At 65.3% G+C, this 57,239-nt stretch carries 52 protein-coding genes, 4 tRNA genes and 2 pseudogenes (1 of these 58 running past the window's edge); 18 read left to right on the forward strand and 40 right to left on the reverse strand.

The window, feature by feature from the left end; translation table 11 throughout:
* Window positions 1-12: 12 nt before the first annotated feature.
* Window positions 13-663 (reverse strand): pyridoxal 5'-phosphate synthase glutaminase subunit PdxT, encoded by a 651-nt coding sequence (gene pdxT / locus ACLMAJ_RS27490; protein ID WP_412016744.1) that lies wholly within the window; start codon window positions 661-663, stop codon window positions 13-15.
* Between the two features lie 127 nt (window positions 664-790).
* Window positions 791-1,612: an acyl-CoA thioesterase gene (locus ACLMAJ_RS27495; RefSeq protein ID WP_412016745.1), complete on the reverse strand. Its 822-nt coding sequence runs from the start codon at window positions 1,610-1,612 to the stop codon at window positions 791-793.
* A 104-nt stretch (window positions 1,613-1,716) separates the two neighbouring features.
* Between ACLMAJ_RS27495 and ACLMAJ_RS27500 the strand changes: the two genes are divergently transcribed.
* Entirely contained in the window at window positions 1,717-2,337 is a 621-nt protein-coding gene (locus tag ACLMAJ_RS27500) for a nucleoside/nucleotide kinase family protein (protein ID WP_412016746.1), read from the forward strand.
* A 49-nt stretch (window positions 2,338-2,386) separates the two neighbouring features.
* On the opposite strand, the gene ACLMAJ_RS27505 is transcribed toward ACLMAJ_RS27500, so the two are convergent.
* From ACLMAJ_RS27505 to ACLMAJ_RS27580, 16 genes are all read right to left on the reverse strand, one after another.
* Complete coding sequence (locus ACLMAJ_RS27505) at window positions 2,387-3,121, reverse strand: SDR family oxidoreductase (protein WP_412016747.1); 735 nt, start codon at window positions 3,119-3,121, stop codon at window positions 2,387-2,389.
* A 136-nt stretch (window positions 3,122-3,257) separates the two neighbouring features.
* Window positions 3,258-3,710 carry a WKL family lipoprotein gene (locus tag ACLMAJ_RS27510; RefSeq protein ID WP_412016748.1) on the reverse strand — a complete coding sequence of 151 codons (453 nt, stop codon included), beginning with the start codon at window positions 3,708-3,710 and terminating at the stop codon, window positions 3,258-3,260.
* Between the two features lie 190 nt (window positions 3,711-3,900).
* Window positions 3,901-4,791 carry a LysR family transcriptional regulator gene (locus ACLMAJ_RS27515; RefSeq protein WP_412016749.1) on the reverse strand — a complete coding sequence of 297 codons (891 nt, stop codon included), beginning with the start codon at window positions 4,789-4,791 and terminating at the stop codon, window positions 3,901-3,903.
* A gap of 121 nt (window positions 4,792-4,912) precedes the next feature.
* Window positions 4,913-5,815, reverse strand: coding sequence for a pyridoxal 5'-phosphate synthase lyase subunit PdxS (pdxS, locus tag ACLMAJ_RS27520; protein ID WP_412016750.1), 903 nt, complete (start codon window positions 5,813-5,815; stop codon window positions 4,913-4,915).
* A gap of 530 nt (window positions 5,816-6,345) precedes the next feature.
* Window positions 6,346-7,389 carry an NUDIX hydrolase gene (locus tag ACLMAJ_RS27525; protein ID WP_412016889.1) on the reverse strand — a complete coding sequence of 348 codons (1,044 nt, stop codon included), beginning with the start codon at window positions 7,387-7,389 and terminating at the stop codon, window positions 6,346-6,348.
* Window positions 7,389-8,513: a glycosyltransferase family 4 protein gene (locus ACLMAJ_RS27530; protein WP_412016751.1), complete on the reverse strand. Its 1,125-nt coding sequence runs from the start codon at window positions 8,511-8,513 to the stop codon at window positions 7,389-7,391. The genes ACLMAJ_RS27525 and ACLMAJ_RS27530 overlap by 1 nt, the downstream gene beginning before the upstream one ends.
* Window positions 8,510-9,457: a phosphatidylinositol mannoside acyltransferase gene (locus ACLMAJ_RS27535; RefSeq protein ID WP_412016752.1), complete on the reverse strand. Its 948-nt coding sequence runs from the start codon at window positions 9,455-9,457 to the stop codon at window positions 8,510-8,512. The genes ACLMAJ_RS27530 and ACLMAJ_RS27535 overlap by 4 nt, the downstream gene beginning before the upstream one ends.
* A gap of 61 nt (window positions 9,458-9,518) precedes the next feature.
* On the reverse strand, window positions 9,519-10,190 hold the full coding sequence (gene pgsA / locus ACLMAJ_RS27540; RefSeq protein ID WP_412016753.1) for a phosphatidylinositol phosphate synthase: 672 nt from the start codon (window positions 10,188-10,190) through the stop codon (window positions 9,519-9,521).
* Window positions 10,191-10,787: an ATP adenylyltransferase gene (locus ACLMAJ_RS27545; RefSeq protein WP_412016754.1), complete on the reverse strand. Its 597-nt coding sequence runs from the start codon at window positions 10,785-10,787 to the stop codon at window positions 10,191-10,193.
* 76 nt (window positions 10,788-10,863) lie between these two features.
* Window positions 10,864-12,924: a threonine--tRNA ligase gene (thrS, locus tag ACLMAJ_RS27550; RefSeq protein ID WP_412016755.1), complete on the reverse strand. Its 2,061-nt coding sequence runs from the start codon at window positions 12,922-12,924 to the stop codon at window positions 10,864-10,866.
* Window positions 12,925-13,052: 128 nt separating this feature from the next.
* A complete protein-coding gene (locus ACLMAJ_RS27555) occupies window positions 13,053-13,670 on the reverse strand; it encodes a (2Fe-2S)-binding protein (protein WP_412016756.1) in 618 nt (205 codons plus the stop codon).
* Window positions 13,664-14,095, reverse strand: coding sequence for a TIGR02611 family protein (locus tag ACLMAJ_RS27560; RefSeq protein ID WP_412016757.1), 432 nt, complete (start codon window positions 14,093-14,095; stop codon window positions 13,664-13,666). Before ACLMAJ_RS27560 ends, ACLMAJ_RS27555 begins: the two co-directional genes overlap by 7 nt.
* Window positions 14,096-14,192: 97 nt before the next feature.
* Window positions 14,193-16,436 (reverse strand): SulP family inorganic anion transporter, encoded by a 2,244-nt coding sequence (locus ACLMAJ_RS27565; RefSeq protein ID WP_412016758.1) that lies wholly within the window; start codon window positions 16,434-16,436, stop codon window positions 14,193-14,195.
* A 243-nt stretch (window positions 16,437-16,679) separates the two neighbouring features.
* Window positions 16,680-18,911, reverse strand: coding sequence for a SulP family inorganic anion transporter (locus ACLMAJ_RS27570; RefSeq protein ID WP_412016759.1), 2,232 nt, complete (start codon window positions 18,909-18,911; stop codon window positions 16,680-16,682).
* A gap of 354 nt (window positions 18,912-19,265) precedes the next feature.
* On the reverse strand, window positions 19,266-20,492 hold the full coding sequence (locus ACLMAJ_RS27575; RefSeq protein WP_412016760.1) for an MFS transporter: 1,227 nt from the start codon (window positions 20,490-20,492) through the stop codon (window positions 19,266-19,268).
* Window positions 20,476-21,402, reverse strand: a complete 927-nt coding sequence (locus tag ACLMAJ_RS27580) for an EamA family transporter (RefSeq protein WP_412016761.1) — start codon at window positions 21,400-21,402, stop codon at window positions 20,476-20,478. Before ACLMAJ_RS27580 ends, ACLMAJ_RS27575 begins: the two co-directional genes overlap by 17 nt.
* A gap of 77 nt (window positions 21,403-21,479) precedes the next feature.
* On the opposite strand from ACLMAJ_RS27580, the gene ACLMAJ_RS27585 reads away from it, so the two are divergent.
* Window positions 21,480-21,986 (forward strand): MarR family winged helix-turn-helix transcriptional regulator, encoded by a 507-nt coding sequence (locus ACLMAJ_RS27585; RefSeq protein WP_412016762.1) that lies wholly within the window; start codon window positions 21,480-21,482, stop codon window positions 21,984-21,986.
* Between the two features lie 71 nt (window positions 21,987-22,057).
* On the opposite strand, the gene ACLMAJ_RS27590 is transcribed toward ACLMAJ_RS27585, so the two are convergent.
* From ACLMAJ_RS27590 to ACLMAJ_RS27620, 7 genes are all read right to left on the reverse strand, one after another.
* Window positions 22,058-22,690, reverse strand: coding sequence for a glyoxalase (locus ACLMAJ_RS27590; protein ID WP_412016763.1), 633 nt, complete (start codon window positions 22,688-22,690; stop codon window positions 22,058-22,060).
* A gap of 95 nt (window positions 22,691-22,785) precedes the next feature.
* A complete protein-coding gene (locus tag ACLMAJ_RS27595; RefSeq protein WP_412016764.1) occupies window positions 22,786-24,405 on the reverse strand; it encodes an FAD-dependent monooxygenase in 1,620 nt (539 codons plus the stop codon).
* Complete coding sequence (locus ACLMAJ_RS27600; RefSeq protein ID WP_412016765.1) at window positions 24,402-25,763, reverse strand: serine hydrolase domain-containing protein; 1,362 nt, start codon at window positions 25,761-25,763, stop codon at window positions 24,402-24,404. The genes ACLMAJ_RS27595 and ACLMAJ_RS27600 overlap by 4 nt, the downstream gene beginning before the upstream one ends.
* Before the next feature lie 16 nt (window positions 25,764-25,779).
* Complete coding sequence (locus ACLMAJ_RS27605) at window positions 25,780-26,061, reverse strand: thiocyanate hydrolase (RefSeq protein ID WP_412016890.1); 282 nt, start codon at window positions 26,059-26,061, stop codon at window positions 25,780-25,782.
* Between the two features lie 104 nt (window positions 26,062-26,165).
* Entirely contained in the window at window positions 26,166-26,867 is a 702-nt protein-coding gene (scnC, locus tag ACLMAJ_RS27610) for a thiocyanate hydrolase subunit gamma (RefSeq protein ID WP_412016766.1), read from the reverse strand.
* A 53-nt stretch (window positions 26,868-26,920) separates the two neighbouring features.
* Window positions 26,921-27,760, reverse strand: coding sequence for an SH3-like domain-containing protein (locus ACLMAJ_RS27615; protein WP_412016767.1), 840 nt, complete (start codon window positions 27,758-27,760; stop codon window positions 26,921-26,923).
* Window positions 27,761-28,023: 263 nt separating this feature from the next.
* Window positions 28,024-29,361: an aspartate aminotransferase family protein gene (locus tag ACLMAJ_RS27620; protein ID WP_412016768.1), complete on the reverse strand. Its 1,338-nt coding sequence runs from the start codon at window positions 29,359-29,361 to the stop codon at window positions 28,024-28,026.
* Between the two features lie 86 nt (window positions 29,362-29,447).
* On the opposite strand from ACLMAJ_RS27620, the gene ACLMAJ_RS27625 reads away from it, so the two are divergent.
* From ACLMAJ_RS27625 to ACLMAJ_RS27640, 4 genes are all read left to right on the forward strand, one after another.
* A complete protein-coding gene (locus ACLMAJ_RS27625) occupies window positions 29,448-30,362 on the forward strand; it encodes a LysR family transcriptional regulator (RefSeq protein ID WP_412016769.1) in 915 nt (304 codons plus the stop codon).
* Window positions 30,363-30,519: 157 nt separating this feature from the next.
* Window positions 30,520-31,656 carry a polyprenyl synthetase family protein gene (locus ACLMAJ_RS27630; RefSeq protein ID WP_412016770.1) on the forward strand — a complete coding sequence of 379 codons (1,137 nt, stop codon included), beginning with the start codon at window positions 30,520-30,522 and terminating at the stop codon, window positions 31,654-31,656.
* Window positions 31,657-31,668: 12 nt separating this feature from the next.
* Window positions 31,669-32,310 carry a biliverdin-producing heme oxygenase gene (locus tag ACLMAJ_RS27635; protein ID WP_412016771.1) on the forward strand — a complete coding sequence of 214 codons (642 nt, stop codon included), beginning with the start codon at window positions 31,669-31,671 and terminating at the stop codon, window positions 32,308-32,310.
* A gap of 207 nt (window positions 32,311-32,517) precedes the next feature.
* Window positions 32,518-33,393 (forward strand): geranyl diphosphate 2-C-methyltransferase, encoded by an 876-nt coding sequence (locus tag ACLMAJ_RS27640; RefSeq protein WP_412016772.1) that lies wholly within the window; start codon window positions 32,518-32,520, stop codon window positions 33,391-33,393.
* 43 nt (window positions 33,394-33,436) lie between these two features.
* Here ACLMAJ_RS27640 and ACLMAJ_RS27645 read toward each other — a convergent pair whose 3' ends face one another.
* From ACLMAJ_RS27645 to ACLMAJ_RS27680, 8 genes are all read right to left on the reverse strand, one after another.
* Complete coding sequence (locus ACLMAJ_RS27645) at window positions 33,437-34,630, reverse strand: TetR/AcrR family transcriptional regulator (protein ID WP_412016773.1); 1,194 nt, start codon at window positions 34,628-34,630, stop codon at window positions 33,437-33,439.
* A 107-nt stretch (window positions 34,631-34,737) separates the two neighbouring features.
* Window positions 34,738-35,568 (reverse strand): SDR family NAD(P)-dependent oxidoreductase, encoded by an 831-nt coding sequence (locus tag ACLMAJ_RS27650; RefSeq protein ID WP_412016774.1) that lies wholly within the window; start codon window positions 35,566-35,568, stop codon window positions 34,738-34,740.
* A gap of 13 nt (window positions 35,569-35,581) precedes the next feature.
* Window positions 35,582-35,998: a MaoC family dehydratase gene (locus tag ACLMAJ_RS27655; protein ID WP_412016775.1), complete on the reverse strand. Its 417-nt coding sequence runs from the start codon at window positions 35,996-35,998 to the stop codon at window positions 35,582-35,584.
* Window positions 35,995-36,453 carry a MaoC family dehydratase N-terminal domain-containing protein gene (locus tag ACLMAJ_RS27660; protein WP_412016776.1) on the reverse strand — a complete coding sequence of 153 codons (459 nt, stop codon included), beginning with the start codon at window positions 36,451-36,453 and terminating at the stop codon, window positions 35,995-35,997. The genes ACLMAJ_RS27655 and ACLMAJ_RS27660 overlap by 4 nt, the downstream gene beginning before the upstream one ends.
* 4 nt (window positions 36,454-36,457) lie before the next feature.
* Entirely contained in the window at window positions 36,458-37,645 is a 1,188-nt protein-coding gene (locus ACLMAJ_RS27665) for a lipid-transfer protein (RefSeq protein ID WP_412016777.1), read from the reverse strand.
* 228 nt (window positions 37,646-37,873) lie between these two features.
* Window positions 37,874-39,646, reverse strand: a complete 1,773-nt coding sequence (locus ACLMAJ_RS27670; protein ID WP_412016891.1) for an MOSC domain-containing protein — start codon at window positions 39,644-39,646, stop codon at window positions 37,874-37,876.
* 145 nt (window positions 39,647-39,791) lie between these two features.
* On the reverse strand, window positions 39,792-40,658 hold the full coding sequence (locus tag ACLMAJ_RS27675; protein WP_412016778.1) for an alpha/beta fold hydrolase: 867 nt from the start codon (window positions 40,656-40,658) through the stop codon (window positions 39,792-39,794).
* A gap of 240 nt (window positions 40,659-40,898) precedes the next feature.
* Complete coding sequence (locus ACLMAJ_RS27680; RefSeq protein WP_412016779.1) at window positions 40,899-42,383, reverse strand: FAD-binding oxidoreductase; 1,485 nt, start codon at window positions 42,381-42,383, stop codon at window positions 40,899-40,901.
* Window positions 42,384-42,630: 247 nt separating this feature from the next.
* Here ACLMAJ_RS27680 and ACLMAJ_RS27685 point away from each other — a divergent pair, with 247 nt between their 5' ends.
* From ACLMAJ_RS27685 to ACLMAJ_RS27695, 3 genes and pseudogenes are all read left to right on the forward strand, one after another.
* Window positions 42,631-43,305, forward strand: coding sequence for an alpha/beta fold hydrolase (locus ACLMAJ_RS27685; RefSeq protein ID WP_412016780.1), 675 nt, complete (start codon window positions 42,631-42,633; stop codon window positions 43,303-43,305).
* A 158-nt stretch (window positions 43,306-43,463) separates the two neighbouring features.
* Window positions 43,464-43,517 (forward strand): annotated as a pseudogene (locus ACLMAJ_RS27690) (hypothetical protein); the annotation flags it as partial.
* Between the two features lie 299 nt (window positions 43,518-43,816).
* Window positions 43,817-44,155: a hypothetical protein gene (locus ACLMAJ_RS27695; protein ID WP_412016781.1), complete on the forward strand. Its 339-nt coding sequence runs from the start codon at window positions 43,817-43,819 to the stop codon at window positions 44,153-44,155.
* Between the two features lie 243 nt (window positions 44,156-44,398).
* Here ACLMAJ_RS27695 and ACLMAJ_RS27700 read toward each other — a convergent pair whose 3' ends face one another.
* The 4 genes from ACLMAJ_RS27700 to ACLMAJ_RS27715 all read right to left on the reverse strand — a co-directional run bounded on the left by ACLMAJ_RS27700 (window position 44,399) and on the right by ACLMAJ_RS27715 (window position 48,351).
* A complete protein-coding gene (locus ACLMAJ_RS27700; protein ID WP_412016782.1) occupies window positions 44,399-45,283 on the reverse strand; it encodes a hypothetical protein in 885 nt (294 codons plus the stop codon).
* A gap of 445 nt (window positions 45,284-45,728) precedes the next feature.
* Window positions 45,729-46,085: a hypothetical protein gene (locus tag ACLMAJ_RS27705; RefSeq protein WP_412016783.1), complete on the reverse strand. Its 357-nt coding sequence runs from the start codon at window positions 46,083-46,085 to the stop codon at window positions 45,729-45,731.
* A gap of 1,866 nt (window positions 46,086-47,951) precedes the next feature.
* The gene (locus ACLMAJ_RS27710; protein WP_412016784.1) at window positions 47,952-48,218 is read right to left on the reverse strand and encodes a hypothetical protein; all 267 of its coding nucleotides are present in this window, start codon (window positions 48,216-48,218) and stop codon (window positions 47,952-47,954) included.
* A gap of 58 nt (window positions 48,219-48,276) precedes the next feature.
* A tRNA-Val gene (locus ACLMAJ_RS27715) sits at window positions 48,277-48,351 on the reverse strand.
* Between the two features lie 421 nt (window positions 48,352-48,772).
* Between ACLMAJ_RS27715 and ACLMAJ_RS27720 the strand changes: the two genes are divergently transcribed.
* From ACLMAJ_RS27720 to ACLMAJ_RS27730, 3 genes are all read left to right on the forward strand, one after another.
* A tRNA-Gly gene (locus tag ACLMAJ_RS27720) sits at window positions 48,773-48,844 on the forward strand.
* 49 nt (window positions 48,845-48,893) lie between these two features.
* Window positions 48,894-48,964 (forward strand) — tRNA-Cys (locus ACLMAJ_RS27725).
* 1 nt (window position 48,965) lies between these two features.
* A tRNA-Val gene (locus ACLMAJ_RS27730) sits at window positions 48,966-49,040 on the forward strand.
* Window positions 49,041-49,256: 216 nt separating this feature from the next.
* Here ACLMAJ_RS27730 and ACLMAJ_RS27735 read toward each other — a convergent pair.
* Complete coding sequence (locus tag ACLMAJ_RS27735; protein ID WP_412016785.1) at window positions 49,257-49,883, reverse strand: HD domain-containing protein; 627 nt, start codon at window positions 49,881-49,883, stop codon at window positions 49,257-49,259.
* 176 nt (window positions 49,884-50,059) lie between these two features.
* Between ACLMAJ_RS27735 and ACLMAJ_RS27740 the strand changes: the two genes are divergently transcribed.
* The 3 genes and pseudogenes from ACLMAJ_RS27740 to ACLMAJ_RS27750 all read left to right on the forward strand — a co-directional run bounded on the left by ACLMAJ_RS27740 (window position 50,060) and on the right by ACLMAJ_RS27750 (window position 52,115).
* Window positions 50,060-51,049, forward strand: coding sequence for an NADP-dependent oxidoreductase (locus ACLMAJ_RS27740; RefSeq protein WP_412016786.1), 990 nt, complete (start codon window positions 50,060-50,062; stop codon window positions 51,047-51,049).
* A pseudogene (locus ACLMAJ_RS27745) lies at window positions 51,037-51,208 on the forward strand (IS481 family transposase); the annotation flags it as partial. The gene ACLMAJ_RS27740 and the pseudogene ACLMAJ_RS27745, both read left to right, overlap by 13 nt.
* A 454-nt stretch (window positions 51,209-51,662) precedes the next feature.
* Window positions 51,663-52,115: a winged helix-turn-helix transcriptional regulator gene (locus tag ACLMAJ_RS27750; RefSeq protein ID WP_412016787.1), complete on the forward strand. Its 453-nt coding sequence runs from the start codon at window positions 51,663-51,665 to the stop codon at window positions 52,113-52,115.
* 29 nt (window positions 52,116-52,144) lie between these two features.
* On the opposite strand, the gene ACLMAJ_RS27755 is transcribed toward ACLMAJ_RS27750, so the two are convergent.
* Window positions 52,145-53,062: a TIGR03564 family F420-dependent LLM class oxidoreductase gene (locus tag ACLMAJ_RS27755; protein WP_412016788.1), complete on the reverse strand. Its 918-nt coding sequence runs from the start codon at window positions 53,060-53,062 to the stop codon at window positions 52,145-52,147.
* A 358-nt stretch (window positions 53,063-53,420) separates the two neighbouring features.
* Between ACLMAJ_RS27755 and ACLMAJ_RS27760 the strand changes: the two genes are divergently transcribed.
* On the forward strand, window positions 53,421-54,629 hold the full coding sequence (locus ACLMAJ_RS27760; protein ID WP_412016892.1) for a sigma factor-like helix-turn-helix DNA-binding protein: 1,209 nt from the start codon (window positions 53,421-53,423) through the stop codon (window positions 54,627-54,629).
* Window positions 54,630-54,654: 25 nt separating this feature from the next.
* Here ACLMAJ_RS27760 and ACLMAJ_RS27765 read toward each other — a convergent pair whose 3' ends face one another.
* Window positions 54,655-55,635 (reverse strand): hypothetical protein, encoded by a 981-nt coding sequence (locus ACLMAJ_RS27765; RefSeq protein ID WP_412016789.1) that lies wholly within the window; start codon window positions 55,633-55,635, stop codon window positions 54,655-54,657.
* Between the two features lie 536 nt (window positions 55,636-56,171).
* Here ACLMAJ_RS27765 and ACLMAJ_RS27770 point away from each other — a divergent pair.
* Both ACLMAJ_RS27770 and ACLMAJ_RS27775 read left to right on the forward strand, forming a co-directional pair.
* Window positions 56,172-56,660, forward strand: coding sequence for a hypothetical protein (locus ACLMAJ_RS27770; RefSeq protein WP_412016790.1), 489 nt, complete (start codon window positions 56,172-56,174; stop codon window positions 56,658-56,660).
* A 131-nt stretch (window positions 56,661-56,791) separates the two neighbouring features.
* Window positions 56,792-57,239, forward strand: partial view of a hypothetical protein gene (locus ACLMAJ_RS27775; protein WP_412016791.1) — the start only. 719 nt of this gene lie beyond the right edge of the window; only the first 448 of its 1,167 coding nucleotides appear in the window; the start codon lies at window positions 56,792-56,794; its stop codon lies off the right edge, out of view.

Consider the following 57,239-nt stretch of genomic DNA (forward strand, 5'->3'; position numbering starts at 1 on the left):
GCGCTTACTCCGCTACGCGGCGCGAACCAGATCCACGAACATCCGGTGCACCCGCAGGTCGCCGGTCACCTCGGGATGGAAGGACGTCGCGAGCACGTTCCCTTGCCGGACCGCGACGATGCGGCCCGCGAACGGGCCGCTGGGCACCGTGGCAAGGACCTGTACGTCGTCGCCCGCTCGCTCCACCCAAGGCGCCCTGATGAAGACCGCGCGAATCGCGCCGTCGTCGAGGCCGGCGAAGTCCAGATCGGTCTCGAACGAATCGACCTGACGTCCGAACGCGTTGCGGCGCACCGTCATATCGATACCGGACAGATGTTGAGCGTCGGGGCGGGTGTCGAGCACCTCGGAGGCGAGCAGGATCATCCCGGCGCAGGAACCGAAGGCGGGCATGCCGGCACGCAGCCGAGCGCGCAGCGGTTCCAACAGCTCGAACACCTCGAGCAGCTTGCTGATGGCTGTCGATTCGCCGCCGGGAATCACCAGCGCATCTATCGAGGCGAGCTCGGATGCGCGGCGCACCAGCACCGGCTGCGCACCACACGAGGTGAGCGCCGCGACGTGTTCGCGCACGTCACCCTGCAATGCCAGCACGCCGATGGTTGGCCGCGAAGAAGCCTGTTGCGCTTCCGTAGCGGGCGCGGCGACAGAGGATGCGTTCACGCCGCAAAGCTTACGAGCCGACGAGATGTGGCCCTGCTCACGGTGACCGTCGATGTTTCGTCAAGGCCGCGTCGACCGGCGCGCAACCGGCGACAGTCGCAGAGTGATTGCCGGGTAGCCGCGCGGCTCAGTGCGCGCGCAGAGTACGGATCAACCCTTCCTGGACGACAGCGGCGACCATTTGCCCCTCACGGTTGAAGATCTTGCCGCCGGTCAGCGCGCGACCGAAACCCGCCGAGGGCGAGGACTGGTCGTAGAGCAGCCAGTCGTCGGCGCGGAAAGGGCGCAGGAACCACATGGCGTGGTCGAGCGACGCGTTCTGGGTCTCTTCGTCGGGGTGGGTGACCTTGGAGGAGCCGAGCAGCGTCATGTCGCTCATATAGGCGAGTGTGCAGACGTGGAACAACGGGTCGTCGGGCAGCGGATGCCGGTAGCGGAACCACACCTGCTGCTGGGAGACCATGCCGTCGCGCGGTGCCACACTGTCCTGCGGCACCGTCCGGATATCCCAGTGCTCCCACTCCCGCATCGCCCACAGTCGCTCCGGGCTCATGGTGATGCTCGCGTCGGGCAGGTCGTCGGGCGCGTGCACGGCAGGCATCTTGTCCTGATGTTCCGGGCCCTCGTCGCCGGTGTGGAACGACGCCGACATAGTGAATATCGCGGCACCGTCCTGAACGCCGGTCACCCGGCGAGTACAGAAGGACCGGCCGTCGCGGATCCGCTCGACCAGGTACACCGTCGGCTGGTCGGGATTGCCCGGCCGCAGAAAATACCCGTGCAGCGAATGCACCTGATACCGCGCCTCCACCGTGCGTACCGCCGACACCAACGCTTGGCCGGCAACCTGTCCGCCGAACGTGCGCGGAAGCTGGGTCTTCGTGGAAGCACCACGAAAGATGTCCCGCTCGAGCCGCTCGATTTCCAGCGCCTCTTCGATTGTCGCCATGAGCTGACATTATCCCGCCGCCGCCCACAGCTCCCGCTCGGCCGGTCGCCTTCCATCCGGCGGGCGGCCACGCCGACCCGCTCCGGGTTTGCTGTGATTGGCGGGTGCCACAGTTCGCAGCGATCACCCGAGACGGCCTCATCGAGCTGATGACCCACCGCATCCTCGAACTGCCGGGCCGCCTGGTGATCGCGATCGATGGAGCCGACGCCGCGGCACCGACCCCTCTCGCGACCGTTATCGCCGCCGCCCTGCGCGACACCGGCCGCGCCGCCGACGTCGTCTCCCTGCACGACTACGTCCGCCCGGCGTCGCTGCGTATGGAGTTCGGCCGCGACGACGAGTTGTCCTATCGCACAGCCTGGTTCGACTACGGAGCCCTGCGCCGCGAAGTCGTCGACGCCCTCCACGACACCGCCCGCTGGCTCCCCGCCCTCTGGGACGAACACACCGACCGCTCGGCCCGCGCGACCATCCGCCGGGCAGGCCCCGCCACCGTCATCCTCGTCGCGGGCCCCATGCTCCTCGGCCGCACCCTCCCCTTCGACCTCACCCTCCGCCTGGACATGTCCGAACCGGCCCTGCGCCGCACCACCCCACCCGACCAGCACTGGACCATCCCCGCCCTACTGCGTCACAACAGCGAAAACCCAGAGCCCCCAACCTTCTTCGTTCGCTGGGACCACCCTCATCGCCCAGCCCTGCGCACCGAACCACCTCGATAGCCGCGCCCGAGTAACTGCTCCGAGGTGCCACCCGGGCGCGGGTATAGAGCTAGGTGAGGCGGTGGCCGCCGTCTACGTGGAGGACGGTGCCGGTGATGTAGGGGTTGTGCATGAGGGTGAGCATGGCTCGAGCTATGTCGTCGGGTCGGCCGATGCGGCCGACCGGGAGGCGGGCGGCCATTTGCTGGTGGCGTTCGGTTTTGGCGGGACCTGCGATGGTGTCCCATATCGGGGTGTCGATCCAGCCCGGTGAGACGACGTTGACGCGGAGGGGGCCCAGTTCGACGGCAAGGGCGTAGGCCAGGGAGGCCAGGGCTCCGTTGGCGGCGGCGACAACGGACGCGCCGGCGGCCGGGCGGTAGGCGGCGATGCCGGAGGTGAAGGTGAGGGAGCCGCCGGGAGCGAGCTGGGCGTGCTTGGCGACGAGCGCCGGGCCGATCACTTTGGCTTCGAAGAAGTTTCGGCCGATCTCGGCGTCGAAGGAGCCGATGGGCTGGTAGGCGCCGTTGGCGTCCGCCGCGGTGATCACCACGTGGTCCACCTGGCCGACCTCGGTGAACAATTGCTCGAGATCGGTTTCGCGGGTGATGTCGGCGACGACCGAACGCACCTTGCCGGGCCCTTCGGGCAGGGTGCGTTCGGCGTCGGCGAGACGCGCGGCCGATCGGCCCGCGATGGTGACCTCCGCGCCCGTGCCGACCAACGCGGCGGCCAGCGCCAGTCCCATGCCGGAGCTGCCGCCGATGATGACGACGCGTTCGGGAGTTGTCATGTTTTCTGTCATGACTCCACCCGACCACCGAACAGCCCGAGCGTCCATGTCGCACTAGCGAATTCGCGTTAGCCCCGACCTAACGGCGCAGGTCGGGGCGGAACTGTTCGGGTGCGTGCACGGCAACCCCGGTCGGTGGCAAGTCAGATCAGCTGCACGCGACCGACTGCTCACCGAAGTTCGTCAGCATGGTGCACGACCACGCCTTCTGCACCTTCCACTTGCCGTCTTCCGCGATAAACGGCACGTCGACGATGTTCTCCTGGCCGTTGATCACGAACTTCGCCTTGGCGTTCACGCTGTCGCCGAAGGCGGTCACATCGGTGACCATGATCTGCACGTTGGCGCCCTTGGCTGCCTCGGCCAAGCGGCCGGGCAGGTCCGGATCGGCCGCCGCGCCCTGGATCAGTTCGAGCTTGTCCGCGCTCGACACCGAGGTATCCAGTGCCCGGGTCAGCGCCGTGTTCAATTCGTCGACGGTGGGGATCGGAGGAAGGTTCGCGCTGGCTACCGCAGAGGTCGTGGTGCGGGACGGCTTCGGTGGATCCTGGGGATCATCGCTGCCACACGCGGACAGGCTCAGCATTGCCGCGATCGCCACAGCGCCGATAGTGATCTGTCCAGTTCTACGGAGCTTCAACTGCTCGTCCTTCGCGTTCGATTGGTCGCGTATCACCCGACACCGATGCGGCACGAACGCCCGCGTCGAGGGCAGCCGGGCATCGAATCCCTAAGCTATCCAACAACTCTGTGGCCGCGATAAGACCACGGTGTGGTCCGCCGCAGGGTCGTCAGCCTGGAGCGGTGAGCGGTCGACGGGCCAGTGCGTCGACCAATACCCGCACTGCGGGGTTCCTGCTGGCCGAACGCCATGCGGCGGCATACGTGACCACCAGCGGTGCGCCACGCAATGGACGCCACACGAGGCCGGGGAGTTCGGCGGGCCGCGCCGAACTCAAGCCGATCACCTCCGGTCGCAGCGGAAGAACGGCCAACATCTGGGCGTGACCCATGGCGCTGTCGCTGAGGCGGACCTCGCCGCCGACCTCTCGGAGTTCGCGCAGCAGCTCATCGTGCAGACCGGTGGCGGAATCCCGCGCGAAAAGAATCAGCTCCTGGCCCGTGAGATCCGTCGGCTCGATCTCGTCAACGGTGGCCAACGGATGTGCGGTGGACATCAGGACGCCGAGTTCCTCTCGCGCGACCGGCTGTTGGTCGAAGCGGTCCGGCAAGACCACCGGCGCACGCACCAGCGCGAGGTCCACCTCGTCGTCGTCGAGGAGTCGAACCTGATCGGCCGTGGTGCCTCCCGTGAGCACCATCCGTGTGCCCGGCATTCGAGCGCCGAGCATCTCCTCGATCCGTGCCGGAATCCACGGCGGCACCCCGTTCAACAGGCCGAAACGCAGAACGGACGCACCAGCATTCGCCGTGCGCCTCGTCTCACGAATCGCCTCGTCCACCGAACCCAGCACGTCCTTGCCAGTACGGAACAACACCGCGCCGGCAGGCGTCAGCTCGACCCGCGGCTCCCTGGTGAGCAACGGCCCACCCATCTCCCGCTCCAGCACCCTGATCTGCTGGCTCAGTGTCGGCGTCGAAATGAACAATCGCTCCGCGGCCCTGCGAAAGTGCAATTCCTCCGCCAACACCACGAAATACCGCAGCTGCCGCAACTCCACCGATCAAACGTTACCGGCTGTGCACCCGCCCACGCCTTGCGCAGGCCGCCGGATACGCGCACGAGCGGGGACTGTGCTGAGTCCCCGCTCGTAGCGATAGTTCAGCAAGGCCGAACGGAGGTCACCAACCGCGCTCGGCGAGCCGGTGATCGACCGGGAGCTCCTCGACGTTGATGCCGACCATGGCCTCGCCCAGACCGCGCGAGACCTTGGCCAGCACGTCCGGGTCGTCGTAGAAGGTGGTGGCCTTGACGATGGCGGCCGCGCGCTCGGCGGGGTTGCCGGACTTGAAAATGCCCGAGCCGACGAAAACGCCCTCGGCGCCGAGCTGCATCATCATGGCGGCGTCGGCGGGGGTGGCGATGCCGCCGGCGGTGAACAGCACAACCGGGAGCTTGCCGGTCGTGGCGATCTCCTTGACCAGCTCGTAGGGGGCCTGCAACTCCTTGGCGGCCACGAACAGCTCGTCCTCGGGCAGCGAGGACAGCTTGCGGATCTCGCCGCGGATCTTGCGCATGTGGGTGGTGGCGTTGGAGACGTCACCGGTGCCCGCCTCGCCCTTGGAACGGATCATGGCCGCGCCCTCGGTGATCCGGCGCAGCGCCTCGCCCAGGTTGGTGGCGCCACAGACGAAGGGGACCGTGAAGTTCCATTTGTCGATGTGGTTGGCGTAGTCGGCCGGGGTCAGCACCTCGGACTCGTCGATGTAGTCGACGCCGAGGCTCTGCAGGATCTGCGCCTCCACGAAGTGCCCGATGCGAGCCTTGGCCATCACCGGGATGGAGACGGCGGCGATGATGCCGTCGATCATGTCCGGGTCGCTCATCCGGGACACGCCACCCTGGGCGCGGATATCGGCCGGGACTCGCTCGAGCGCCATCACCGCGACGGCACCGGAGTCCTCTGCGATCTTGGCCTGCTCGGCGTTGACGACATCCATGATCACCCCGCCCTTGAGCATCTCGGCCATGCCGCGCTTCACGCGCGCGGTGCCGATGGTGTTGGTGGTCTCGGGGGTGGTCACGGCAAACTCCTGGGTCATGTGCGCCAATCGGATCGCATGGACGGAACAGCACCGATTCTAGGCGTGCCCATCAGGCCACTTGATAGCCAGTTGAACACCACTGGCCTTGCCGCGACCAGGAGGTCTCCCCCCGAACCCGCCGTACTGGACCCATGGCCGCCGGGTGCGGATACGGATTCGCCGGGCCGACGAGAACTTTCGTCGGCCCGGCGAATTCCGAGTTCATGATCAGATCGGGCTGACTACCAGCAACTGCGCCCAATACTCCGCTGCGGTGGGACCGATCAACGGCAAGAGGAAATCGAACAACAGGTAGGACATGTACTACTTACCTCCACGCACCAATGATTCACCCCACCTCGGTGGGATTACGACACCGGGTTTCCGGGTGCCTCCGGTTAGCACTACCCAGGCCTTCTCAATCCAGTCGCGACGCTATCACGATCGTGAAACACATCACAGGGCAGTGTGATCGGCAGCGCACCGCGGTCGGCGACTGACAATACGGGGTGACCAGGGCATTCGATCTACTAGCGGATCGAACGAACCTCGGGGTCGGAGCCGCTCGACACAACTGCCGCGGCCTCGGACATCAGCTGGTCCAGGTGATAGGGGTAGACGGTTTCACCGGACTGATCCAACGCGACGATGTCCGCGGCGGTGCACCACTTATTGCCGGTGATGCAGCGGCGTTCCACCGCGGTCGGGTCGCCCGGCTGCGGTTCGTAGGCCTCGACCCGCAGTGCGAAGAACAGCTCCTCGGCACGGATCAGGTCGCCGTCGAACGGGAACACCGCGACGCGACGCCAGATCGGGCCGCGCAGTCCGGCCGGGTCGGCACGGCGGCCGGTCTCTTCCCACAGCTCGCGTACGGCGGCGGTGCGCAGGGTCTCGTCCGGTTCGACGCCACCACCGACGGTGAACCAAAACGAGATGTCCGGTGTCTTGGGATCGTGGCCGCGCATCAGCAGCACGCGATTCTGCTCGTCGAGCAGCACCACTCGCGCCGAGGTGCGGATGGTGTCGACCGCGAGCCCGGTCGACGCGGCGGGGGTGGCGCGCTCGGTGATCTCGAAGTAGGTCGGCAGCGGCGCGAGGCCGCCGAGGTGCAGGATGCGCACCGGTCGCCGGGTGCGAAGGGACAGGGTGTCGCGGACCGCGTCGTTGTGGAAGCGGCGCGCGATCAGTACCCGCGCTTCGGCGTCGGCGAGTTCGGCGACCTGCTGCGGGCGCAGCTGGGCGATGTCGATCGCGGAAAGTGCTGCCGAGAGCTGGTTTTCGACGGTTTCGCGGTCGGCGCGACCCGCACGTTCGGCCCGATCGGCCAGTGTGGCAAGGAGTTTGGCCCGATCGCCCGACGCCGGATCGGACGTCGGTCCCGCCATTCCGATCGCGATCGACCTGGCGACCACCGCACGCCGCGCCAACGCCGAATCCAGGGCAAGCCAGGACTGATCGGAGCGCACGTGCAGCCGGTCGAGGCGGTTGGCCGTCGAGTAGGCCCAGATACCGATCGCGATGACGACCGCCGCGATCAGCGCGAGTACGAGAACCGTCGTAGCGGAGAAAGTGATCATCCCGCGGCCCGCACTCGGACGTCGCCGACGGTGACCGTCTCGTAGACCCGCAAGATCTGTTCGGCGACCACCGGCCAGTCGTACTCACCGACGATCTGGGTCGCGCTGTGCACCATCGCTTCCCTGCGGATGTCATCGGTGAGCAAGTCGTCGATCGCGCCCGCTAGCCGATCCGAATCACCCACCGGCACCAGCACACCGGCGGCACCGTCGCGCAGCACCCGGCGGAAGGCATCCAATTCACTTGCCACCACCGCCGTCGCGGCCGCCATCGCCTCGATCAGGATGATGCCGAAGCTCTCGCCGCCGAGATTGGGCGCGCAGTACACATCAGCGCTGCGCATCGCCGAGGCCTTTTCCTCGTCCGACACCTGCCCGAGGAAGCGCAGATGCCCGGCGAGCGGACCCGCCTCACGGCGCAACCGCTCCTCGTCACCGCGTCCGACGATGAGGACCTGGAGGTCGGGATGCTTACCAACCAGTGCGGGCAACCCGCCGAGCAGCACCTCCATTCCCTTGCGCGGCTCGTCGTAGCGGCCGAGGAACAGCACCGTTCCACCCGCCCGCGGATAGCCGGGCAGCATCGGCGCCCGCGCGAAGGCGGGCACGTCGACGCCGTTCGGGATTTCCACCGCATCGGAGCCGAGCGCCTCGACCTGCCAGCGGCGTGCCAGCTCCGACACCGCGATCCGGCCGCTGATCTTCTCGTGATAAGGCCGAAGCACGCCCTGAAAGGTGCTGAGCACCAACGATTTCGTGGTCGAGGTGTGGAAAGTCGCCACGATCGGGCCCTCGGCGATCTTCAATGCGAGCATCGACAGGCTCGGTGCGTTGGGCTCGTGGATGTGCAGCACGTCGAAGTCGTTGCCGTCGATCCAGCGCCGAATCCTGGTGTAGGCCATGGGGCCGAAGGACAGCCGCGCCACCGACCCGTTGTAGGGAATCGCGACCGCACGACCCGCGGACACCACGAAGTCGGGCAGCGGAGTGTCTTCCGAGGCGGGAGCGAGCACGCTTACCTTGTGGCCGCGTTCGATGAACACCCGTGCCAGTTCCACCACATGCGCCTGCACCCCACCGGGGACATCGAACGAATACGGGCAGACCATGCCGATTTTCATGGTGTGTGGTCTCCATTGCCGTCGAGGGCGGCCTGCGCCGCGGCAATCCTGGCGCGGCGCTCTGGTGACAGGTCGTTCTCCCATTGCGGCTGCAACATGTGCCAGTCGGCGGGATGCTCGGCGATGTTCGCTGCGAACCGATCGGCCAACAGCTGCGTCGCGGACGCCACACCGCCTGAAACATCCAGCGGAGCTTCGGTTTTCATGCCCCATCCCTCGTTACCGTCGGTGTCGACGGTGAACCACAGGTGCACCGGGATCAGCGCGGCACCGGTCTCGATGGCCAGTTTCGCCGCGCCGGCGGGCATCCAAGTGGTCTCGCCGAAGAAGGTCACCGGGACACCGCGACCGGTGAGGTCGCGCTCCCCCATCAGGCAGACCGCCTTGTTCTCCCGCAGCCGCGATGCCAGCTCGACGAACGGGGGCTGCTCGCCACCGGTCAGCGGGAACACCTCGAAACCGAGGCTTTCCCGGTAGGCGACGAAACGCTCGAACAGCGACTCCGGTTTCAGCCGTTCCGCGACGGTCGCCAGACCACCGTGGTTCTGCACCAGCCAAACCCCCGCCATGTCCCAGTTCCCGGAATGCGGCAACACCAAGACCGCGCCGCGCCCCCGCGCCAGCGCCGCTTCCAGGTTTTCCACCCCGTCCACGCTCAGCTTCGTGCCGAGCGCCACGTGGTCCATCGACGGCAGCCGGAAGGCCTCGCGCCAGTACCTGGCATAGGAACGCATGCTCGCCGCGAGCAGCTCGTCGGGCACCTGCTCGGGCGTGACACCCGTCACCCGAGCGAGGTTGCGCCGCAGCTGTTCCGGGCCCCCCTTGCGCGTCGCGCGATCGGCACCCCAATCGAACAACCTGCGCGCGGTCGAATCCGGCAGTGCGCGCACCAGCCGCCACCCCGACGCGTAGCCCGCGGCGCCGAGCCGTTCCCCGATACTCACAACCACCCTTGCATTGCTCTGACACCTGTGATGGTGCGACCGAAAGCCCTGGCGCGGTTGGTCATGCGGGCTCCTGGGATTCCGCCGCGGGATACGGCGGGATCACGTCACGCGCGCCGGGCGAACTGCGCACCGCGAGCACCCGCTGAAGCACGGTCACGATGCTGAGCACCGCGAGAATCCACATCGCCACATACACGGCATAGGTGAGCCATTCGACCTCCCAATAACCGCCTATGCCGGTCAATCCCGCGCCGACAAGCACAATGACCAGCCGGTCCGGCCGCTCGATGAGGCCGCCGTCCGCGGACAGCCCACTCGCCTCGGCGCGCGCCTTCGCGTACGAGATCACCTGCGAGGTCACCAATGTCACCAGCGTCGCGGCCAAGAGCGGCTTGCTGTTCTCGTGGTACACCGCCCACCAGGCCAGCCCGGCGAAGATCGCACCGTCGGCGACCCGATCGCAGGTGGCATCCAGTACCGCACCGTATTTCGTGCCGCCGCCGCGCGCGCGGGCCATGGCGCCGTCGAGCATGTCGAACATGACGAACAGCCAGATCACGATGGTTCCCCAGAACAGGTGTCCGGTGGGAAACAGGGTGACCGCGGCCGCGACGGAGGCGACCGTGCCGATCACGGTCACCGCATCAGGTGTGAGCCCGGTCTTGACAAGCGCCTTACCCAGCGGCGCAGTCGCTTTGGAAAACGCCTCGCGGCCGAAGAAGCTCAGCACCTACTCGACCCCTTTCCACGCTTCGGAGAGCAGGGCCCTGGTTTCGCGCAGCAGCTGGGGCATCACCTTCACCCCGCCGACAATGGTGATGAAGTTCGCGTCCCCGCCCCAGCGCGGCACGATGTGCTGGTGCAGGTGATCGGCGAGCGAACCGCCCGCCACGCCGCCGAGATTCAGGCCGACATTGAATCCGGCGGGCCTGGAGACCTGCTTCATCACCCGGATGGCCTGCTGGGTGAACGCCATCAGCTCGGCGCTCTCCGCGGGCGTGAGGTCTTCGAGATTGGCCACCTTGCGGTAGGGCACCACCATCATGTGCCCCGGGTTGTACGGATACAGGTTGAGTACCGCGTAGACCACTTCACCGCGTGCGATGACGAGCCCGTCCTCGTCCGACATCTTGGGGATATCGGTAAACGGGTGCCCGGTCGCGTCTTCGGGGGTGGAGGCGGCCGCCTCCGCGATGTAGGACATCCGATACGGCGTCCACAGCCGCTGCAACCGGTCCGGATCGCCGGCCCCGGTATCCACGATGCTCCCCTGCGCGGTCGGTTCCGCGGTATCCGCGAGCCCGTCCGGCACCGTGCGCTCGCTCATACCTGCGCCTCGCTGACGCTCAGCTCCGGCACGAGCGAGCAGCTCGGCTGTGCCCATCGTTCGCTCGCACGCTCGCTCATGCCAAGCCCTTCTCCGTCAGTACCTCGAAGCCCTCGGCGGTCGGTGAAGCGTTCTCCCGGTTGGCGATCCACGCCACGATGGTGGCGACGGCCGCGGCGACCGGCACCCCGTTGACTTGGGTGCCGTCGCGGAATCGGAAGCTCACCGCGTCCGCTGTCACATCGCGCTCGCCCGCGAGCAGCATGAACGGGATCTTCTGCGCGGTGTTGTTGAAGATCTTCTTCTGCATCCGGTCGTCGCTGCGGTCGACCTGCGCGCGGATGCCTTCGTCGTGCAGCAGTTCGATCACGCGATCCAGGTGCGGCGCAAAGGCTTCCGCGACCGGGATGCCGACAACCTGCACCGGCGACAGCCAGGCGGGGAAAGCGCCCGCGTAGTGCTCGGTGAGCACGCCGAAGAAGCGTTCGATCGAGCCGAACAGCGCACGGTGGATCATCACCGGACGCTGCTTGGTGCCGTCGGAGGAGGTGTATTCGAGGTTGAACCGGTCCGGCAGGTTGAAGTCCAGCTGGATGGTCGACATCTGCCAGGTGCGCCCGAGTGCGTCCTTGGCCTGCACGGAGATCTTTGGGCCGTAGAAGGCGGCGCCGCCGGGATCGGGCACCAGATCCAGCCCGGAGGCCGAGGCCACCTTGGACAGGGTCTCGGTCGCCTCTTCCCAGAGCGCATCGGAGCCGACGAACTTCTTCGGATCCTTGGTCGAGAGCTCGAGGTAGAAGTCGTCGAGGCCGTAATCCTTCAGCAGACCGAGGACGAACTCCAGGGTGCTGGTCAGCTCTGCGTGCATCTGCTCTTTGGTGCAGTAGATATGCGCGTCGTCCTGGGTCATGCCGCGCACCCGAGTCAGCCCGTGCACGACACCGGACTTCTCGTACCGGTACACCGAGCCGAATTCGAACATCCGCAGCGGCAGTTCGCGATAGGACCGCCCGCGGGCCCGGAAGATCAGGTTGTGCATCGGGCAGTTCATCGGCTTGACGTAGTAGTCCTGGCCCGGCTTGCGGACGGTGCCGTCTTCGTTGTATTCGGCATCCAGGTGCATGGGGGGGAACATGCCGTCGCGATACCAGTCCAGGTGGCCGGAGACCTCGAACAGATGCCCCTTGGTGACGTGCGGGGTGTTGACGAACTCGTAGCCCGCGGCCACGTGGCGGCGGCGCGAGTACTCCTCCATCTCCTTACGGATGATGCCGCCCTTGGGGTGGAACACCGGCAGGCCGGAGCCGAGTTCGTCGGGGAAGCTGAACAGGTCCAGCTCGAGGCCGAGCTTGCGGTGGTCGCGGCGTTCAGCCTCCGCGAGCAGGTGCATGTGCTCGTCGAGGGCTTCCTGCGACTCCCACGCGGTGCCGTAGACCCGCTGCAGGTCCTCGCGGCTCTGGTCACCGCGCCAATAGGCGGCCGAGCTACGGGTCAGCTTGAACGCGGGGATGAACTTGGTGGTCGGGATGTGCGGGCCGCGACACAGGTCACCCCACAGCTTCTCGCCGGTGCGCGGATCGAGGTTGTCGTAGATGGTCAGCTCTTTGCCGCCGACCTCCATCACCTCGGGGTCGTCGATGCCGGACTTATCGTTGATCAGCTCGAGCTTGAACGGCTCCTTCGCCAGCTCGATACGCGCCTCGTCGATCTCGACCACGCGCCGCGAAAAGCGTTGCGCGCCTTTGACGATCTTCTTCATCCTGGATTCCAGCTTGGCCAGATCCTCGGGGGTGAACGGCTTGTCGACCTGGAAGTCGTAGTAGAAGCCGTCCTTGATGAAGGGGCCGATACCGAGCCTGGCGCCGGGGAATTCCTGCTGTACCGCCTGGGCGAGGATGTGCGCGGCGGAATGGCGGATCACGTTGCGGCCGTCTTCGGTGTTGGCGGCGACCGGCTCCACCTCGACGTCGGCGTCGGGGATCCAGGACAGATCCTTGAGGCCATCGGCGTCGCGAACGACGACGATGGTGTCGGGCCCCTTGGTCGGCAAGCCCGCTTCGCGCACCGCGGCGCCCGCCGTCGTCCCGGCCTGCACCCGGACGAGGGCGACTGGGCTGATGGGGGCTGAGGTGGTCACGGCTGCGAACTCCTTGGCGTTCTGGTGAGCGGGCTTGTTCCCGCGTGTCATCGGCCGGAAACAATTTGCTCCAGCGCGACCATGCTATCGGCACGATGGCGGCTGCGCGCAGCCCGCCTCGCTCCCTGTCAGCTCTCCGCGGCCAGCTGCTCGAGCAGGGCTTTGCGCTCGGCGGCGGGGCGTTTGGGGCAGCTGGTGCACATTTCGCAGCCCGGCACCTCGAAAACAAGGCAGCAGGAGATACGACGCACGAAGGTGCGGCCGCCGATCTCCACGAAGCGGGGCGCGGGCAGTTTGTCGGCGACCTCGGCGGCGAGGCGGGTGCCCGCCGCGGGCGCGCCCGCGTCCAGCGCGCGGTTGCCGATCGCATCGGCCACGATCGCCCACAGCGACGGCGCGCCCGCACCCGATACCTCGGCGACCGGCGCGATCACGGCGGCAAGGGTTTCCCGCAGCGCGACGCCGCATTCGACAGCGTCGTCGCGGGGGGCGGTGACCTGGATGCGCTCGACTCCGCCGTCGGGGCGCACCGCGCATTCGAGCTGGTCGAGCACCGGCGGCTGCCCGTTCTCCTCGTGCGCGTAGGCGCGCGCGAGCGGCTCCACCAGCGCGGAGGCCGCCATGCACCACCACAGGGTGCCCGCGATACGTGGCGAGGTGGTCCCCCAGGATGTGCCCATCTCCACGATCCGCGCGGCGAGCCAGTCCGGTTGGGTGAGTGTCCGTCCTTGGACCGTGTTCACCATGAGAGGGGACTGTCCAACCTCTGCCATTCGACTCCGATCCAGCCGCCGACCAACCCGAATGTTCCCAATATCCATAGTGTCGCGACGACAAGGGCAAAGGTAGCCGCCGCCGCGAATACCCGCATCGCCGTACCCCGGCTGGAGTACCAGGCCATACCCTGCCGGTATTTGCCTCGTAGCCAGTCCAGGGACCGGCGGGCCCAGGCGAATTCGGTGGCGAGGATGCCAAGGCCGGCGAACACGATCGCCCAACCGGGTCCTGGATAGGGAATCGCGATAATTCCGAGCGTCAGCACCGCGATGCCGGCCACCGCTACCCCGATCCGATAGGTGAGGTTCAGGGTAGGTCGCCCGGCCAGATGGGCACGGAAGGCGCGCCAGCCGGTCGGTTCGGTCGTCGATCGCGGTTCGAGCTCGGTATTCACCCTGCCAGCCTACGAGCGATACCGCGGCACCGAATTCGCCTCCAGCACTGACGAACCCGCCCGGACCATGGCCAGGGCGGGTTCGTCGGGTCCGAACTCAAACGAGTTCGGGTGTGCTGCGTTGCTCGATGTCGTCGATCTGGACGAGCCCATCGATGGTGATCTCGATGACCCGCGCGCTCGCGATATCGAAGAACAGGCCCGACACCGTCAGGCCGCGCTCGGCGACGGCTGCCCGCACCGCGGGATGCCGGTGCAAAACCTCCAACTGGACCGCCACGTTCACCATGCTGAGCTGGTCCACCGCACCGAACCCGCAGGCCTCTGCCGCCACTGCCACCGGGTGCCCGAGGCGGAAGCGCTCGAGACTCGGGTCGGCGTGTGCCAGCCACGGACCGATTCCGGGGCCGGTGTCGGCCCCGGAGTGCAGCGCTTTCATCGCGCCGCACGACGAGTGGCCACAGACCACGACCGAGCGCACGTTCAGCTCCTGCAGCGCGAAGATCAACGCGGCTTCCACCGACGCGTCTCCCGACTCCGGAACCAGGTTGCCCACGTTGCGCACCGTGAACATGTCACCGGGCCCGCTGTTGGTGATGACGTTGGGCACGATCCGCGAGTCCGAGCAGGTCAGGAAGAACGAATCCGGGTCCTGCGAATCGTGCAGGTCATCCAGGTGCGGCCGCACCACATGCGCGTGACTGCGGTGGTAGGCCGCGATACCGGAGGTGACCGGATCGATGTTCTTGTCTCCGCGCCACGGACCGAGGATCTCGTCGAGCACCGACCTGCCGAGACCACGTGCGGGCGGAGCTATCGACGCATGCGCCATCCGCGCGCTGCCGATCTCCACGAAATCGACAGCGCCGCCGCTGTTTTCCTGCTGACGCACCCATTCTTCGATGGCCTCGAAGGCTGCGTGATCGAGGAAGTCCACCGTCATCTCGACGGTAACCTCCGCCCCCTCGGGCACCTTCGCCAACTCACCGGACAACTTCGGCAAGGCCAGGAAGGTGCAGGAACCGTCGATAGTGACCAGCCACCGCTTCGAACCCGGGATCTCCATGGCGGTCACCGCCACCCGCACCACACGCCACAGCAGCAACCCGAAGGCCAGTGCAAGGCCGATGATCACGCCTTCCAGCAGGTTGAGGAACACCACGGCGACCACCGTGACGGCATAGACCAGCAGATCCCCGGTGCGCTGTGCGAGCTTGATATGAGCCAGCTTCAGCAACTGGACACCGATCACGATCAACAGGCCCGCCAGGGCAGCCTTCGGAATCTGCTCCACGAGTCCGGCCAGCGCGACCGAGAACACCAGAATCCAGAAGCCGTGCAGGATGGTCGAGGCCCGGCTGCGCGCGCCCGCCTGCGCGTTGGTGGCGCTGCGGACGATCACACCGGTGATCGGCAGGCCGCCGAGCAGACCCGAGACGACGTTGGCCGAACCCTGCCCGATCAGTTCCCGATCGAAATTGGTCCGGCGGCCGCTATGCATCTTGTCGACGGCTACTGCCGAGAGCAGGCTTTCGACGCTGGCGATGAGCGCGACGGTCAGGACCATGATCGCCACGGCCGACCAGTCGCCGCTGGGCAGGCTCGGCAGCGCGATCGCGTCGAACAGCGAGCCGTCCAGCACAATGCGCTCGGCACCTGTCGACAACACCAGGGAAAGCACAGTCGCAATGAATACCGCGACCAGCGGCCCAGGGATGGCGCGGACGCGATCGGGAAGGTAGCGCCAACCGAGCATGATCGCGATGACGACCACGCCGATGAACGCATCGCCGCTATGCAAATTCATCAGCTGATCCGGCAACTCTTTGATGTTCTTCCAGGCGGAGCTGTGCGAGGAACCGCCGAGCAGCACATGGACCTGTTGCAGCGCGATGGTGATGCCGATACCTGCCAGCATCGCGTGCACGACGACGGGGGCGACAGCCAGGGCCGCCCTGGCGATGCGACTGAACCCGAACAGGATCTGTAACAGACCTGCCGCGACCACGATAAAACAGGTGACACGCCAACCGAATTCGCTGATGGATTCGGCGACGACCACGGTAAGCCCCGCGGCGGGGCCGCTCACCTGCAGCACCGAGCCACCGAGCGTACCGGCGACGAGACCGCCGACAACGGCGGCGATGAGTCCGGCGGCCACGGGGGCGCCGGAAGCGAGGGCGATGCCGAGGGACAGCGGCAACGCGACAAGAAACACAACGATCGAAGCGGGCACATCGTGGCGTAGGACAGACGCCAAACGGCCGGATCGAGATCCAGAACCTTCCCCTGGTTCAGTGGACGGTAACAGCGGTGTGGCTACATCGTTCTCGACAGCCATGACTCTCCTTCGCCGAACTCGGCAGGTGCCGAGGTCGGTTGACGATCAATATGTCCAGCAGGGCATTCGAACGCGAACCGGCATCTCGCGGTGAAGCAGTTCCCGACACAGCAGTGGGTCGAGATGTAAATCCCAACAAGGGTATTGGTAAAGACTTAGCAAAGCCTGAGAAGTCGCTGAAAGTTGCCCGGTCCGTTATTCGGACCGGGCCGTGACGTTCAACACATCCGGCGACCGCCACCGCTATACGGGTTCCGCGGCGACACGGCTGCCCGCATCGTCGAACTCGGCGATCCCGTCGACGGTGACCTCGATGACGCGGGCCGTGGCTATATCGAAGAACAGCCCTGACACCGCGACACCGCGTTCTTCGATCCCGTACCGCACCACCGGGTGCGCATACAGCCGCTCCAATTGCAGCGCGACATTCACCATGCCGAGCTGGTCCACCTCGGTGAAGCCTGCGAATGCGGCGGCGTCGGCCACCGGATGCCCGAGGCGGAACCGGTCCAGGCTCGGCCGCGCGTGCTCGAGCCAATCGCCGAGGCCGCATCCGGTCCGCACCTCGCGGTGCAACGCCTCCATCGCGCCACAGCCGGAATGCCCGCACACCACCACGGCGCGCACATCCAGCTTCTCCAGCGCGTAGATCAGGGCGGCTTCCACCGAGACATCGCTACCGCCCGCCGGGACCAGATTCCCGACATTTCGGACAGTGAACAGATCACCGGGGCCGCTGTTGGTAATGACGTTGGGCACGATGCGGGCATCGGCACAGGTCAGGAAGAAGGTGTCGGCGTCGGGCCGGTGCCGCAATCCGTCGAGGTGCGGCCGCATCAGATGGGCGTGGCCGCGGTGATAGGCCGCGATGCCCGCCGCGATCGGATCCTCCCTGATACCGGTGCGGCGCCACGGCCCGATCGCTTCGTCGATGACCTGCCGCGAATGGCCGCGCTCCGGCGGGCCCGCTTCGGCCCCTGCCATCCTCGCGCTACCGATCTCGACGAATTCGACTATCCCGCCATCGGATTCGTGCTGAGTAGTCCAGTCGGTGATCAACTGATAGGTGGCGTGGTCCAGGAAGTCGACGGTCATTTCGATGGTGACCTCGGCACCCGATGCCACCTTGGCCAGCTCGGCGGTCAGCTTCGGCATCGCGAGGAAGGTGCAGGTGCCGTCGATGGTCACCACCCAACGCCGTTCGCCGGCAACGGGTTCGGCGATGATCGTCACCCTGACCACCCGCCACAACAGCAGCGCGAACGACAACAGCAGACCGATCACCATGCCCTGCAACAGATTCAGGAACACCACGCCGAGCACCGTCGCCAGGTAGACATACAGTTCGCCGTTGCGCCGCGCGAGCCGGATGTGCGCCAACTTCACCAGTTGCACCCCGATCAGAATGAGCAATCCGGCCAGGGCCGCCTTCGGCACCTGCTGAACCAGCCCGGCCAGCGCGACCGCGAACACCAGGACCCAGATGCCGTGCAGCACCGTCGCGGCCCTTGTCTGCGCCCCAGCGTGCGCGTTGGTGATGCTGCGGACGATCACCGCGGCGACGGGCAAGCCGCCGAGCAGGCCGGACACCACGTTCGCCGAGCCCTGCCCGATGAGTTCACGATCGAAGTTCGTCGGCTTGTCGGGGCGCGACTTGTCCACCGCGACGGCCGAAAGCAAGCTCTCCACGCTGGCGATCAGCGCGATCGTCAGCATCGTCACCGCGACGGCCGACCAGCTGCCGGACGGAATCGTGGGCAAGCCGATCGAATCGAGCAGCGATCCGTTCAACACGATGCGCTCGACATGCGTCGGAAGCACCAGCGACAGGACGGTGGCGAAAACGACCGCGACCAGCGGCCCTGGTACGACGCGCACCGGAAGCGGCACGAACTTCCACGCGATGAGGATGACGATGACGACCACACCGACTGCCAGGTCCCCGCGATGCACCGACATCAGCTGGTTCGGCAGGGCGACGATGCTGGCAAAGGAGGAGCTCAACGAGTTGCCGCCGAGCAACACGTGCACCTGCTGCAACGCGATGATGACGCCGATGCCCGCCAGCATCGCGTGCACCACGACCGGCGTGATGGCGAGCGCGGCGCGCGCAACCCGGCTCGAGCCGAACAGGATTTGCAGCACCCCCGCACCTGCGGTGATGAAACAGGTTGCTGTCCAACCAAATTGGTGCACACTCTCGGCAACGACGACGGTAAGGCTTGCGGTCGGCCCGCTCACCTGCACCGCGGAGCCGCCCAGCAGCCCCGCGACAACGCCGCCGACGACGGCGGCGATCAGACCCGCGGCGACGGGTGCGCCGGAGGCCACCGCGATTCCTAGCGAAAGTGGTAGTGCGACAAGGAAAACCACGACCGAGGCGGGCAAGTCGTGGCGGCCGATGACGGCGAACAGTTCGGGGATTCCTGCGCGGAACGGCGACGTCCGTGGTGCGGGATCGGTGTCTATGGACATAATTCTCCTTCGCCGAAACGGCGGGAGCCGGTCCGGTTCATCGGTCGAACATGTATTGGCATCGAAAGCGAGAGGCGGGCGAAGCTGAGCGCTTCGTGGAGCGAGGACCCGATGGCGCGAGGGTCAGGACAAATAGTAAAGACTTCGCAAAGCATTTGGAAAGCCTTTGGAGGGCAAAAGGCCCAACCGCTACCAAATTGAGACTCATGTCACAGTAAGACGACCTACGGTGTCGACCGAGATTGCTGCGGCGACGTCCCCTCCGACCCCCGGTTCATGGCGACACCTCTCAGCCGATGCACCGGTGTGCCGCCTACTGCCAGGAGACCTGCCAGTAGGCGGCGCACCGATTCATCAGGACTGCAGGACCGGCCTGCTCACCGGCTCACCTTCAGGGACGGTGCGTGAGGCCTCCCCGCGAGTGCTGAGCGTGAGGAGCAGCGAAGCCGCCGTCAGCGCCACAGCGAACCAGAAGACACTCCTGACACCTGAATGGTCGGCGAACAGTCCGCCGAAGAGCGCACCGAGCGCGATGGAGGTGTTGTATCCCATGGTGTTCAGTGACATGGCGGCTTCGAAGGTGTCGGGCGCGGCAGCGAGCGTCATGTTGACCTGACACAGGTTCATCGCACCGAACGAGACCCCCCAGAGCAACAACGCGATCATCAGACCGGCCCGCCCGTGACCGATCGTGAGCAGCAAGAGCAAGGACACCACAACCCCCGCACACGCCACAATGAAGCTGGCCCTCAAATTCTTGGTCACGGTATATCCGGCGATAAAGTTTCCGGCCGCACCTCCAGCACCAAAAATTACCAGCAACACAATAATATAGGCGGGTTTCGCGGATGAATTACTCTCCAAAAAGGGCCGAATAAAGGTGTACGCCCCGAAATGACCCAGCACGTATAGCACGACGGTAAACATCACCAAACGTAACCGCACGTTTCCGAGCGGGAGCCCGAAGACTTCCCGGACCGAAACCGCATTTTCCGATGGTAGCGATGGAATTACGATAGCCACTGCGGACAACACCAGCGCACTGAGGCCGCTCCAGATAAGAAAAGTGATCCGCCAGCTCGTGAGGCTCTCGAGAAACGTTCCCAGCGGCATACCTACTACTGCGGCGATCGAGATGCCGGACAACGCGACCGCTGCCGCCCTGCTCGCGTGACGGCCGGGAACAAGGCGCATCGCCATGCTCACACCGATGGCCCAGAACACCCCGTTGGCAAATCCCATAGCGAGCCGCGCCGTCAAGACCAGCGGATAGTTCGGCGAGACGGCGGTGATCAGGTTTCCGAGAGTCAATACCGCCAGCAGCACCGAGAGCAGCACGCGACGGTTGACGCGCCTGGTCCACGCCACGATAAAAGGTACGCCCAGCCCAGCCGAGATACCGTACAAAGTAACCATCAGCCCGGCGACTCCCACCGATATGCCCAGGCTCGAGCTCACCGGGGTAAGGAGGCCGACGGGCATCAGCTCGGTGGTGACGAAGACGAATAAACTCGCTGTGATGACAGCAACACCCAGCCATGATCTAGAGGTCGAGTGCGGGTGCTCATAGTGTGTATCCATTACTTCTCTCTGATTGTTTCATGTTATCGGGACGCAGCGCCGGCGTATCGACCGGACGAGGTTGCGCGAGCAGCACGGCGCCGATAATCACGAGAATTCCGACCAGCTGCGGAATCGATAACTTCTGATGCAGGAACAGATATCCGAGGAGCGTTGCGACGATCGGACTGCCCAAAGCGAGAAAGGAGACCGCCAGTACAGGCAATCTCGCTATCCCGCGGAACCAGATCGCGTAACTGATGACAGCGCCCATGGAAATGAGATAGCCGAAACCGATGATGTTGGTTCCACTGATGACGGTCGGCAGCCCTTCGATGGACAGCGTGAAGGGCAACAACACGAGTCCGCCCGCGCCGAGCTGCCAGCCGGTGAAGGAAAGTAGCCCCACCCCGTCCGGGCGTCCCCACAGTTTGGTCAGTGTGATGCCGAGTGCCAGGCTGGCCGCTCCCGCCAACGCCGCCGCCACTCCGACAAAATCCGGTGCCGCTGTCCCGTTGAACACGAGCAGTACAACACCGACCGCGCCGAGTACGCAGGCCACCACGTGCGCGAACCGAATTCTGTCCCCGATGAGCAGCGCCGCCAAGATCAGGACAAGCATCGGCTGCGCCGACATGATCATGGCCGCTATCCCACCCGGTAGACGGTAGGCGGCGACGAACAACAGGAAGTTGAACGCGCCGATGTTGAGCGTTCCGAGCACCAGAGCGCGCCACCGCCATATCCCGATCGGCAGCGTGCGCGTGAAAGTCAACAGAATCAGGCCGGCGGGAAGCGCACGCACGGTGGCGGCCAGCAGCGGGCGCTCCGGCGGCAGCCACTCGGTCGTCACCAGGTAGGTACTTCCCCATATAGCCGGTGCCAGCGCGGTCACCCCTGAGGTGCGGAATCGCCCGCCGCCCGCGTTCACGGTCCCCGATAGCGGTAGTGACGAGATTTATCTTCCATGGAAGATAAATTACTTTCCAGGGAAGCTATAGTCAAGGCATGGCAACGCCCACCGGCCCTGACGGGGTGGATCGGATCGTCGCGCAGTGGCACCTCGAGCGGCCCGATCTCGACCCGAGCCCGATGCACGTGATCGGGCGGATCACCCGGCTGCACTGGGCTCTCAACGAGCGGTTGCTGGAGGTCTTCGACAGCCACGGCTTGGGCAGGGGCGAGTTCGACGTGCTGGCAACACTGCGCCGTTCCGGGGAGCCCTACGAACTGACTGCCGGCGAGTTGGGCGGGTCGACCATGGTCACCTCCGGGGCGGTCACCAAGCGGGTGGACCGGCTGGAACAGGCCGGACTGGTCGCCCGCCGCACCGCCGATGACGACGCGCGCGGTCGGATCATCAAGCTGACCGACCGAGGCCGACAGGTCATCGACGATGCCATCGTGACGCACTTGCGCAACGAGGCCCGGCTGCTGTCCGGCTTGACCGCTTCGGAGCGAGGCACCCTCACCGACCTGCTGCGCAAACTGGGCCAGACGCTGCCCGAGGACTAGCTCGTGGGCACACGGCGTGCGGCGCTGCGCCCATCACATGTTCGCGCGCCCAGGCCGCCGCGGTCTTATGTTCAGGCCGAGGCGGCCTCCCACGCGAACCCGTCCGGATCGGCGAAGGGACCGATATCGCCGCCGATGACAACCCGGTGCGACCCGGTGCCCTCGGCGGAGACACCGGCATCCTTGGCGGCGGCACGGCGCCCGTAGAGCGCCAGCTTGACCGAAGACGGCGGGGTGGCGAACTCGACGTACTTACTGCCGAAGCTCTTCGCCACCGCCAGGCCGCGGTCGACATAGAACTGCTTGGTCGCCTTGACGTCGTCGACCCCGAGGAGCACAACGAAATCGTCGACCGCCCTGGTCGCCGGGCCGGTCTCCTTCTTCGACGAGGTCGCGACCTTCCAGATCGCACCGTCCGGAGCCTGAACAACGCCGCCGTAGCCCCAGAAGCTCTTCTTGGCCTCTTTCAGCGTCGTGGCACCTGCGGCGAGTGCGGTGCCGATGAGGCTGTCGACGGTACTCGGCTGAGACACCACGAGCGACAGTATGAAGCCACGAAAGCCGGTCGTCGGCGCCTCCGAGGCGCGGACGCGGAGCTTGTCGCCGAGACCGAACGCGGCGGCGTAGAAGGCCTCGGCGGCGGCGGGATCGGACACCTCGAGGGTGACGGACTCGATGGAGCTCTGGTGCGTGGTGATGTTCATGGCGGTAACGCTATGCGCTGCTCAGTGGCCTGCGCTTCTCGATTCCTGATCGGTTCGATCACCGGTATGCCCGCCCGGTAACTGCGATTACGTGTTCAGCGGAACGTCGATTCGAGGTAGTCGGTGACGTCGGATTCGCGCGCCGCACGCCGCGCGAATCCGAGATAGCCGTCGGGCCGGATGACAAATACAGAGCGGTGCAGCGCCCGATAGTCGCGGGCAAAATTGCCCGCGGTATCGCGAATGAGCGGCAAAATCGTCTCGGCCACATCGGCTTTCGGATCGGCGACGAGGTACACCTCTAGATGACGGTGTGCCGCGCCGGTCGCGGCCTCGGCCAGTTGCTCCAACTCGCGCAGATCGTCCGAGGTGGCGGTTTCATCCGCGTAGAGCAAGACCGTGTGGTCGATCCGCCCGAGCAACGAGAACAACCGCATGTCGAAGGCGACGGCGTCACGGGTGAGACCACGGGCATCGGGGGCACGGCTGCCCGCCCTCGGATGCGGCTGGTCGGACCCGGTCTCGGCGACAATCGGGCTGTCGCTGTAGTCGATCAGCAACTGGGCTTCGCGCCGGATCACATAGTCCGGATCCGTCGAATCCGCGCCGATGCCTTCGCGGGAACTACGCACGGTGCGGCCGACCACCTCTTCGCCGACGGGTCTGCGTTCGGCGTCGTAGCTGCCCAGCAGGCCGGTGGCCGCAACGCCTTCGACCGCGAGCGCGAGCTTCCACGCGAGGTTGTGGGCATCCTGGATCCCGGTGTTCATGCCCTGCGCGCCGGTCGGCGGATGAATATGCGCGGCATCGCCTGCGACGAAAACCCTTCCGCGACTGTAGGAATCGACGATGCGGTGACTGATCCGGAACACCGACGACCACCGCAGACGCGACGCACGGGCCGGCTCGGGTGCAAGCCGGTCGAGCACGGCCTGCAGATGCGACAGTTCCGGTCTCTGCCCGGATTCGAAGCCGTGCTCGACGTTGTCGCCACTCGCCGCCGGAGCGGTCGCAAGTTCCGCGGGCACGAGCATCGAGACTCGGTACCGGTGCCTGCCCGGCAGCGGGACGCACACCAGCAGATCGTCGGTGACGTCATCGGTCCGATGCGTCGAACGGACGACGTATCCGTGCGGTAGCGACCAGTCCAGTTCGACATCGCCGAGCATGTACTGCTCGGCGAACGCCGCGCCCTCGAAGCTCAGGCCGAGTCCTTTGCGGACAATGCTGTGCGCGCCGTCGCAGCCGACGAGATAGCGGGCCAGGACCGGCTCGTCGCCGTCAGCGCGCGACAACACCGCGCGGACACCGTCGTCGTCCTGCTCGAACCGGGCCAATCGGGTGCCCCGTTCGATCGTCGTCCCCAGCGCGGTCAGCCGGTCCCGCAGGATTCGCTCGGTCTCGTACTGGGGCAGCCCGACGAATTCGAACGGCACATCCGGCGGCAATGACAGATCGAACCGTCCGACCTCCACTCCGTTGACATAGCGGATTTCACCGCGTAGTCGGATCGCCGCGTCCAGCACCTGACGCAGCAAGCCCATCCCCTCGAACACCTCGAGCGTGCGCGGTTGAATACCAACGGCTTTCGCGTACCGGGGCGGTTCGAGCAACGGGTCCACAATCCGGCACGACACTCCCCTGCGTCGCAACTCAATCGCGGTGGTGAGGCCGATCGGCCCGGCGCCCGCGACGATTACCGCGGTGTCCGTCATCGGCCCGTGGTGGTCGCTCCGGCCGAACTGCTGGGCGGGGTCGTCGCGCCGGTGGCCGCCGCGGCCGGGTCGCCGGGCAGGGCATCGGCACCGTAGAAGACCGGCAGCATGCCTTTGACCAGCACCAGCGCCGACCCCTCGCCCGACGGCACCGTCGCGAGGTTCGTGGCGACGACAATCGTGAGGTCCGACGCAGGGTCGTGGCCCATGAAGGTCATGAACCCCGGGATCTGACCGTCGTGTCCGAAGAGATGCGCACCGAATCGGACGATGCCGAGACCGTATCCGGCGACATCGGGGTTGGCCGGATCGATCGGCTGGATGCTGTCCATGCGAATCCGCTGCGTCTTCTCGTCCAGCAACCCGCCGTCGACAAGTGCCTTCGCGTACGTGGCCATATCATCGACCGTCGATATCGCGGCCCCCGCTGTCCACGTCCACGACGGGCTGGCGTCGGTCGCGTTGTCGGGTTTCAGTTGGCCCGCGATAGCGGCGGCTTGTTCCGCGGGCGGCAGGGCGAAGGTGTCGATGGTGGAGACATTGGTGCCGAACGCGTAGCCCTGCGGATGCGGATCGGGGATCGAGGAGTCCGTCGCCTCGGGCAGCGAGGTGTGCCTCGAGCCGAGCGGTTCGAAGATCCGCTTCTCGAAGTTCTCCGCGGCCGACATCTTCGTGATCTTCTCGATGACCAGGCCGAGCAGGATGGTGTTGGTATTGCAGTAATCGAACTTCTCCCCCGGTGGAAAGTTGACCGGGTGCGCGAACGCGATCGCCAGCAACTCCTCCGGCGTCCACACCTTGTTCGGGTCATCGTCGAGCGTGGCATTGAATTGCCGGTCGAACGTGTAGCTGTATAGCCCGCTTCGCATTTCGGAGAGCTGCGCGATGGTGATGCGATCCCCGTTGGGCACACCCGGCCAATACTTGGCAATCGGATCCTCCAGCGCGAGCTTGCCCTCCTGAACCAACTGCAGGATGACCGTCGAGGTCATGGTTTTGGTGTTGCTGCCGATGCGGAAGTGGTCGTCCACCGACATGGGTTCGGTCGTACCGATGGCTCGGGTGCCGAATGTCTCGGTCCAATTGCCCTGCTTCGGCGATTTGACGACCACGACAGCGCCTGGAATGACGTTGTCCTTCATCAGCCGGGTAATCATCGGCCTGAGGGTGGCGGCGTACGCGGGCTCGGCCTGCGCGCCGCCCGACGCGCTCGATTGCGGGCTGGTGGTGGCGCTGCCGGAATCCGACGACGTGCCACAGCCCGCGACGATGAACAAACCCGCGGTCGCGACGAACACCGCGATACTCGGCCGGTATCCCATAACTCTCCGCTCGGCGTTTGCTGGGAACGTGGTCATGCAGTGCGGTCCGACTTCAGGCTTCCAGTCTGGCTCGGATGCCGGTAAGTCGTTCCTGGAGTTCCGTCTCGTCGATGATGCCGCGGACCACTAGGGAGTGAGCCAATGCGACGAGCTGGTTTTCGGGGTAGGGCAGGCCGGAATACACGGTTGCCGACAGCGAATCTTCCTCATCACGTCGTTCCTTGAAGTTGGGCAGACCCGTGGCGCACCCCGCCCGATCGAGGGCGTCACACATACCATCCAAGCTCGTCTTCCACGGCGGGACAGGGTTTTCGACGCCGTACTCTGCCGCCATGCGCGGCCAAACCTGATTACGTACGACGATGCTTTTCAGTGGCGCGATATCGATATGCTCGGTCGAGACCGAATCGTCTGCCCTGCTCACTATCGCGTACCCCTTCAGTCGACTGGGTGGATGGCTGGACGGGTGTCGGTGATGACATTGCTGACTACGCCCGCCTTAGGCAGTGCGACACCGATCAAACAATCGCGTGTGACGATTTCGGCCAGCTGGTCCTCGTCCCAACCGTCAGTGCCTTCCGGGCGCATGGGCATCACCATGAAACGGTGCTTCTGGTTGGAATCCTGAACCCGGATGGCGACATCGGCGTTCAGATATAGCCCGAACTCCGCGAGCACCTGGCGCGGCCAACGGACCATACGCCGCCGATAGTTCGGGGTGCGATACCACTCGGGAGAATTACCCAGTATCGGTCTCGGATAGCACGAGCACAGTGCGCAGACAATCACGTTGTGCACGGCGGGCGTGTCTTCGAGGATCTCGAACGCGGTGAAGTCACTCGGTGTTCCGAAACCTGTAGGTTCCAGCCAGTCCACTCCGACTTCTTTACTCGCGGTCATCGGTTCAGTGCGGGCGAGTGTTTTGAAGTCGGGATCAAGCCATGCCCTGGCGACCAGGTGCGCGGCGGGCGTCGGACCGATCTGCTCGGCGAACTCGGTGAAACGGCGGTGCTCCTCGGCGGTAAAGATGCCCTTTTCGATGCACAGTTCGCGCAGGGCGATCTCCAGAACCTCGAAGTCGGTTATTTCGTCCACCATGGGCGCAACCGTGCGCGCATGATCGTGGTCGTGGCCGGTCATAAGATCCCTTTCTGGCACGATGCCGATCAGTGAAACCCGGCTGGGTACGTGGCCTAGGATGCCGCTTTCAGCCAGCGTTCCGGTAGCTCGGTTTGCAGGCTGTCGTTCGTGGTTCCGGTGTAGCCGTGCCACAATTCGGAGAGGTTGAACCGAACAACGTAGAACCACTCGGGCTCAGCGTCGGGGCGGTCCCACGTCTCGTCTTCAGCCGCCGGACTTTCGTAAGCGATCGCAGCTATCTCGCCGGTAGCGCCGCGCACATATTCGGGGGTGCGGGTATACAACAGAGCGGGCATTTCGCGCACCATCACAGGATCTCCGACGTGAAACCTGGGCTCTCCCGCCTGGCCGGCAAATACCTGTGGATCACCCTTACCAACCGCACGGATGTGATGATGGTTGCGTTCTACCTGCGACCCGTCACCTTCGAACTTGGGGTGCGCCGCCAACGACTCTCCGGCGAGGCCGCCTTCGTATCGTGCCTGGACTTCCACCATCCGTTCGCTCAACTCACCGAGACCGATGTGGTGTTTCTCGACAAGGACGCGGGCCACAGCCAACAGCCAGCGACCGTAGTACGGCAGCCCCAAATAGGCAGCGCGTCCCAGGTCGACGTTGCCCATCCGGCGCCGCTCTTCCGAGACCCAGATTCCGCGCCAGGCGAGCACCTCGCAGATCACATAGGTGTTGTGTTCCCACACCTCGTACTGCTTGTTCTCGTACTTCATCGGCGCGTCGGGCTCACCGCCGACGTCGTGGACAGTCTTCGTGTATGCGCTGAAGCGCTCGTGATCGATGAGATCAGGAGTCGGCGCATCCGGAAGCTCGGGATATGAGGACAGTTGTCTGGCAACCAAATCCAGCTGAGCTGCACGCTCCGCCGCCGTACTCATGACGGCTCCCTTCGTCGGCGAAAAGGTAGCGCATGATCGAACGTTGCGGACCGCACGATCTGCGAGCAGCAACGCCGCGCAAGGTCAATCTATGCCTCATCACCGCCGACGTGTGGGATTCTCAGCAAATTTCCGGCATCGTCTCGGCACCGTCTCGACTTCGCTACCGCAGCCGGTCCGTCAGCCGGTCCGTGCCGTTGGCCGTCCATAGGTCAGCCAGGCGAGGCCGGTCAAGGTTCGGCAGAGCGCGCAACCTCGATGCCCTACGCAACGCCGGCCGCGTCAGCGATGGCCTGGTCGAGGATGGATAGGCCAAGGGAGAGTTCGGCTTCGGTGGCGGTCAGTGGTGGCGCGATACGGAAGACGCCGCCCATGCCGGGCAGTTGGACGATATTCATATGCAGGCCGAGTTCCAGGCAGCGGCGGGTGACGAGGGCGCCGAGTTCGTCGGAGCCCGCCTTGGTTTCGCGGTCGACTACGAGCTCGAGCCCGGCGAGCAGACCGCGGCCACGGATGTCGCCCACGATGGTGTGGCGCTCACCGATCTGCTCCAGTCCTTGCCGCAGGAATGCGCCGAGTTCCGCGGCGCGCTCGTCGAGTCGGTCGCGGATGAGCACGTCGAGCACCGTATTGCCGACCGCGGCGACCAACGGATCGGACACATGCGTGGTGAAGAAGAGGAACCCACGATCGTGCGCCTCTTGTTCGATCTCGGCACTTGTCATGACGGCCGCGAGCGGCAGTCCGGCGCCGAGCGTCTTGGAGAGGGTGAGGATGTCGGGCACGATGCCGTCGCGTTCGAACGCATACCAGGATCCGGTGCGGCACAGGCCGGTCTGGGCCTCGTCGAGGATCAGCAGCATGCCGCGTTCCCGGCATTTCTCGTGCAGCGCGGCGAAGTAGCCGAGCGGCGGTTCGATGACCCCGCCGGAACTGAGGATCGGTTCGACGAGGCAGGCGGCGAGACTGCCGACCGACTGGGCGTCGACCAGGTCGAAGGCGAAGTCCAATTGACGACGCCAGTCGAGTTCGCCTTCGGCCGTGGTGAAGTCGGGTCGGTAGGCGTGCGGTGCGGGGATGGCGAAATTGCCGGGCGCGGCCGGGCCGTACCCTTTGCGGCCCGCGCTGTAGGTGGCGCTCGCGGCGGCCTGGGTCATGCCGTGCCAGGAGCGGGCGAACGAGACGATCTCATGCTTTCCCGTGACCAGCTTGGCCATGCGGATCGCGGCCTCATTCGCCTCGGCCCCGGTGGTCAGCAGCAGCGCCTTCGTCAGCGGCGCGGGCAGGGTATCGGCCAGTCTGCGCGCGAGATCCACGACCGGGCGACTGAGCATGCCGCTGAACAGGTGGTCGAGTTCACCGACCTGCCGCCGAACGGTGGCGACGATATCCGGATGCGCGTGCCCGAGAATCGCACTCATTTGACCGGAGGTGAAATCCAGTATCTCCCTTCCGCTTTCGGTGTACACGAAACTTCCGGCGGCCCGGGTGATGATCTCGGGAGTGAATGCGCCCGCACCGGCGTAGCGCACGAGGTGCCGATCGGCATCGGCCCAGAATTCATCGGTGGACAGTGCCGTGGTGGTGATGGGGAAAGCCATATTTCGACGGTAGGGCCGATTCGAGCGCCATGTCTAGTTCACAATTCCGGCTGTGCTGTTCGGTAAAACCGGACAACAATGCAGTCATGCTCAACCCATGGCGACTGCGCCTGCTCAGCCAGCTCGACACCCTCGGCACCGTCCGGGCCGTCGCGAAGGCGGCGAATATGAGCGCGTCCAGCGTGTCCCAGCAACTCGCGGTGCTCGAGGCGGAAACGCGCACCCAACTGCTGGAACGCACGGGACGTCGAGTCCGACTGACCCCCGCGGGCCTGATCCTGGCTCGTCGCGCCCGCGCGATCCTCGACCAGATGGCGACCGTCGAAACGGAGCTGCGCAGCCTCGGTGACGAACCATTCGGACTGATCCGGCTCGGCGCCTTCCAGAGCGCGATCCACTCCCTGTGCGTGCCCGCGGTAACCAGGCTCGCTCACACCAATCCCCACCTCGAGGTCGAACTACTCGAGCTGGAACCGCACGAGAGCATGCCCGCCCTGCGGGTCGGCGACGCCGACATCATCATCACGACAACCGATTTCGTCGAACAGCCGTTAGGTCCCGATATCGATATCGTCCCGCTGGCAACCGATCCCATCGTCCTGGTCCTGCCGCCCGCGCACACCGCGCGTGGCCCCGTCGACCTGGCCGCCCACGCCGACGCGGCCTGGGCCTTCGATATACCGAAGTCCTATATGGCGAATCTGGCGACCCGGCTATGCCGCGAATCGGGTTTCGAACCCCGAATCGTCTGCCGCTTCAGCAACTACCTGATGACGCTGCAACATGTGGAAGCGGGGCTTTCGATTGCCCTGCTCCCCGGCCTCGCGGTCGACCCGCGCTATCGAGTCACGACCCGCGAACTCACCACGCCGGTCACCCGGACCATCACAGCGGTAATCCGACGCGGCGCACCCCCGCGCGCCGCCGTAACCACCGTCCTCGACGCCCTGCGCCGCCAGAGCGATCAGCTACCGCCGGGCACCACGACACCGGTTTCCTAGGCGATGTCCTCGGACAGCCGTCCGTCAGCTGAGCTAGGAGTCGACTTGCACAGTGCTTCCTGGAAGGACTACGCACCAGCTTCATGAGAGGCGCAATAGATTAGGGCACGGTAGGGTCAGGGCCGCCGACGCGAAGTCGTCCGAAAGCGAGGCCACTGTGACCGCACCTGCTAGTGCTTCTCCCGTACTCGACGCAGTGCGCGCCGACTCCGAACTTCTGGAATCCGACCTGGCCCAGTTTTTGGCCGAATTACCCACCGCGACAAGACGAGTAGCGGGTGCCACAGACGGCCCCACGGCAATATGGGAAGCGCTGCGGCTAGCCTTTCACACCCCGCTCGCCGACGCGCTCGGCTCCAAGGTCGGCCAAGAGGCGCTGCGCCCGGCGGGTGGGCAGGCACTGCGGCCGTCAATTACCTATTGGGTGTACCGCAACTATCGTGGCTTCACCGACCTGGCCGAATCCGCGGCGGATCTTGCTGCCATCCGACGGGTGGCAGTCGCAGTGCGGATCCTGCTGAAAGCCTCCGTGGTGCTCGATGACATCCAGGACGGCAGCGCAATCCGCTACGGAGAACCCGCACTACACGCTGACCATGGCATTCCGTTGGCTTTGAACACCGGGTTTTCCATGGTGCTTGCGGCACTGCGACATGCCGCGCACCCGGGCGCGGTGCAATACCTGGAGCAGGCCCTCGAAGGCGGGTTCATCGGCCAAGCGCTGGACATATCGACCCGATTGCCGCAGATGCGCAGCGAAGTCATGGCAGGCAGCTCTACCGACCGGACCCGATTTTGGGAAACAGTGGCGACGATGAAAACCGCCACATTGTTCTGGATGCCGTTGAACGCCGCGGCAATCACGCTCGACGTACCGGAGGACGAACGCGCCGAGCTGCACGACGCGATGCGCACCATCGGCTTGGCCAGCCAACTGTTCAATGACCTCACCGACTTCGTGCCGGAATTCAGCCCAGGTAACACCTATGAGGACTTCGATGGGATCACCAATCGCGTGTACTTGACGTTGCTGGACACTGCTCCGGAGTTGCTCGACGTCGCACCAGAGCTCACCGGGACCCGACTGCGTGAGTTCGTACTCGGCCACGAGCAGCTCGGCGCAACCATCGTGCAACTGGCCGAACAGTCCGTTGAGCTGAAGCAATCGGCCAAGGAGCGTGTCCATCGGTTATGTCGCACATCGGACAGCGCGGCATATTACGATCTGACCATTGACCGAAAGGGTCATGTCATCGAACGTTTGCGCGACGCCGTCCGCGCCCGGTATGCGTGAGCGAGGCCCGGTATGACCGACACCATCATGCAGCGATTGCGGACTGAAACCCGCACCTGGCATGAAGCGCTGGAGGCGACAGCATTCAGCTCGGCGCTGTTGAACCGCACCTTGCCGCTCGAACGCTATGTCGCTCAGCTCGCCGCGTATCGAATCGTATTGGAAACCTTGGAAACTCAACTCGCGGAGTCCGCCGATCCCACAATTGTCGCGGTATGGCGCGGTGAGCTCGCGAAAACGCACCTGGTGGAACTCGATTTGGAGTTCTTCGATACCGTCCCCAATACCGCTATTCCAGTTGAAACCTTGGATGTAGCACAGGGTTTCGCAAGCTCCATCCGTCATCACGGCTCGGTAGACCCCGCATCGCTGCTGGGATTTCTCTACGTGATGGAGGGTTCGACGCTGGGCGGCCTGGAACTCGCCCCGCATGTACGCGCCACCTTCGAGTTGGAAGGCAGCCGAGGTATGGCCTACTACAGCAGCGGTGATCGCGCCCGATGGGCACAGTTCGGGGCCAGGATGAACGCGGCACCGACTGGTCGAGCCACCCAGGACAGCATGCTCACAACCGCCGATATCGGCTACCGGTGGATCGCGGACACTATCGCCACGTTATCTCGCGACGACCAACCGGATTCGGCGCTGCGCTGAGCACTCGCTACCCGACTGTCGTTTCCCAACTACGCTCCGCCGGCTGCGTTTTCGCCGAAGTCGAAGCTCGATCACCGCTCGACGAAGTCGGCGACGCCGGCAGCTGACGCAACTGGACAGCGCGCCGAATCGGCTGTGAACCACTAGAACAGATACTGGGCGCCTCCACGACACGACAGCAAGGCTCGATACCGATAACCTCACGTCATGCTCGAGAAGACAGTCACGAATTCGGCCCCGGCAAACTCGGTATTCGATGACGCATACCAACACCAGGTCGCCGACTGGTGGAACAACCGCCGCAATGACGCGGTTAACCTCGCCCTCGGTGATATCGACAAGTTCTACCACCACCACTGCGGTATCGGTGCGATCGACGAGGCCGTGCTCGCCGAGCCCCCGGAGACCCGGGAGCAGGCCATCATCGCCGAACTTCATCGGCTGGAAACCGCCCAGGCCAACTACCTGCTCGACCACCTCGGCCCGCTCACCCGAGCCGACCGTGTGCTGGACGCGGGCTCGGGCCGGGGCGGACTGTCGTTCATGGCCAACCTTCGGTTCGGCTGCGGGGTGGACGGCGTCTCGATTTCGCAGTACCAGGTCGACTTCGCCACCGAACAGGCCGAAGAACGCGAAGTAGCCGACCAGGTCCATTTCTGGTTTCGCAACATGCTGCACACCGAGTTCGAAGACCAGAGCATGCAGGCAATCTGGAACAACGAGTCCACGATGTACGTAGATCTCGACGATCTGTTCCGCGAATTCTCGCGGCTGCTCCGACCCGGTGGCCGCTATGTATGTATTACCGGTTGCTACAACGACATACTCGGTCCCAAGTCCCCCGCGATGGCCTATATCGACGGCCACTACCATTGCGACTTCCACTCACGCAGCGACTACTTCCGGGCGATGGCCGCCAACAACCTGACACCGATCAAGGTCATCGACCTCAGCCTCGAAATGATCCCGTACTGGGAGTTGCGTGCGCAGTCATCCGTGGCCACCGGGATCGAGAGTTACTTCCTGTCCGCCCTCCGTGACCGCGCAGCCCAATACCTGCTTATTGTCGCCGACCGCGTCTGACCGGCGCGATACTCCGGGCACAGCATCGCGCACTGAATTCCACTCAGTCCTGGGCGATGGCCAGTAGTCGCGCACCGATCACGACGACCGCCGATTCAACCGCCGGGTCCGTGCGGAACTGCGGTGTCAGGGAGATCTCGTTGACGATGGTCTGCGCGGCTTGGACGCGGATGCGGGCGCTGCTCAGGTCCCAGGTCGGGTGCACCTGACCGGCCAGGTGCACCCATTCGGCGATGTAGGAGCGCTGGGCGGCCCGTCCGCGATCGCGGACGGCGTCGGGCAGGTGCACCGACTCGGAAATAAGTAGCTGAATCAGGTGGGGGTTCTCGAACACGAACTCTGCGTAGCTGCGAAGCAGTCTGCGTAGGGCGTCGCACGGGTCGTTTGCCTGCGCGAACGCGCGGTTCATGCCCATCCGCAGCCATTCATCGCCGCGGAACATGGCGGCTGTCAGGATGTCGGTCTTGGCCGGGAAATGGTTGTAGACGCTGGGCCCGGTGATGCCGGCGGTCGCCCCGATATCGTCCATGCTCACGCCCGCGAAACCGTTGCGGGCGAACAGTTTCGCGGCCTCGACCAGAATGGTCTCGCGCCTGGACCCGGTAAGCACGGCCGCAACGGTGTCGAGGTGGCTCGTCATCGGATCGGCCAAGGCGATCGGAGCATCGATGGTCGCTGTGATGAGTTCGCCGAGCAGGTTGTTGAACCCGGGTTCGGGCAATGACAAACTGTGGAACGAGGCGCTGATGCCGACGGCCAGCGCGGACCGCGCCAGCAAATCGGCTTCGGCGACGCCGAGGGCGGGTCGGCGTTCGCGGATCAGGTCGATGAGCCGCGTGACGATGCGATCGGTGACCAATCGCAATTGGGCGCGGTTATCGGCGGACAGATGGCGCGCCTCGCGCCGCCACAGCACCCCGATGCCGCGGTGTTCGAGAGCGAACGCGGCGAGCCGTACCCCCACGTCGCTCGAGGAGGCGGCCGCCAGCGTCACATCGACCGCTTCGAGCGCATTCCCGACCACCGTGGCCAGCAGATCCTGCTTACCGCGAAAATGTCGATACAGCGCGGAGGGACCGATTGCCACCGCCCTGGCGACCTCACCCATCCCGACCGTGGCGTAGCCCTTGCGGTAAAACAGATCCGCCGCCGCCCGCACGATCAGCTCACGCCGATTCGCCGGTCGAGTGCCACGGGCCGGACTGATCAGCGCCTGTCCGTCCGGCTCGTGCGCCATATCGTTCGTCTCCAGTCATGGTGGTTCGCCGCCACAGTCGGCGGTCGATCACCGCACTCGTCTACCTCATGGTTGTTCAGGAGCGGCCGAACAGCCGGACACCCGTTCTAGATGTTGAAGCCGCCGCCGCAAATGAGAGTCTGCGCGCTGATGTAGTCGGATTCGGGAGTGCAGAACAGGTAGACCGCGCCGGCGGCCTCCGTCGGGGTGCCCGCGCGACCCAGCGGGATCATCTGCTCCATGGCTGCCAGCAGATTCGGGTTGACGCCGACCTTCAGCTTCTTGCCCTCGATATCGATAGTGCTGTCACCGCCGGCCGCGGCCTCGGTGAGGCGGGTCTTGATGAAGCCGAACGCCACGGTGTTGACGGTGACGTTGTAGCGTCCCCATTCCTTGGCGATGGTCTTGGTCAGGCCGGTGATGCCTGCCTTGGCCGCGGAGTAGTTCGCCTGTCCCGCATTGCCTCCGGTGCCCGCTATCGAGGAGATGTTGACGACTTTGCGGCAGGGGATCGGCTCCCCCGCCTCTTTCGCCTTCTTCACCCGCGCGGCGATGACGGGCTGGGCGGCGCGCAGAATTCGGAAGGGGGCCTTGAGATGGACGTCGATGATCGCGTCCCACTGCTCGTCGGTCATCTTCTGGATCACCGAATCCCAGGTGTAGCCGGCGTTGTTGACGATGATGTCGAGTCCATCGAACGAGTCGACGGCGGTCTGCACGAAGCGTTCCGCGAAGCCCTCCTCGGTAACGCTGCCCACGCACGAGACCGCGGTGCCGCCCGCGGCTTCGATCGCGGCGACGGTTTCCCCGGCGGGTTCGGCATCGAGATCGTTCACCACGACCTTCGCACCTTCGGCGGCGAACTTCAGTGCGATTTCACGACCGATACCACGACCGGAGCCGGAGACAATTGCTACCTTGCTATCGAGAGTTCCCATGAGAGACGACCTTTCAGTCCTGGAGTGCGACGACGGCGTCGCCGGTGAGGGTCACGGTGCCGTCGGCGAGCGTGACGGTGAGTTCGAGGGTGGCACGGCGTTCGCCGTCGACCTCCTCGATCGAGATGACTTTGCCGGTGGCTGTGGGCTTTGCGAGCACGGGGGTAATAGCGGCGAACCGCACGCGGTAGGACCGAATCGCCTGCGGGTCGACCCAATCGGTGAGCAATCGGCCGAGGTAGGCCATCGAGAGCATGCCGTGGGCGAACACGTCGTCGAGTCCGGCGGACTTGGCGACATCGATATCGATGTGCATCGGATTGTGATCACCCGACGCTCCCGCGAACAGAGCGAGCGTGGTGCGGGAGATGGTCCGAATCTTCAAGGGCGGCAGCTCGGTTCCGACCTCGACCGCTTGCCGGGTGATCAATTGCCTACCTCCGGATTACGCACGACGAGAACGGATTTCAGCTCGGCAACCAGTTCACCGTCGGCGCGGGTAATCCTGGAGGTCTTCTCGAGGAAATCGAGCGCCCCACCCTTCTTGCTGTACACCTTCCCGATGGTCGGGGTCGAGGTGAGCACGTCACCGGCCACCGCCGTCGAGTGATAGGTGAAGGACTGCTCGCCGTGCAGCACCCGGCGCAGATCGACACCGAGTTCCGCCAACCAGCCGAAGGAGCCCGGAGTCTCGAGTTCGATGCCGAACAGGAACGTCGGGGGCACAGGAAGATTGGCGTACCCCGCCGCCCGCGCCGCCGCGAGATCGGTGAAGATCGGGTTCGTCTCGCCGATGGCCGTGGCGAAGAACCGCAGCCGTCCGGCGTCGACGGCGAGGGTGCTCGGCGGCAATTGCTTGCCGATCACGCTGGGATCCAAGGGCATTGGTTCAGCTCACCTTCTCGTACAGGGTCACCACGGCCGCGCCGCCGAGTCCGATATTGTGCTGGAGAGCCACTTTGAGCTCACCCGCGACCTGCCGCGCCTGCGCCTGCCCGCGCAGCTGCCACACCAGTTCCGCGCACTGCGCCAGACCGGTCGCACCGAGCGGATGCCCCTTGGACAACAGGCCGCCGGACGGATTGGTGACCACCCGGCCGCCATAGGTGTTGTCGCCGTCATTGATGAACTTCTCCGCGGTGCCCTCCGGGGTCAGGCCGATGGCCTCATAGGTGAGCAGTTCGTTGGCGGTGAAGCAGTCATGCAGTTCGACCACGCGGATATCGGTCGGCGCGACACCCGAGGCCTCGTAGATCTGTTGCGCCGCAGCCTTGCTCATGTCGTAGCCGACGATCTTGGCCATATCCTTCTCGGTGAAGGTGGACGGGAAGTCGGTCGCCATGGCCTGGGCCTTGATGACCACCGACGCGTCGATGCCATTGGCCTTGGCGAACTCCTCGCTGACCAGCACGGCCGCGGCCGCGCCACAGGTGGGCGGACAGCATTGCAGCCGGGTGAGCGGACCGTAGATGTGCGGCGAGGCAAGAACTTCCTCGACCGTCACCGGATCCTTGAACACCGCGTACGGGTTATTGGCGGCGTGCTTGCGCGATTTCACCGAGATCTTCGCGAAGGTCTCCGGCACGGTGCCGTACTTTTGCATGTACTGCCGACCCGCGCCGCCGAACATCTGCGCCGCGAACGGCGCTTCGGTCCGCTCCTGGATCTGATCCATCACCTCATTGAAGCGATCGAACGGCGTGGGCCGGTCGGTGTAGCCCATGGCCAGCGCACCGCGCTGCATCTGTTCGAAGCCCACGGCAAGGGCCACATCCACCGCGCCGGACTCGACGGCCTGCCGAGCCAGGAACAGGGCCGAGGAGCCGGTCGAACAGTTGTTGTTGACGTTGATCACCGGAATACCGGTTTGGCCGAGGCCGTAGACAACGGCTTGGCCGCATGTCGAGTCGCCGTAGACGTACCCGGCATAGGCCTGCTGGACCTTCGAGTACTCGACCCCGGCATCGGTCAGCGCCGCTCTGGCGGCCTTGGTGCCCATCAGGTCGTATGTCTCGGTTCGGCTGGGCGTGGTGAAGGGAATCATTCCCACACCTGCCACCACCACCCGTCCACTCATACCAATCTCCCAGATTGAGTAACTATCAGTGATTCACTTAGTGAACACGTCATGGTGGTATTGCACAAGCACAGGTTCCAGTTTCCGTACATATACGGGCAAACGCAAAGGATACCGCCCCTTGAGGCCACTTCTATGATCGCTGTTACGCTATTATGTATTCACATACCGCATTTCGCGTGACGTTGGGTAACCAACTAACGGCGGCACCGGGGAGTGTCGGTCGCGTTACAGGTCCAGGACGACCCCTTCGGTGGGTTTGGAGCAGCAGATGAGGATGTTGCCGTCGGCGGGCGGTTCGATGGGGTCGGGCGCGTAGGCGACAGCACCGGAAATGAGGGCGAGTTCGCAGGTGTGGCAGACGCCGGTGCGGCACGACCACTGGACAGGGACGTCGCAGGCTTCGGCGAGTTCGAGCAGGGACTCCTGGGCGTCGTTCCAAGGGACGTTGAGGCCGCTGCGGGCGAAGGAGACCTCAGGTCCCGTGCCGGGTGAGCCCGCGGGCTGGTGGGGTGCGACCGCCGTCGACAAGCCCTTGATCCCGGGGGTGAGCGAGCCGCCGGCGCCGAAGATCTCGGTGTGGACGCGGGAGGCCTCCAGCCCAGTATCGACGAGCGCGGCGGTGACGCTGTCCATGAAGGCCGCGGGCCCGCACACGTAGGCGTCGGCGTCGGTCGGCAAGCCGAGCCCGTGGATTCGCTCGGCCGACAGACGGCTCGCCCTCGCATAGTCCACGCCCAGGCGGTCGGTGGCGGTCGGCCTGCTGTAGTAGATGGTGGACCGCGTGTTGCGGAGGGTAGCGATCAGCTCGCGGCTCTCCTGGGCGAAGGGGTGCTCGGTGCCGTCCCGTGCGCCGTGCAGCCACCACACCTCGCGGCTGGAGTGCTCGCGGGCGAGGGTGTGCAGCATGGCCAACACGGGAGTGACGCCGATCCCGGCCGACAGCAGTAGCACCGGATCGTCGCCCTGTGCCAGACAAAAGGTGCCGCGGGGCGCGGCGGCCTGCACCCGGTCGCCGACGCGGGAGTGGGCGCGCAGCTCGTTGCTGGCGGCACCGTGCGGTTCGACCTTCACGCTGATCCGGTATGTGCCGGTGCCCGGCTCACCGGACAGCGAGTAGCTGCGGATCAGCGGTGGCACGTCGCCCTCGGGCTGGACCTTCACGGTGAGGAACTGGCCCGGCAGCGCGGCCGGCAGCGCGGAGCCGTCCGCGGCTGCCAAGTGCAAAGAGAACACACTGCGGCTTTCGGACCGGATGCCTGTGACGGTCAGCGGCCGGAAGCCCGCCCATCCGGGCGGCGCGGCGGTGGCCGCGGTGCTCAGTCCCGCGCTGCCCGAGGAATCACCGCCCTCGCCGCCGGACTGCTCCAGGAGGGTCCGCATGGAGCCCTGCCAGCCGGGACTGAGCGCGGGGATCCGCAAGGCCCGCTCGACCTGCTCGCGAGTGTGGCCGGGCAGGTAGAGCACCCGGTCGATCTCCTCGACGGTCATCGCCTCTGGCCCAGTGGAAACCTTGACGATCTCCTGCCCGGCCTCGACCTCGCCCTCCTCGATCACCCGAAGGTAGAAGCCGGGGCGGTGGTGGGCCACAAGCAGTGCCGCCATCCGCGGCTCGCCCATCCGCAGCCCCACCCGGTAGCAGGTCACCCTGGGCTGGGTGACCTCGAAGAGCGCGTCGCCGATGCGATAGCGGTCCCCGATACACACTTCCTCGTCGGACAGACCGTCGACGGTGAAGTTCTCACCGAACTGGCCGGGGGCCAGGTCGTCGCGCCTCAGCTCCTTCGCCCAGAAACGGTACGAGTCGAGCTGATAGACCAGTACGGCCCGCTGCTCACCGCCGTGCCCGCCCAGGTCCCCCTGGCCGTCTCCGTCGATGTTCAGCTGCCGCACCATCCGCGGCCCGGTCACGGTCTGTTTGTAGACGCCGGTGTGCACGGTCTTGCCATGCCAGGGAACGTCTTTCGGCATCCCGACATTCACTGCGGTCAACGTGGCCACCACGCCACCTCTCCTTCGGCGCCTCCCATGCCCGCTCCGACGGGGAAGCACGTTGCATCAGCTTCTCGGCTGCCTGGACCGTGCCGTGACCCGTTCCCGCTTCGCCGTCATGCGCACACGGTCAGGTGCGCGAGTGTCGCAACCTTCATGTGAGGACGCGTCCGAGGAACCCGTGGATGTACCCGCTGATGGCGTCCAGGTGCGTCTCCAGGGCGAAGTGCCCGGCAGGCAGCAGATGGACTTCCGCCTCCGTCAGGTCACGGGAGAATGCCCGTGCGCCGTCCGGCCCGAAGATCTCGTCCCGTTCGCCCCAAACCGCGAGCAGGGGCACCTGGCTGGTGCGGAAGTACTCCTGCAGCTTCGGGTAGCCGTCGATGTTCGTTGGGTAGTCGCGGAACAGCGCCAGCTGGATCTCGTCGTTGCCGGGCCGTTCCAGCAGGAGCTGATCGAGGGTCCAGGTGTCGGGGCTGACCAGGCTGGCATCGGTGGCACCGTTCTCGTACTGCCAACGGGTCGTACTGGGGCTGAACTTGGCCCGCGCGCCCGGTTCCGTGTCGCGGCCGGGATTGGCGGCATACGCAAACAGGTCATCCCAGAAGGGCTTGACGAAGCCTTCCATGTAGGCGTTGCCGCTTTGCGAGATGATCGCGCTGACGTCGAAGGAAGGGTCGAGGGCCAGGCGCCAGCCGATCGGTGCTCCGTAGTCGTGCACATAGATGGCGAAGCGATCGACGCCCAGATGATCGAGCAGTCCGGCGGTGACGCCGGCGAGGTTGTCGAAGGTGTAGTCGAAAGCGTCGACCTTTGGCATGGCGGAGTGGCCATATCCGATGTGGTCGGTTGCGATCACGTGATAGTCGTCGGCGAGCGCGGGGATGAGATGGCGGAACATGTGCGAACTGCTCGGGAATCCGTGCAGCAGCAGCACGACCGGTGCGTCGTTGGGGCCGGCCTCGCGGTAGAAGACCTCTTGACCCTTGATGGTTGCCGTGTTGTGTCGGGTCGGGAGCACATCGACCTCCGGGTGCCGGTTCGGCGGAGAAGTGCGTCAAATCCGCCCGCGTACAACCCGGTTGGATGCGGTGAAGCTCAGGGCGGTCGCCGCGGAGGCTCGGGAACATTTTTCCCTGGGCGGCATCAGGCCTCGCGACAGATGGCGCCGGGTGCCACTTACCACGCTAGACCCGACCCGTAGCGAGGGCAACGCAGAAGAAAACCGATAACGCCTCGTGGAGACCTTATTACGGCGACGTTACGCGGGCGGGATGCTCTGCTCGTACTGGAAGACGTTGTGGGGGTCGTACTTCGCCTTGATCCTGCGCAACCGCTCGAACCGCCGGCTCCCCCAGTAGGCGGTCTGCCACTCTTGCATTCCGACGTTCGGCACGTTGACATAGGCGCCGTCCGCGTAGGGCCGCAGCGCCTGGCTGAACTCAGCGGTCCATGCCTGGGCCTGCGAGGTCAGTGGGTCGCCGACGCCTGGTTGTGTCGAACGAGTCCCCCAGGCTGCGCCGATCTCACCATAGAAAAGCGCGTCGCGATGCGCGAACGCCGTGCCGCCGGTGGGCTCCCGCTTGATCGCCCCACCGAAGGCATCGACGAAGTAGTTGCTCTCCTCTGTGGGAGCGTTTCGCATGAAGTCGCCGATGATGTCGATCGCCTTCTTCGGGAACCGCTCTTTGACGAACTCCGAGAAGAACTTCCAGTTCGCGGGCTCCTGCGCGAGCGGGACCTGGGCTCCCGCAAAGATATCGCCCCAGTTACCGACCTGCACCGTGACATCGGGCCTGCCGACCGACAGGATCGGAGCCAGCATCTCTGTGGCCTGCGCCGCTGCCCCGTCCACAAGCCACGCGGACAGCAGGATCTGGGACTTGTGGATCTCGAGCTCGGATCCCAGACGGCTGTCAGCGGACGGTACCGTACGCTGCCACGCCTGGAAGACCCCGTACAGGTCCCCGAGTCCACCCCATGTCGCCTGCACATAGGCGAGGTGCTCGAGCGGATACACCTTATAGGTGAGTTGTGTGACGATCCCGAAGTTGCCGTTTCCCGCCCCACGGAGCGCCCAGAGCAGGTCCGAGTGGTGCTGCAAGTCCGCGTTGATCACCTCGGCGCAGTCGTGACCCGACGGGACGACGACCTCGGCCGCCATCAGGCTGTCGCAGGCCATGCCGAGCCAGCGGTTGAGGGGCCCGAGGCCACCGCCGAGCGTCGCACCACATAAGCTCACGCTGCCCTCGCTCCCGGTTGTGACCGCAAAGTTCTGCTTCGCGAGCGTCGTCACCGCTTCCAGTTGGTTCAGCCCCGCACCGACCGTCGCGATGCGAGCGCCAGGGTCGATCTGTACCGACTTCAGCTGGCTGACGTCGATTACGATGCCGTTGTCGACGTTCGACCAGCCCTCGAGGGCGTGGCGGCCGCTCCGCACCCGCAGCGCGATACCGTGCTGGCGCGCCCACGTCAGGGCGTTGACCACATCCTTGGTTTCCTGCGCGAAGGCGATGACCAGCGGATAGTGAGAAAAGAGCTGGTCCCAGCCGAGTCGCGCATCCGCGTACGACGCGTCACCAGGGCGGACGATGTGGCCGGTCAGCGCCGCGGGCGGGCATCCCGGGCTTTCACTCGGGTGGCCCGCGGCCGGCGTGTCCGCGGCCATAAGGCCCGAGACAACGACTGCTCCGACGCCAGCGGCCGCCGACGTCCTGAGCAGGTCACGGCGAGAAAGATCGCTCAAGGTCCAGATCCTCTCAATCGGGCTACGCCCGCCAGTACCCGGCTGCCAAGGGAACTCTTACCCGCCGGCCGCCGGGCAGTCCTTTGTGGTCGCCCCCCGCACGGTAACGGGGTGGCGTGGCGGTGTGTCCCGACACGCCAATCGAGGACGATGACGACACCCAAAAGGAAGTCGCGCCGGTGCGGGGTTCCCGTCATGCCCGATCGCGTTGCGATGAGTTCGGCGGCCGTGCGTCGTCTACTTCGGTATGAACGTGAAGGCGCGCAGATTTGTCTTGATCCCGGGTGCTGGCGGGGTCGGTTGGTATTGGAGCCGCGTGGCGGCCGGTCTTACCGACGCGGGCCACCGCGCAATTCCGGTCGATCTGCCTGGTGACGACGAGGGCTCGGGGCTCGCGGAATACCGCGATATCGTGCTCGAGCACGCGGTAGACGGCGACGTGATCGTGGCCCAGTCGCTCGGTGCGTTCACTGCGGGCCCGGTGTGCGAACAGATCACCCCGTCGGCACTGGTGTTCGTCAACGCGATGATTCCCATGTCCGGTGAAACGGCGGGACAGTGGTGGGACCACGTCGGATCGATCGACGCACGCAACTCGGCCGCCGACGCCAATGGCTACAGCCGCGAATTCGACCTGGAGACATACTTTCTCCACGACATCCGACCGGAGATTGCGCTCGAGGGAGAGCCGTATCAACGCCCCGAGTCCGATCGGGTCTTCGCCGAACCGTGTCCCTTCGGCGCTTGGCCGCAGGCGCCGATCCATGTCCTGGCCGGTGCTGATGACCGCTTCTTCCCAGTCGCTCTGCAGCAACGGGTCGCCCGCGAGCGGCTCGGACTCGAAGCCGACATCGTCCCCGGCGGTCACCTCGTTGCCTTGTCGAACCCGGGCGGCGTCGTCGACTACCTACTCAACCGTTGAACCGTCGGGTCACCAACCAGTAATTACGTTCCCGAGCCAGGACACCGCGCTCCTGCGGGACATCTCGCTCGAACGCGAGGCAACACTTGCGCAGGACTGATCACCACAGCACCATCCGGGTCAACACCATCACGCCCGGTCCCACCGATACCCCTGGCTTGTCGGGGCTCGCTCCCGACCCGGAGCAGGCCGCCGGTCTCGAGCAGCGACTGGCTACACAGGTGCCGCTGGGTCGGCTCGGGCGCCCGGAGGAGATCGCCGCCGCGGTGGTTTCCTCGCCTGCGAGCAGAGCAGCTTCGTCACCGGTTCCAGCCTGTACGTCGACGGCGGCTGATGGTGCTCACGAGCCGAGAACACCACCGAGACAGCCGAAGTCCCCGGCGGCGGCGTGTTCCGGTCGCGTCAAGAGGACGACGGAAGATGGTCCCCGTTCGCCGCGATTGCCCCGGATGAATCAGTGGCACATACTGGTCCTCGGGCGGCCCACGCCACTCGCGGATAAGGGGCGGTCGTGTTCGGCAAGAAGAACTGGGAATCGGCTGAGGCGACGATCGTCCTCGTGCACATCAAGCGCGTCTCCGGCGACGGCCTCACGCCCACCCGTGAGTGGGCTGCCGACGTGCGCAAGGCCGACGGAACCGTCGTGCGCGCGAAGATCGACGAGCCCCGCTGGGTCACCGATTTCTGGCCGCCTGACGCCGGTGCGGTCGTCAAGGTACAGGTCGACCCCAAGAGCGGCATCGTGCGCTTCGACACCAAGAACGACCCGCAGCTCACCATGACGGGTCAGGACAAGCTCGAGGCAGACCGGTTCGCCGCGGCCCTGGACGAGAAGCCGCCGACGACCTAGATCGGCAGCATGGCCATGTCGCGGAGACCTCCGGTCTTCCGGCGCATGCACACTCCACCCCGCTGCGATAGCTCCGGGGTGAGATGGCGCCCTCTGCCCACCATTGCCGCGTCTCGATGCGGCCATGCTTGTTGGCAACTGGTGGAGTGTACGTATTCGTATGCTGCACTATTCGTTTGGTCCGGTGGGCGCGGACTTTCGCCGCGCAAGTCGATGTCCGGCGGCTTGCTCAGCGGGGGCAGGTCAGATCGGACGGATGCCGCGCAATTGACCGTTCCAATTGGCAGCGATCAGTCCGTGGCCCTCTACTCGGGTGTGCGAACCGACCGTGATGGGATCCACGGAAAGCCGGTGGGCGATGTCATAGGCCCAGCATCGGTCGGGAACACTGCGGTCACCGACCAACTGTGTCGCCCGCTCCTCGGTCGCGCCGGGCATCGTGGAGAGATTCACGAATGCGTTGTCAGCCGAAAGGTCGTCGTGCGGTAGGCGGAAGCCTTGCTCTGCGGGATGCGGGGGGCCGAGCCGACGGTCGGCGTCTTCGCTGTCGTAGTAGCGGATGATCCGGCCGTGCTCGGCAATCGCCCAGCCGTTGACTCCTTCGAACACGTAATACCATTGTGCAGCGCCGAAGCGATGACTCAGCGCGGTGACGGCTGTCACCGGTGGTGTGGGCAGGTCTCCGAATACGAGCGTCCAACCGTCCAGGCACGGTGTGATGTACACACATTCGGTCTCCAAGGTCACGAAGGCTTCGTTGATTCGCCAGGTGGCCACCGGCATAGCATTGGCGATGCCGAGCGTCGCCAAAATGGCGGTTTGATCACCACTCCGCACAGCAAACCATGCATCGGCCCAGCACACGGGCTCCGGTGGTCGCCTCGGAGTCGTGAGTCGGATCAGCCGCTCGATCAGCACCTGATCGGCGGGCTCTACCGCTTCCCAGCCAGCGACCGCGGCCAGCGCGACGACCGCTTGTCGGCGTAACGGCGATCGGGACCGCCGAACTTCCTGAAGCACCGCAATCGCATCGGAGTTCAAATCGGTCAACGCGCGCAGCGCGTTGTACTGAACCGACTCGACAGGGTTCGCGAGCAGGGACAGTTGCGTGAGGCACGGAATCGTCACCGGGTCGAGTCCGTCGGTCGCAGGGAGGCTCCGCTTGCGGATGGTGCCGCGCAGATCACGTCTCGCAGGTGGCGACCTCGGTGGTTCGACGACGTTGTCAGCAATGTCATGTAGTACCGAGCGGATCGCTCCAGGCAACCTGTGCCGGTACTCGGCGCGCAGTGGGTTCGTAGTGAAATCAAGCACAGCAATCAAGCGCTCCACTACATCGCCTCCGGCTGCGACCAGCCTCCCCCGTGCATTCTCGCGACATTGAGGATCGTCGTCTATCAGTTGTTGAATCAGCATCGAGACCGTGGCGTTCTGGAGCACGCGTATCCACGGTAGAGATCAACCGCTGTCGACGGCCGAATAACAGTGTCACCACTGGGAAGATCCAATCAGGCCCCGAACCACCGCCGGGTGCAGCTAGATCGCGGCGACCTCCGAACGGCAGGTGCCGCCATCACTCACACAACGAGAAAGCAAGCGTCGCAATGAGAATGGGAGGAGGCCCTCTACTGATGGCGCTAAGTGAAAGTGGCCGGTCGTAACGTTGCGCCAGGCCGCCGAATGTTGCGGCAATGCAATTCAGCCTGTTTAGTCGGGACCGCGAAGGCGACGAGGCCGAGCCAAATTCCATCGTGAGTTCGCGCCAGGCGTAGAGCAGTCGGGGCACTGCTTCCGAGGTGCGACGGTCACCGATTCGGCCTGCGAGGATTCGCACCGCGGCGATCAGTTCGCGCTGACGGTTGCGGTGACGGGTCAGCAGTACGAAGCCGGTGATTCTGTAGGCGGCCGGATCCACCAAAACCACCGCCATATAGGGAAAACCACGCTCGCAAACCGAAAGGGGAGCCACACTCCAGAGAGAACGCTGGCACTCCTGTCAACACAGGAACACGTCAACACACGTCCACGTCAACATCCCAGTCAACAAATCTTGTTGACGAAAGAAGCCGCAGACCGGAAAAATACCCTCTGGCCTGCGGATTTCATGTACTACATCTGTGGGCGAAGGGGGACTTGAAACTTCCGTTCCCCGTGCTCGCACTACATTTCGGTGCAATACCCTGCGTTTAGGTGGGCAGCGGACAACGCACACAACGAGGTTGATTACCCCGAGCGCGCCGCCGAGGAATGGCAGCGCCGTGGCCGCGCTCCGCAATCGCTCAACGCTCCGTCGACAAGGCTGAGCACCGATGCCATCGACACGCTCGGGCGGCAGGCTGGGCGCGGTTGGGGTAAGGCGCTGGCGTGGCTCGACGATATCGCCGCCGCAGACCGCCGATTGACGGTCGTCCAGCATTCCGCTAGCTGTGACGACAGGCCGTAGTTGTCACCGGTGAGATCGGCGGGCCTCGGGATTCGGTGGATGCTATAGGCAATGGTTGTCACCAAATACAGGTTGTATCTGTCAAGAGCAACCTGCCAACCCGCAGTTGGCGGGCCGCGCTGATAAGCCCATACGGCTTGCCGCTACATGCGATCGCTATAGGTCGCCGCTAATCTACGGCAGGGCGGACGGTTGGAACAACGACTCTGATATTCGGCGTTTTCGTTCACGGCCGATTGTGCCAACGACATCTTTTCATTCGTGCGGTCATTGGGAAAAGCGGCGACGGTGTTGCGGTCGGCCTTGGCCCCGGACTGTGCCGGGGCATCGTCCTGGCTGGTGCCCGGTCCGGGCACGGGGGGCTGGGCAGAGACCAGGCCGGCGGCGCCGGTGAGTGAGATCGTGAGAGCGGCGAGAGCCGCGCAAAAGGTTGTGGTGTTGCGGATAATGTTGTACCTCCAGTGGTTTCGGCAACCTTTTCAACCGCTACGACAAGCTTGCGTCACCACAAGGCCCAACAATAGGTACCCGAGGGTAAACAGTCGCCCACCCTCGGGCTCGTGTTGTACAGCCCTACTCGTTCGCACCCGACAGCCGCTTACACACAAGGGGTCGCATTCACGTTAAAAATTCCGGGCTTACGCACAGCAGTCAGCGACTATGCACGAACACAGGCACCCAACCAATCGGTCGAAGAACCTGGATGGAATCGGCCGGTGACAGACACCGCCTGAATGTGACAACTAAAACCTGTCGTCACACTAGCCGCCACACATGAAGCGAAGGAGGCTGCCATAATCTTCGAATGTGAGTTCGAACAGCAACGGCTGGCGGCCACGCTACGTCCTCGGCGACGGGCGCGCGGTCGGCGACGGGGACCGTACCTACCCTCTACCCGACGGCCGCTGCGAAATACCTTCGCCCGTGTTCTGCCCCAACGGCCACCACCTCGGCCCGAACCGCGTTCTCGTCGGCTGGCAGGCATGCATGGCCGTGCCAGGCACACAAGGCCATCGGACGCACTCGTGCCGCCAGTGTCCAGCGGTCATCTACACCCCGCCGATAGGGCCGGACTGCGCGCACACCGCCTTCGATGAACGGCGCGTCGAGCCGGAGTCACCGCCGCGGTCTCCGGATGCCTAACTCGATCGCGTGCTGAGGCAGCAGCAGTCGCACCCAGGCGAGTAGTTACGCCGGAGATGCGCCGCCAACAAGGTCGGGACGTTCTGATGAGGGCCACGCCTACCGCGATTGAATTCCTACGCAAAGACGTCTCGGGTGTCTCCCAGCGATGGGACGAAATCCAGATTCGCAGCCGGGCAAAACGACTCGGCTACGACCTCTCCGAGATCGTCATGTTCGGCCGGGAAGCTGATCATCCCCTTGACCGCTTGCTGGAGGCGGTCCAGCGTATCGACGCCGCCCCAGGCGGTCGCCGACGGCGAGGGGGCGCAGCGTTTCGGGGTCGTCGTTGAATCGCGCTACCGCCGCGTCGATCACCGGAAGCGCCTGCGCCGCGGGCGTCATATCCCAACCGAGATCGGCAAGTGATTCGATAGCGCAGACTGGCGCCCTGCCAGGCTGGCACCGATCCAGCCGAGCCACCAAGTCGTGCAGCATGACGCCGATGGTCCGAACCCCTGACCAGGGCGTGTGACCTGGTCAGGGGCTTATCTAATGGTGGTCCCAGCTGGTTTCGAACCAGCGACCTTCCGCGTGTGAGGCGGACGCTCTCCCGCTGAGCTATGGGACCGAAATTTGTAGCTCGGGTGGCGCCGATGCGTCATCCGAACGAGGAGGAACATTAGCACGCACCACCGGCGGTCCACCAAATCGCCACCCCGATATCACGGGATCCCCTGCCGCACTTGCGATCGAGAGCCGTGGCGCGCGGGATCCGATGCGGCGATCGCATCACTGCGCGCAACACAACCGGGTCACGCCAGCGACCCGAAAGTCCTGGGGCGACTCCGCCCTGCCAGGCGCCCAGGCACGCCTCCTCGACAGGCTCGCCTCCGCGCAGCGTTACCCAACGCCCGCACGCCCCGCCGAACAACACCCTTGTGATTCGAATCCGCGCCCTCCTACCAGCGGATTTGTACCTTTGCGTGAACGTCGTCTAATGTTTCATCTCGCAGCACGGAGGACAGCGAGAACGCCTCCGAGGTGTAAATGCGGATGTAGCGCAGTGGTAGCGCATCACCTTGCCAAGGTGAGGGTCGCGGGTTCAAATCCCGTCATCCGCTCGAGAGGTAGGCCAGGCTTAAATTCTGTTTATGCCGTCCTCCTTTGCGCGGTGGAGTGGCCGAGTGGTGAGGCAACGGCCTGCAAAGCCGTGCACACGGGTTCGATTCCCGTCTCCACCTCGCGCGATTAGCTCAGCGGGAGAGCGCTTCCCTGACACGGAAGAGGTCACTGGTTCAATCCCAGTATCGCGCACCACCGTTTTACCAAATCAGCCCCGGTTTTCACCGGGGCTGATTTTGTTTGTGCACAACGCGTGCCCAACCACCTGTTCGCGGTCTCACAACATCCGGCTTACATCAGCGGTCGGGGGTTCGAACCCCGCCGCGCCCACCGAAGAAGTACCGGCTAGTGCCCGATTTTCGTGGGGCAACCAAGCAGTATTGGCGGGTGACGTGGGGCAGATGTCTCAACCTAGTTTTCGTCGGGCGCGTGCTCAAAACCGGCGTCGAGGGGGTTCGCGGCCATCCTGGTGGCGAGGCCGGACTGCATTGCGCGTGCGGCGGAGCTGCCGGTCTTCCGGTCGGCCTGAGCCTGGAAGCAGGCAAGGAACTCGTCGGCGAGCCCGAGCCGGGGGAACTGCTGGAGTACTTCGGCACGGAAGGCGGGGCTGAAGTCGTCGATGTTCTTCCCCACGATGTCCAATCCCGCCGCCCGCCACAGCAAGTGAGCTTCCGGATCATCGGCCACGTCCACGTCAGGCCACATATGCTTGACGATGACTTCGCCGAGGCGTTCGCGGCGCTCACTCGGCCAACCGGCGCCGGCGGCGAACACCCGGGCGACATGGCCGCCGGCCTCTTCGAAGGAGACGGTGTGGCTGTCGAACTCGGGCACCAGGCTGATGTCGTGGAACATGGCAGCCGCGAACAGCAGTTCAGCGTCGTACCGGACGCCCTGCTGCCTGCCATTGGCAGCCGCCCAGACGTAGACGCGGCGCGAGTGGTTCAGCAAGGCGGCGGAATGGTATGCGGAGGCGATCTGCAAGGCAGCCGATGAGGCGGCCGTGTCAGGAATCACGAGGTCGTCCAAAGCGACCATGATTCGACAGTACGCCGTGGAAGGCCTGTGCCGCTGGTCCATTCCGACGCCACGATCGTGGGCCATCCACTGTTGAAGGCGGCCTATCGACTACACCTCCAAGTGGCCCACCGACGACGGACCCGAGCGCATACCGTCGAAGCCCAACCAGTACAACGACTACCGGAAGGACCTTCATGCGAGCCATTACAGTCCGGGACCGCGAAGCTGGCCTCGGCGGATTGACCCTGACCGATCTGCCCCACCCTCATGCCGCGGAGAACGACGTCATCGTGCAAGTCCACGCCGCCGGCTTCACCCGCGGCGAGCTGGACTGGCCAGGGACCTGGACCGACCGCGCCGGCCGCGACCGCACCCCAAGCGTCCCCGGCCACGAACTATCGGGTGTAGTCGTCGAGCTCGGCTACGGCACCACTGGTCTCACGGTGGGGCAGCACGTCTTGGGACCGACCGACTGGGCCCGCGACGGTTCGCTCGCCGAGTACACCGCCGTAGAAGCCCGCAACCTGGCCCCGCTCCCCGCCGACGTCGACCACGTCACCGCAGCCGCTCTACCGATCTCCGGTCTGACGGCTTGGCAGGCCCTGTTCGACCACGCTCACCTGAAAACCGGCCAAACCGTCCTCATCCACGGAGTCGGTGGTGCCGTCGGCTCTGTCGCCGCACAACTGGCCCAGGAGGTAGGAGCCCACATCATCGGCACCGGCCGAGCCTCCGACCAGGACGCGGCCCGCGATCTCGGCGTCCACGAGTTCGTCGACCTGGACGGCGAACTCCTGGAGGACGTCGGCGAGGTCGACGTAGTACTCGATGTGATCGGCGGCGACATCCGCGACCGCTCCACCACGCTATTACGCCCCGGCGGCACCCTCGTCACCATCGCCGGCCCACCCACCATCCATCCCCAGGACGGCCGAGCCATCTTCTTCGTCGTTGAACCCAACGGCGAGCAACTGGCCGAATTGGCCACCCGCCTCCACGAAGGCCGGCTCATCCCCCTCGTCAATATCGTCCGCCCCTTGGCCGACGCCCCCGCTGCCTTCAGCCCCGACGGACACACCCGCGGCAGAACGATCATCAAGGTGGCGACGGACGACGCTCGCCGGTCCCGCTCGAGAGGGCGGGACACGGGTACGGCTACGAGCACACCGAACCCGGCAGGCTGATCCACGTCGACATCGAGAAACTCGGCCGGGTCCCAATCGGCGGCGGCCGGTGGGCACACGGCCGCGGCACCACGAAAGCCCCTGGCCTCCAAGCGAACCGGCCCCGGCACCGGCCGCGTCGGCCACACCTACCGACACCCCGCGCTCGATGACCGTTCATGACTGGCCTACACCGAGGCCGCCGGGCTCACCGGAACACGATGCGATCCGACTACTCGCCAGCTGGAACGCCCACACCTCGACTCGCGAAACGGCCGAGCGGTCTCCCGAGAGCTGAACTGCACCACAAGATATCGTGACTCGGGTGCAGTCATTTGGGGGCGCCCGGGCAGCGGGCCCGGCCCATGACCAGGACACGAACACTCGTCACGGATACGATCCGCCGCCAAGCACAGCGCATGGACACGACCATTGGCGTGACGGTGGGTTACCGAGTCCGAGATGATCTCCACACCGGCAGCATCGCACGAACGGTTGTTCACCACCGACCCTCGAGCCTCGCCTGGAAGGGCCTTTCTCGTGTCGTGAACTGGTGGTGCCGCCGATCAGCTCGCGGGTGGGGACCGCGAAAGGTCAAGTTTCCTAAGGGAACCCCGATTGCTAGGCTTCGGGCATGCAACGTACGGACTTCGGTGCGATGGCCTGCTCGATCGCGCGCACCCTTGATGTGATCGGCGAGCCGTGGTCACCGTTGATCCTGCGTGATGTGTGGGCCGGGTTCACCCGGTTCGAGCAGATCCAGGCCGACCTCGATATCTCGCGCAAGGTGCTGACCGAGCGGTTGAACCACCTCGTCGGGCACGGCGTACTCGAGCGAAAGGCCTATGACCGACGGCCGCGCTACGAATACATCCTGACGGAAAAGGGCGCTGAGCTGGTCGACCTGCTCATGGTCATGAAAGGCTGGGGCGACAAGTGGCGCGCGGGCGAGACAGGCCCACCCGTGCTCTACCGCCATCATGCCTGCGGCGAGATCAGCGATGTGGACCTGCGCTGTGACCACTGCGGCAAACCTATGCACGCGACCGACGTCGATCTACTACCGGGCCCCGGCGCAGCCGTGTAGCCCCAGCGACGCGGTCCGCGGCGGCAGGGTTAAAGCGCGGCCGCGACACTCCACAACTCGCGCAATGCGGCCGGATCGTCGTGCCGCGCAGGAGACAGCACCACGTCGGTGGCACCTGCGTCGCGGTATTTCGAGAGCTGCCGGGCCACTGCGTCGGCGGCACCGACAACGCCGAGGTCGGCTGCTCTCGACACGCCCTCGCGCGCGATCACCTGCTGATATGAGGGGATCGTGTCGTAGAAGCCCAACTGCTCCGACAGGGCGGCGCGGCCTGCGGCCTCATCTTCGGTCACCCGTACCGGCACGATCGCGATGATGCGTGGCTTCGGTCGGCCCGCCGCCTCGGCCGCCTTGATGATGGTGGGGGCGATGAATTCCTCGATGGTGCGAGGTCCGGCCAGGAAGGGCAGTGTGCCGTCGGCCAGTTCGCCGGTGACTTGCAGTGCGCGTGGACCCATGGCCGCGACGTACACCGGAATCGCGGTGCTGCCTGCGAGCGTGACCGGCGACTGCGGGCTCGCGGTGATCACCTGGCCGTGGAAGTCCACGGCTCCGTCGTCGAAGATGGACCGCAGGACAGTGAGGTGCTCGCGCAGCCGCTGCACGGTGTTCGCCGACGAGATACCGAAGGCGCGCCGCTCCAATACGTGCGCGCCGAGGCCGATACCCAGGCTGAAGTTCCCGTGCGAGGCCGCCTGCGCGGTCTGTGCCTGGGAGGCGACGATCAACGGATGGCGAGGATTGATCGGGACGATCGACGTCCCGACGCCCAGGCCGGGAACCGCGGCCCCGACCAGACCGGCGAGCGCGATGGCGTCGAAGTCGAACTGCTGGGCCAGCCAGATCTGCCGAACACCGGCCGCGTAAGCCTGTTGTGCTCGGCCGATGACATCGTCGACGACGTTGACGGCTGCTGGGTTCGGTGCGAGCACCACTCCGGTCGGCATGCTGGCTACAACCCCGACCTTCGACGGCGCTATTCCAGCCGATCGGCATTTACTCATGCTGATCCGAATTAGCGGTACGTGACGTGCTACCTGGCGAGCCGCCGCGCGAAACCAGCAGGGCCGCAAGCGGTCCCCATTCTTGGATCCGGCTATTGGCTGGTTCACCGGGTCCGCCGCTGCGGGCTGGAACGTCGGCGCTCATCAGACGGCTACCGCCGACGGTGGCGGGGTGAACACATCCGGTTACCGGCCGAGCTGAAGACAGTCGCGCGATCGGTGCAGCGGGGATGTCGGTGTGCGGCGTTAGGCTTTGCCACATCGAGTTGTGGAGTCGAGGTAGGGGGTTGCCGCGTTGACGATGGGTCGGGACGGTGCGGCCGATGGCGGCCAGGATGACGCGGAGTTCGAGCTGGTCGACGACATCGAGGGGGATGTGTCGTTCGGGCTGGAAGAGATCAACGAGTTGCTGGGCGAGTTGGTCGAGGAGCATGGGGATCGGCGGCGGCGGGATGCGGAGATCGTCGGGTTCCGGTTGGGAGTGAGCGGGGCGGCGCCCGAGACGTTGGCGCGCATCGGGGCGCGGTATGACTTGTCGCGGGATCGGATTCGGCAGTTGCATACCCGAGCGGTCGGGCAGATCATTCGGGAAGCGCAGCTGAGTGGGCATCGGGCCGCACGGGTGTTCGGGGCGCGGTATCCGGTGGGGACGCGCGATCCGCAGTTGGTGCGGGCATTGCTGGTGGAGACGTATGCGACGGATACCGATCTGGCCGCCAATGAGTTGTCGTATCTGAAGTTACGACTCGCGGGGCATCCGGGGGAAGACGCGCGGCGTATCGCGGGGTTCGTGATGCAGCGGATCATGGCGTGGCAGAAGAAGACCAATCGGCGGCTCACGAAGTTGCGCAATGCGGAGCCCTCGGCGACCAGCGAAGTGAACTCGTGGCTTGGGCAGGTCGATTGGCCCGGTTCGGGAGCCGCCGCTGCCCTGCCGCGCGAGTCGGCCCGGGTCGTGGACGGTGACGATGATGGGCGGGGCAGGTTCTATCTCGGCAAGGTCGGGCGCGATGTTCGGTTCGACTCCGGCCTGGAGGCGCGGCTGCTGCGGATGCTCAACGCGAGCGATCTGGTCGACACGTTCCAGGAGCAACCGAGCGCCGTCGACTACCAGGTGGACGGCGCGGATCGGGTCTACTACCCGAGCATCGTCGCCGAGTTGGCCGACAAGCGGGTCGTGTTGATCGACGTCGAACCGCTGGGACAGGTCGGCTTTCAGATCAATCGGGCGAAGTCGGCGGCGGGGCGCGCGTATGCGCACGCCAACGGATGGGGCTGGCTCGTCTGGACAGGCAGCCGCCTGGGGGTGCCGGAACTGCTCGGACGGCAGGTCGATACGGAGTCCGAGAGTCGGCTGCGCGAGTTGGTCGAGAGCGGGCCGGTGCACTGGCCCGCCATACAGCAACTGCGGACAGAGACAGGGCTCGAGCTACTCGACCTCGTCACACTGGTCCTGCGCAACGAATGGCGTTGGGACCGAGCACCGTTCCGGTTGACCGCCGGGCATTGAGGCTGCATTCGTTGATCTCGGCGCCTCAGCGCACCACCATCGCGCCCGCCAAGAAGGTGACGATCAGCATCATCGCGCAGCAGGTGACCAGCTGCCAGTGACTGATGGTCTGCTGGAGGTTCACGATCGTGGCGCGCAGGCTGGTGTCGACTCGATTGTGGTCGGCGAGTCTGCGATGCGCTTGGGCCAACGAGTCGGCGTGGTCCTGGGTGGATTCCTCGGAGCGCTCCAGGCGGGCGGTGAGTTTCATGATCTGCTTCTGCTTGTCCCGCACCAATTTCCGGGACAGAGCCAGCGTGGTGCGCTGATTGACCAGTTCCTGGTGTTGGCGGGCGATCACGGTTGCCTGTGTTCTGGTGTGGTGTTCCCAGTCGCTCACGGTTGCCCACCCTCCTGTCGTGACGTCGCGGTAGCCCCAGACGATGTCACCGGTAACCCAGCCTCGAAGAAAGTCGCGCAGTTCGTACGGATCGCGCTGTGGAACGACCACCGCGCTGTGCCGGGCGTCCAGCATGCCGAGGTCGATCAGATAGTCGCAGGCGGGCGGCGCGAAGTCCGAGACACCGATCGCGGGCAGGTACGCCACCCAATAGCCCGGCGTGCACAGCCACAACACGCCCGCACACCCGGCCGCGCGCAGTCGAGCCGTATGTTGTTGTGCCGAATCCCGATCCAGTGCCCCGCTGCGCACCTCGATGGCGAACTCGCGATCGCCGATCCGCCAGTAGACATCCACGGGTACGTCACCGACGCGCCGATCGACCTCGGCCTCGTCGGCGCCGTAGGCGAGCAATCTGGCGGCGAGCCAGTACTTCAATCGCCGGATATTCCATTGCGCGTCGGCACATTCCTGGCACCGACAGGCGTATCCGGACTCGTCACGCACCGGACCGCGAACACGGCCCTCGGACGCGCCACCTTCGGACGCGCGACCGTCCGATATACCCAACTCCGCGAGCATCGCCCGACGCCCGCAAGCAGTGTCGACTCGCTGCTTCGTCCTCACGCGACCACTCCCCTGCCCAAACCACCGCAGTTCTGGCGACCTCGATCACCAGTCATAGCTCAAGAGTGCGCCAGACTTCCAGCGCCCGCCAGTCCCCTTTACCCCGCGCTCGGGTGTGCCACAACGAGAGAACCAGCGCTTACCAGGCAATGTGTGGTGCGTCACAAGGGATTTCGCAGCGACATACGAGACGATCGCCACAGAAATTCCGATGGATTGACACTTACCGCCATTCCGCGACGCGGCCGGAGGCAACCTCCGACACGAGCCGACTTCGCACCGGGCCGCAGTCTTCTGGCGGACCGCGGGCCGTCAACTCCATGCGCCGCAACGCATCCGCATGCCAGACTTTTCGCCTCGTTCCCCTGGATCGGGCGAAGCCTGCACCAGTTCGCCGACTTCCTCCGCACGACTACGGGTTTGGCACACGTCACCACGGGTGCTCGATCCTCCGCACGGTGGCAGCTTCTCCTCGGCGCTGACCGCCGCCGCAGAGGCCGCCACCGACCTGCTGCTGTTCTACGCCGATTCCGACCATGCCGGGAACCGAGTCCACCACGTACTTCGCCCAGGTCCGTGACATCGCGCCGCAGGATTGGTTGTTCCAGCGCGGCGAAGAGTTGGCTCAGCTCGCCGCGTTCTGTGACGGGGACGAGCCGTACATGTGGTGGCGCGCAGGACCGTGGGCGGGCAAGACCGCACTCATGTCCTGGTTCGCGCTGCGTCCACCAGAACACGTGCGAGTGGTGTCGTTTTTCATCACCTCTCGGCTGGCTGCCCAAGCCGATCACGCGGCCTTCACTTCCGCTCAGGCACTCATCCATGTCGCGGACGCGCTCGCGGAGGAATACCTGGGCGATAATCCAGAAGCTGGACAAGCATTGCGCCGCAGGATCAACCGCTTGCTCGCCGAGATCTGGAGCCTCGGCAACCAGTGGTACAGCCCCCTCGACATCGTTGCCCGCCTCGACCCCGATCTACTATCGGCTATCACCGCTGAGGCGATTGCAGGCGACGGCGAGTAGTTTCCCAACCGAACGAAAAGTGTGGCGGCCCAGCGAGGGGTGATGCCTCGAACCGCGTATCTACCGACCGACGGATAGAATCGGCCGGCCACGGGCGGAGTTCGGGCACATACGGGGAAGAAGGTATTCGAATGGACCACGGCGAGCCGGGTGGCGAGTCGATCGGCGCGCTCTTATCGAGTCTCGCGACGACCCTGCGCGATGTGAGTAGCAAGCTGGATGCCGTGGCTGCCCGCGTGGACGAGGATCGCGATGACAGCGACGTGGTCGAGCGCCTTGCGAAGTTGGAGGCGTGGGCTTTCCGTGCCAGCGACGATATGACGAAGCTGGACTCACGGTTGGAACGTGTCGAATCCGGCGCCGAGCCGAGTCTAAACAAGGTCGAGCCGCCTGCCGAAGGAGCCGACGGGGGCCACGTGGAGTCGCCGAAGCTACCTTCGCGCGCGCAACGCCGCCAAGCTACCGCGATACCGCCGGTCAGCGACCAGTCCCAACGGACACCGACAGCGCCGTTCGAAGCCCAGATAGCAGCCGCACGCCGGGACCCCGCCCTGGCCGTTACGCCCGATACCCGGATCG

This window comes from Nocardia arseniciresistens (assembly GCF_046764875.1).
In the GTDB taxonomy this organism is placed as follows: Bacteria; Actinomycetota; Actinomycetes; order Mycobacteriales; family Mycobacteriaceae; genus Nocardia; species Nocardia arseniciresistens.

What these genes read in the sequence shown, in the direction of transcription:
- ACLMAJ_RS27495 (WP_412016745.1), bottom strand. Translation starts at nt 1,612, where the DNA reads ATGGCGACAATCGAAGAGGCGCTGGAAATCGAGCGGCTCGAGCGGGAC.
- ACLMAJ_RS27505 (WP_412016747.1), bottom strand. Translation starts at nt 3,121, where the DNA reads ATGACAGAAAACATGACAACTCCCGAACGCGTCGTCATCATCGGCGGC.
- ACLMAJ_RS27530 (WP_412016751.1), bottom strand. Translation starts at nt 8,513, where the DNA reads ATGAAAATCGGCATGGTCTGCCCGTATTCGTTCGATGTCCCCGGTGGG.
- ACLMAJ_RS27545 (WP_412016754.1), bottom strand. Translation starts at nt 10,787, where the DNA reads ATGAGCGAGCGCACGGTGCCGGACGGGCTCGCGGATACCGCGGAACCG.
- ACLMAJ_RS27555 (WP_412016756.1), bottom strand. Translation starts at nt 13,670, where the DNA reads ATGGTGAACACGGTCCAAGGACGGACACTCACCCAACCGGACTGGCTC.
- ACLMAJ_RS27565 (WP_412016758.1), bottom strand. Translation starts at nt 16,436, where the DNA reads ATGGCTGTCGAGAACGATGTAGCCACACCGCTGTTACCGTCCACTGAA.
- ACLMAJ_RS27570 (WP_412016759.1), bottom strand. Translation starts at nt 18,911, where the DNA reads ATGTCCATAGACACCGATCCCGCACCACGGACGTCGCCGTTCCGCGCA.
- ACLMAJ_RS27575 (WP_412016760.1), bottom strand. Translation starts at nt 20,492, where the DNA reads ATGGATACACACTATGAGCACCCGCACTCGACCTCTAGATCATGGCTG.
- ACLMAJ_RS27585 (WP_412016762.1), top strand. Translation starts at nt 21,480, where the DNA reads ATGGCAACGCCCACCGGCCCTGACGGGGTGGATCGGATCGTCGCGCAG.
- ACLMAJ_RS27590 (WP_412016763.1), bottom strand. Translation starts at nt 22,690, where the DNA reads ATGAACATCACCACGCACCAGAGCTCCATCGAGTCCGTCACCCTCGAG.
- ACLMAJ_RS27595 (WP_412016764.1), bottom strand. Translation starts at nt 24,405, where the DNA reads ATGACGGACACCGCGGTAATCGTCGCGGGCGCCGGGCCGATCGGCCTC.
- ACLMAJ_RS27600 (WP_412016765.1), bottom strand. Translation starts at nt 25,763, where the DNA reads ATGACCACGTTCCCAGCAAACGCCGAGCGGAGAGTTATGGGATACCGG.
- ACLMAJ_RS27605 (WP_412016890.1), bottom strand. Translation starts at nt 26,061, where the DNA reads ATGGCGGCAGAGTACGGCGTCGAAAACCCTGTCCCGCCGTGGAAGACG.
- scnC (WP_412016766.1), bottom strand. Translation starts at nt 26,867, where the DNA reads ATGACCGGCCACGACCACGATCATGCGCGCACGGTTGCGCCCATGGTG.
- ACLMAJ_RS27615 (WP_412016767.1), bottom strand. Translation starts at nt 27,760, where the DNA reads ATGAGTACGGCGGCGGAGCGTGCAGCTCAGCTGGATTTGGTTGCCAGA.
- ACLMAJ_RS27620 (WP_412016768.1), bottom strand. Translation starts at nt 29,361, where the DNA reads ATGGCTTTCCCCATCACCACCACGGCACTGTCCACCGATGAATTCTGG.
- ACLMAJ_RS27625 (WP_412016769.1), top strand. Translation starts at nt 29,448, where the DNA reads ATGCTCAACCCATGGCGACTGCGCCTGCTCAGCCAGCTCGACACCCTC.
- ACLMAJ_RS27635 (WP_412016771.1), top strand. Translation starts at nt 31,669, where the DNA reads ATGACCGACACCATCATGCAGCGATTGCGGACTGAAACCCGCACCTGG.
- ACLMAJ_RS27640 (WP_412016772.1), top strand. Translation starts at nt 32,518, where the DNA reads ATGCTCGAGAAGACAGTCACGAATTCGGCCCCGGCAAACTCGGTATTC.
- ACLMAJ_RS27645 (WP_412016773.1), bottom strand. Translation starts at nt 34,630, where the DNA reads ATGGCGCACGAGCCGGACGGACAGGCGCTGATCAGTCCGGCCCGTGGC.
- ACLMAJ_RS27650 (WP_412016774.1), bottom strand. Translation starts at nt 35,568, where the DNA reads ATGGGAACTCTCGATAGCAAGGTAGCAATTGTCTCCGGCTCCGGTCGT.
- ACLMAJ_RS27660 (WP_412016776.1), bottom strand. Translation starts at nt 36,453, where the DNA reads ATGCCCTTGGATCCCAGCGTGATCGGCAAGCAATTGCCGCCGAGCACC.
- ACLMAJ_RS27665 (WP_412016777.1), bottom strand. Translation starts at nt 37,645, where the DNA reads ATGAGTGGACGGGTGGTGGTGGCAGGTGTGGGAATGATTCCCTTCACC.
- ACLMAJ_RS27685 (WP_412016780.1), top strand. Translation starts at nt 42,631, where the DNA reads ATGAACGTGAAGGCGCGCAGATTTGTCTTGATCCCGGGTGCTGGCGGG.
- ACLMAJ_RS27705 (WP_412016783.1), bottom strand. Translation starts at nt 46,085, where the DNA reads ATGGCGGTGGTTTTGGTGGATCCGGCCGCCTACAGAATCACCGGCTTC.
- ACLMAJ_RS27710 (WP_412016784.1), bottom strand. Translation starts at nt 48,218, where the DNA reads ATGCTGCACGACTTGGTGGCTCGGCTGGATCGGTGCCAGCCTGGCAGG.
- ACLMAJ_RS27735 (WP_412016785.1), bottom strand. Translation starts at nt 49,883, where the DNA reads ATGGTCGCTTTGGACGACCTCGTGATTCCTGACACGGCCGCCTCATCG.
- ACLMAJ_RS27740 (WP_412016786.1), top strand. Translation starts at nt 50,060, where the DNA reads ATGCGAGCCATTACAGTCCGGGACCGCGAAGCTGGCCTCGGCGGATTG.
- ACLMAJ_RS27750 (WP_412016787.1), top strand. Translation starts at nt 51,663, where the DNA reads ATGCAACGTACGGACTTCGGTGCGATGGCCTGCTCGATCGCGCGCACC.
- ACLMAJ_RS27755 (WP_412016788.1), bottom strand. Translation starts at nt 53,062, where the DNA reads ATGCCGACCGGAGTGGTGCTCGCACCGAACCCAGCAGCCGTCAACGTC.
- ACLMAJ_RS27760 (WP_412016892.1), top strand. Translation starts at nt 53,421, where the DNA reads ATGGGTCGGGACGGTGCGGCCGATGGCGGCCAGGATGACGCGGAGTTC.
- ACLMAJ_RS27770 (WP_412016790.1), top strand. Translation starts at nt 56,172, where the DNA reads ATGCCGGGAACCGAGTCCACCACGTACTTCGCCCAGGTCCGTGACATC.